The organism is Nitratireductor aquibiodomus (assembly GCF_900105565.1).
Lineage (GTDB): Bacteria > Pseudomonadota > Alphaproteobacteria > Rhizobiales > Rhizobiaceae > Nitratireductor > Nitratireductor aquibiodomus.
In genome coordinates this window covers 2,611,711-2,669,381 of record NZ_FNSL01000001.1, presented here as the reverse complement: position 1 = coordinate 2,669,381, position 57,671 = coordinate 2,611,711, and the positions used below count along the sequence as shown (strand labels likewise).

The window sequence follows — 57,671 nt, the reverse complement described above, 5'->3', positions numbered from 1 at the left end:
ATGGCGCTTGCCGTTCTGGAAATCCGCAACTGGGCGGCGGACATGGTCGACCGTGACGACCCGCTGCTTGTCGAGCAGATCCAGGCCCGGCTCCTGCCCCGGCGCGGCATCTTCGCCAATCCCGATGAGATCCTCGTCACGCTCGGCTCGCAGCATGCGCTCTACATGCTGGCCACGCTCCTCATGAGCCGCGGCAAGAAAGTCGCGGTGGAGAATCCCGGCTATCCCGATGCGCGTTCCATCTTCCAGCTTGCCGGCGCGGAGATTGCCCCCGTTCCCGTCGACCGGCAGGGCATCGACGTGGCCCAGATCCCGCAGGATGCAGATTTCGTCTTTGCCACGCCCAGCCATCACTGCCCGACCATGGTGCCGCTCAGCCAGGCGCGGCGCGAGGCGCTGCTGGAGGCAGCAGAGCGCCATGACTGGATCGTCATCGAAGACGACTATGACAGCCAGCTCGCCGACGAGCGCCCGCAGGCCGCTCTCAAGGGGCTCGACCGCAATGGCCGTGTCGTGCATCTGGGTTCGATGTCCAAGACGCTCGCGCCCGGCCTGCGCATGGGCTACATCGTGGCGCCTGCAGACCTGATCGCCGAACTTCGCGCGCTGCGCCGTTTCATGCTGCGGCATCCGCCGGCCAACAACCAGCGCGCCGTTGCGCTGTTCCTGTCGCTCGGCCACCACGACACCCTCGTTCGCCGCATCTCGTCGGCCTTCGAGGAGCGGCGCGAAAAGCTCTATCAGGCAGTCGGCGACATTCTGCCGGACTGGAACGCGGCCGACATTCGCGGCGGCACCTCGCTCTGGCTCGAAGGCCCGCCCGGTCTCGATTCGGCCGTGCTTGCCAAATCCGCCGCCCGCCGCAGTGTCCTAATCGAGCCGGGCGCGCGCTTCTTCCTCGGACGAACCCAGCCGACGCCGTTCATGCGGCTTGGCATCTCGTCCATCGCGGCGCAGCAGATCGAGCCGGGCATCCGCGAGTTGGCGGCGGCGGCATCCGAGTATCGGCGTGTAGCCGCATAAAAGCAGGCAGCGTCAAAGAGCAGCCATCCCCATTCCCGCCACGGCACAAAGCGCCACCACCACCCATGGTGGCGCTTTCCACATGGTGAGCATGATGAAGCCGACGGCCGCCACGGCAAAGTCAGCCGGCGCAAGAATGGCGGTCGTCCAAAGCGGATCATAAAGGGCTGCCCCCAGAATGCCGACCACGGCGGCATTTGTGCCCATCATCAGCGCCCGCGCGGTGTCGAATTGCCGGAACCGGTCCCAGAAGGGCGCGACGCCCAGCAACAGAAGAAACCCCGGCAGGAAAACCGCGAACAGTGCAATCGCAGCGCCGGCAAGCCCGTTCGGCGTAGGCCCCAGAACCGCACCCAGATAGGCCGCAAAGGTGAAGAGCGGGCCGGGAACGGCCTGTGCCGCGCCATAGCCTGCCAGAAACGCGTCGCGCGTCGCCCAGCCGGGCTCAACGACACCCGCTTCAAGGAGCGGCAGCACCACATGCCCGCCGCCAAATACCAGCGCGCCGGCACGGTAGAACGTGTCGAACACGGAAAGCCCCTGCGCCATGGGCGCAACAAGCGGCAGGCCGAGGAGCAGAATTGCAAAGAGCATTAGGCAGGTGGCACCGGCGCGTTTCGACAGGCCGAACGCGACGACTGCCCCATCGCCGCCTGCCTTTCCGCGACAGAGCAGCCAGCCAAGCAGCGCACCGATCGCGATGGCACCGATCTGCGCAAACGCGCTTGCTGAGACCGTAACGAGCACAAGCGCGGCAAGGGCAATGCCCGCTCGCTCGCGATCCGGGCATAGCGAGCGCGCCATGCCCCAGACCGCCTGCGCCACCACCGCCACGGCCACGATCTTCAGCCCGTGCAACAGTCCGTGACCGAGCGGATTGTCGAGTGCGGAAGCAAACAACGCAAAAGCGAAGAGCAGAAACGCGGATGGCAGTGTGAACGCAGTCCATGCCGCCGCCGCACCCAGCGGCCCCGCGCGCATATAGCCCAGCGCGAAACCCACCTGACTGCTTGCCGGCCCCGGCAGGAACTGGCAGAGCGCCACCAGATCGGCATAGGCCTGTTCATCGAGCCATTTCCGCCGCAGCACGAGCGCATCGCGGAAATAACCAAGATGCGCGATCGGGCCACCGAAGGAGGTCAGGCCGAGCCTGAGGAACGCGCCGAAAACCTCCGCAGCCGTCCCCACCCTTCCGCCTTCGTGCGTTTCGCTCCCCTTCATTGCACGCCTCACCCTTCAGCCGATTCGCTGTCGAATAAATGCGCCACATGTCAGGCACAAGACAACAGCGGCCGTCGCCACACGGATGGACAAGACGTATCCTGTGAGTTAGCCAGATCGGAAACACCGTCTCAGGAGGAACGCGCCATGGCCATGGTCATCGAAGGTGAGGAACGCATCGAAGCGCCGGTGGACACCGTCTGGCAGGCTCTGAACGATACCGAGGTTCTGAAGGACTGCATTCCCGGCTGTCAGGAACTGACCAAGACGTCGGACACCGAGTTTGAAGCCGTTGTCACGCTTAAGATCGGCCCCATCAAGGCGAAATTCAACGGCGCGGTGGAGCTCACCAATCTCAACCCGCCCCACTCCTACACGATCACGGGCGAAGGGAAGGGCGGCGTGGCCGGCTTTGCCAAGGGCGGGGCAGATGTTTCGCTGAAGGAAGACGGTCCCGACGCCACGATCTTAAGCTACAGCGCAAAGGCGGATGTGGGCGGCAAGATGGCCCAGCTCGGCAGCCGTCTCATTCAGTCGACCTCCAAGAAACTTGCCGGCCAGTTCTTCTCCGATTTCAACGCCCGCGTTACCGGTGGCGATGCCGAGGAAGCCGCAGCCTCCTGACCTACCCCTTGAAGACCGGCTTGCGCTTCTCGAGAAACGCCGAAACCCCCTCGCGGTAGTCGTCCGAGCGGCCGGCTTCGCGCTGCAATTCGCGTTCCAGCTCAAGCTGCGCATCGAGCGAGCTTCCCGGAGCGGCGTGGATCGCCTTCTTGATCAGGCCGTAGGCGTGGGTCGGTCCGCTGGCCAGTTTCTCCACCAGCGCCTCCGCCTCGCTCATCAGGGCGTCGTCCTCGACGGCGCGCCAGATCAGACCCCAGTTTGCAGCATCCTCCGCCGAAAGTGGCTCGCCCGTTAGCGCCAGCGCCTTGGCGCGCGGCTCCCCCAGAATGCGCGTCAGGAACCAGGTTCCACCGGAATCCGGCACGAGAGCGATCTTCGCAAAGGCCTGAATGAACTTCGCCGATTTTGCGGCCAAAACGATGTCGCAGGCGAGTGCAATGTTGGCACCCGCACCTGCGGCCACGCCATTCACCGCGCAGACAATGGGCTTGTTCATGCCCCGCAGCTTGCGCACCAGCGGATTATAGAAATTCTCGATCGTATAGCCGAGGTCCGGCTTGTCCTCGAGCTTGGCGGGATCGCGGTCACCCAGATCCTGCCCGGCGCAGAAGCCGCGCCCTGCCCCGGTCAGAAGCACGGCGCGACATGTATCGTCGGCTGAGCACGCTTCCAGCGCTTCGCGCAATGCCGTGTGCTGCTCCTCGTTGAAGGAGTTCAGCTTCTCCGGCCGATTGAGCGTGATGCGATGCCATCCATCATGGCGTTCGTGAAGCACAGTCTGCGAAGTCGCGGCGCTCATGGAAATCCCCTTTGATTGAATGCAGCGCTTTTTACACGCACCGAGCGATCAATCAATTGCAGCAATAGTTTTATTCAAAAACGATGGCTGGCGCTTCATCCGCAGCGCTCTGCATGGCTGCCGCAAGATGCGTGTGGACCCTTCCAGCGATCTCCCTGTAGACCCCGGCCTGAACGCCATCGGGGTTCGATGCCACGACCGGGGTTCCCGCGTCGGAGGTTTCGCGCACATCCATCGTCAGGGGCACCTCGCCCAAGAACGGCACCCCCAGCCTTTCCGCCTCCGCCTTCGCGCCGCCATGGCCGAAAATGTCATAGCGCTTGCCCGTGTCGGGGGCCACGAAATAGCTCATGTTCTCGACGATGCCGAGCAGCGGGACATCTACCCGCCTGAACATGTTAAGCCCCTTGCGCGCATCGATCAGCGCCAGATCCTGCGGCGTGGACACGATCACCGCACCAGCCAGCGGCACCTGCTGCGCCATGGTGAGCTGCGCGTCGCCCGTGCCGGGCGGCATGTCGACCACCAGCACGTCGAGTTCGCCCCAGGCGACGTCACGCAGCATCTGGCGAAGGGCCGAGACGACCATCGGCCCGCGCCAGATCATCGGCGTGTCTTCCTCCACGAGGAAGCCCATGGACATGACCTTCACGCCAAACGCCTCCATCGGCTTCAGCGTCTTGCCATCGGCGGTTTCCGGCTTTCCTTTGAGCCCGAGCAGACGCGGCATGGAGGGGCCGTAAATGTCCGCATCGAGAATGCCGACCTTCAGCCCAAGCGCCTTCAGTCCCAGTGCCAGATTGACCGCCGTTGTCGACTTGCCGACGCCGCCCTTGCCGCTCGCCACGGCGATAATCGCCTTGATGCCCGGCACATCCTGCTTGGCCGGTTGCTGGCCGGCCTGTGCGGCAGGTCCGCCCGGCGCGGAGCGTTGAGATGTCGGGCGTGGCGGAGCAGGATTCGGGCGCGGCGGCGGTGTCGCGCCCATGCCGCCGCCGGCCTTTTCCGCCGTCAGCGCGACCATCGCGCCCTTGACGCCCGGCAGCGATTTGACGGCGGTCTCCGCCGCCTGGCGCAGCGGCTCCAGTTCCTGCGCGCGTCTGGCCGGAACGGTAATCGAGAAGAAAACCTTGCCGTCTGCGATGAAAATCTCGGAAACCAGCCCCAGCGAAACGACGTCGCCTTCCAGGTCCGGGCCCTTCACGGACCGCAAGCGGTCGATGACGGTCTGTCTGTCGAGAGTCATATGCACGTGCCTTTGCGTTTTCTCTCAGATAATGCAGATGGGCGCGCGGGCCAAGAGAGGCAAATTGGCCAATTTCCGTCGGCACGTCTTGCGCATTGCCGGGCGCGCATCGCCGATGTAGCGTCTCGCCATGATCGACAAGCTGGAATTTTTCATCGCGCTTGCCAGGGAGCAGCATTTCGGGCGGGCCGCCGCCGAGCTCGGCATCACGCAGCCCACCCTGTCTGCCGCCATCAAGCAGCTTGAGGATCAGCTTGGCGTCATGCTCGTGCAGCGCGGATCGCGCTTTCAGGGTCTGACACCGGAAGGCCAGCGCGTTCTCGAATGGGCGCGTCGCATTGTCGGCGACACGCGCACCATGCGCGCCGAGATGAAGGCCGCGCGGCGTGGCCTCGCCGGCCATGTGCGCATCGCCGCCATCCCGACCGCACTTGCCATGCTGCCCGAGCTCACCACCCCGTTCCGCGACAAGCACCCCGAAGTCACTTTCTCCATCATCTCACGCACCTCGCTGGAGGTGCTGTCGCTTCTTGAGAACTTCGAGATCGACATCGGCATCACCTATCTCGACAACGAACCGCTCGGCCATGTCGCGTCCGTGCCGCTCTATTCCGAGCGCTACCAGCTCATCACCGCCGCCACGAACCGGCTTGCAGACCGCGATACGGTGACATGGAAGGAGGTGGCCGAACTCCCGCTCTGCCTTCTCACGCCCGACATGCAGAACCGGCGCATCATCAACAAACATCTGGAGGAGGTGGGGGCAACGGCGCACCCCACGCTTGAATCCAATTCGATGATCGTGCTCTTCTCCCATATCCGCACCGGCAAATGGGCCTCCATAATGCCGCTCAACCTTGCGGAAGTTCTGGGCTTTGCCGAGCCGATCCGGGCCATCCCCATTGTTGAACCGGACGCGAGCCATCTCGTCGGTCTGGTGGCCGTCAAGCGCGAGCCGCACACGCCGCTTGTCTCTGCACTGCTCTACGAGGCAAGGCTTCTTGCCGAACGATACGAGTCACAGCGATAGATATTTTCTATCAAGTGACGAATATGCTATATTGATCCTGCACAAAGGATTTGTTCCCCTTCAGAACGAGCATCGTTAGGGAGGGCGCTGCAAGATGCAGCAAGCACGTACCGAAATTGCGGCCGCCGTCGAGCCGATCATTGATCGGTGGAAAGGCGAAGAGGGCCCGTTACTCCCCATTCTCAATGGGATTCAGCGGGAACTCGGCCATGTGCCGCGTGAAAGCCTGCCCATCATCGCCGAGGCCCTCAACCTGACACGCGCCGAAGTCTATGGTGTTGTCTCGTTCTACCACGACTACCGCGAGAAACCGGCAGGCCGTCATGTCCTGAAGCTTTGCCGGGCCGAAGCCTGCCAGTCCATGGGCGGCGATGCGGTGGCCGAGAAGCTGCAGAAGCTGCTCGGCATCAGGTTTCATGAGACCTCCGCCGATGGCGCGGTAACGCTGGAGCCCGTCTATTGCCTCGGTCTGTGCGCCTGTGCGCCCTCCGCCATGCTCGACGGCGAGGTCATTGGCCGGCTGGATGAGGCGCGGGTCGAGGAAATCGCAGCAGAGGTGCGCGCATGACCATCAACATCTACATTCCGCGCGATGCCGGTGCGCTGGCACTGGGCGCCGAAAAGGTCGCTGCCGCCGCGCGTGAGGAAATCGAAAAACGCGGTCTCGACGCGAAGATCGTCCGCAATGGCTCGCGCGGCATGTTCTGGCTTGAGCCCATGGTCGAAGTGGAAACCGCCGAGGGCCGCGTGGCCTACGGTCCGGTGAAGCCCGGCGACGTCGCGGGGCTGTTCGATGCCGACCTGATCGAAGGCGGTGCGCACGACCTCGCCCTCGGCAGGCCCGAGGAAATCCCTTTCCTTGCAAAGCAGACCCGGCTGACCTTCGTCCGCTGCGGCATCATCGATCCCGTCTCGCTTGAGGACTATGAGGCGCATGGCGGCCTGCGTGGCCTGCGCAACGCGCTGGAAAAAACGCCGCTCGGCATCGTCGAGGAAGTCACCGAATCCGGTCTTCGCGGCCGTGGCGGCGCGGGTTTCCCGACCGGCATCAAGTGGAAGACGGTGCACGACACCGACGGCCCGCAGAAATACATCGTCTGCAACGCCGACGAAGGCGATTCAGGCACCTTCTCCGACCGCATGATCATGGAGGGCGATCCCTTCGTGCTCATCGAAGGCATGGTGATTGCCGGGATCGCGACGGGCGCGACGAAGGGCTATGTCTATCTCCGCTCCGAGTATCCCAATGTTCACCGCATCCTGAACGAGGCGATCGACGCCGCCCGCGCAGCCGGCATGCTCGGCAAAAACGTGCTCGGCTCGAATTACGCATTCGACATGGAAGTGCGCGTGGGCGCCGGTGCTTATGTCTGCGGTGAGGAAACGGCGCTGCTCGACAGTCTGGAAGGCAAGCGCGGCCAGGTGCGCGCCAAGCCGCCACTGCCGGCCCATGAAGGCCTGTTCGGCAAGCCGACCGTCATCAACAATGTGATCTCGCTCGCCTCCGTGCCGATAATTCTCGACAAGGGCGGAGCCTATTACCGCGATTTCGGCATGGGCCGTTCGCGCGGCACCATTCCGATCCAGATCACCGGCAATGTGAAGCATGGCGGATTGTTCGAGGCAGCCTTCGGCATGACGCTCGGCGAGCTGGTAGACGATATCGGCGGCGGCACCGCCACGGGCCGTCCTGTGCGCGCCGTGCAGGTGGGCGGTCCGCTCGGCGCTTACTGGCCGCGCGACCTGTTCGACACGCCCTTCGACTACGAGGCGTTCGCCGCGAAGGATGGTCTGATCGGCCACGCTGGCATCGTGGTCTTTGACGACACGGTTGACCTTCTGAAGCAGGCGCGCTTCGCCATGGAGTTCTGCGCCGTGGAAAGCTGCGGCAAGTGCACACCCTGCCGCATCGGCTCGACGCGCGGCGTCGAAGTGCTCGACCGGCTGAAGCAGGGCATCGCGCCTGAGGAGCAGATCGAGACCGTGACCGATCTCTGCAACACGATGAAATTCGGATCGCTGTGCGCACTGGGTGGCTTCACGCCCTACCCCGTCATGAGCGCGCTGACCCATTTCCCGGAAGATTTCCGCCCCGCGCCCGTGCGCGAAGCGGCGGAGTAGGAGGACACCATGTGTGGAACCGACAAGCGTTTCGTAGAAGAAATCGACTACGGCACCCCCGCTGTCCGCTCTGAGAAGACCGTGACCCTGACCATCGACGGCCAGTCAGTCACCGTTCCGGAAGGCACGTCGATCATGCGCGCCGCGCGCGAGGCCGGCATCGCCGTGCCGAAGCTCTGCGCCAACGACATGGTGAAAAGCTTCGGCTCCTGCCGCCTCTGCCTGGTTGAGATCGAAGGCAAGGGCGGCACGCCGGCTTCCTGCACCACGCCGGCCATGGACGGCATTTCCGTCAACACGCAGACCGACCGCCTCAACACCATCCGCCGCGGCGTGATGGAACTCTACATGTCCGACCATCCGGAAGACTGCGCGGCCTGCGCCGCTGGCGATTGCGAGATGGCAGATATGGCCGAGACCGTGGGCCTGAAGCAGAACCGCTATGGCGATGACGGGGCAAACCACCTCGAACCCTCGCCCATTGGCGAGCACGGAGTGAACTTCAAGGAACTGGATGTCTCCAATCCCTATTTTGCCTATGATCCGTCCAAGTGCATCGTCTGTTCCTTATGCGTTCGCGCCTGTGAGGAGCAGCAGGGCACCTTCGCCCTGACGGTGGAAGGGCGCGGTTTCGAAAGCCGCATCACCGCCGGCATGGACGAGCCCTTCCTGCAGTCGGAATGCGTGTCCTGCGGCGCCTGCGTGCAGGCCTGCCCCACCGGCGCGCTTCAGGAAAAATCCATCATCGAGATGGGCATGCCCGATCATTCCGCCGTCACCACCTGCGCCTATTGCGGCGTCGGCTGTTCGTTCAAGGCCGAGATGAAGGGCGAGGAAGTCGTCCGCATGGTGCCCTACAAGGATGGCAAGGCCAATCGCGGCCATTCCTGCGTGAAGGGCCGCTTCGCCTATGGCTATGCCAACCACAAGGACCGCATCCTCAATCCGATGATCCGCGAAAAGATCACCGACCCGTGGCGCGAAGTGTCCTGGGAAGAGGTTTACGCCCATATCGGCAGCGAGATCGGCCGCATCCAGCAGAAATATGGCCGGAGCTCGGTGGGCGGCATCACCTCGTCGCGCTGCACCAATGAAGAGACCTATCTCGTTCAGAAACTGGTGCGGCAGGCGTTTGGCAACAACAATGTCGACACCTGCGCCCGCGTCTGCCACTCCCCCACAGGCTATGGCCTGAAGACCACGTTCGGCACTTCCGCCGGCACGCAGGACTTCGATTCTGTCGAGCACACCGATGTCGTTCTGGTCATCGGTGCCAACCCGACGGACGCCCATCCCGTCTTCGGCTCGCGCCTCAAGAAGCGCCTGCGCGAAGGTGCGAAGCTGATCGTCCTCGACCCGCGCCGCATCGAGCTGGTGCGCACGCCCCATGTGGAGGCGAGCTATCACCTGCCGCTGAAACCCGGCACCAATGTAGCCGTGCTGACCGCCCTTGCCCATGTGATCGTTTCCGAAGGCCTGTTCGACGAAGCCTTCATCCGCGAGCGCTGCGACTGGGACGAGTTCCAGGACTGGGCGAGTTTCGTGCTCCAGCCGGAAAACAGCCCCGAGGCCATTGAGAAGATGTCCGGCGTTTCCGCCGATCTGATCCGCGGCGCGGCGCGTCTTTACGCCACCGGGGGAAACAGCGCGATCTATTACGGTCTCGGCGTCACCGAGCACAGCCAGGGCTCGACCACCGTCATGGCCATCGCCAATCTTGCCATGGCAACCGGCAATATCGGCCGGCCGGGCGTGGGTGTGAACCCGCTGCGCGGCCAGAACAATGTGCAGGGCTCCTGCGACATGGGCTCGTTCCCGCACGAGATGCCGGGCTACCGCCACATCTCCGACGATGCGACCCGTGCGATCTATGAGAGCCTGTGGGGCGTGAAGCTCGACAATGAGCCGGGCCTGCGCATTCCCAACATGCTCGACGCCGCCGTCGATGGCTCCTTCAAGGCGCTTTACGTGCAGGGCGAGGACATTCTCCAGTCCGATCCCAACACGCACCATGTGGCGGCCGGCCTGGAAGCGATGGAATGCGTCATCGTTCACGATCTCTTCCTGAACGAGACCGCCAACTACGCTCATGTGTTCCTGCCGGGCTCGACCTTCCTTGAGAAGGACGGCACCTTCACCAATGCCGAACGCCGCATCAACCGCGTACGCAAGGTGATGGAGCCCAAGAACGGCTATGCCGACTGGGAGGTCACGCAGGACATGGCCCGTGCGCTGGGCCAGGACTGGAACTACACGCATCCTTCCGAGATCATGGCCGAGATCGCGGCCACCACGCCCAGCTTTGCCGGCGTGACCTATGAGCTTCTGGAAATGGAAGGCTCGGTGCAATGGCCGTGCAACGAAAAGGCCCCCACCGGCACGCCCGTTATGCATATCGACGGCTTCGTGCGCGGCAAGGGCAAGTTCGTGCGCACCGCCTATGTGGCCACCGACGAAAAAGCCGGCCCGCGCTTCCCGCTGCTGCTCACCACGGGCCGCATCCTCTCGCAATACAATGTCGGCGCACAGACCCGCCGCACGGAGAATGTCGTCTGGCACGATGAGGATCTGCTTGAGATCCATCCCTTCGACGCAGAGACCCGCGGCATCCGCGAGGGCGACTGGGTGAAGCTCAAGAGCCGCTCCGGCGAAACGAGCCTGCGCGCCACCATCACCGAGCGCGTTGCACCGGGCGTCGTCTACACCACTTTCCACCACCCGGCCACGCAGGCCAATGTGGTGACGACCGAATATTCCGACTGGGCCACCAATTGCCCCGAATACAAGGTCACGGCGGTGCAGGTTTCGCCCTCCAACGGCCCGACCGAGTGGCAGGAAGACTACGAAGAGCACGCCCGCCAGAGCCGCCGCATCGTGCATGTGGAGGCGGCGGAGTAGTGTGATGTTTGCTGGCGGTGCCCTGATCTCCAACCCGTCATCCCGGAAAGCCGCAGGCTTATCCGGGACCCATTGGAAGAGAATGGCGAGCAAAGCCCGGTTCTCACCCGGGCATTCACCCTACTGCCTTTTGCGGACACCGGCCGCGCCTCTCAATGGGTCCCGGCTCTCGCTTTGCTCGGCCGGGATGACGACGGTGTAGAGCGATGACCCAACCTCCCGCCACAGCCCGCGTTTCAAGAACGGCCCGCCGCACCGGCGGGACGAAGGTCACCCCGCGCTCCGTGCCCGAGGAAACGCCTATCGCGCTTTCCTATGGCGGCACCACCCATGCGGTGATGATGGCAACGCCAGCCGATCTGGAAGATTTCGCTCTCGGCTTCAGTGTCACCGAGGGCATTGTTTCCAGTGCCGGGGAGATCGAAACGATCACCGTTCAGGAACTCGGCCCCGGTATCGACCTGCAGATACGCCTGCGCGATGCGGCCAACACGCGCTTCGAGGCGCGGCGCAGGCGGCTTGCCGGTCCAGTCGGTTGCGGGCTTTGCGGCATCGAAAGCATTGAAGAGGCGATGCGCTCCGTGCCGGAGACAGCGTCGGAGCAGCGTTTTACGGCTGCCGAGATTACCGGTGCCGTCGGCGAACTTTATGAATTTCAGGAACTCCACAGGGCCACGGGTGCTGTCCATGCGGCCGGTTTCTACATCTCCGGCAAGGGTGTGGTAGCAGCGCGCGAGGATGTGGGCCGTCACAACGCGCTCGACAAGCTGTCAGGCGCGCTGGTGAAGGCTGGCATTGATCGCGGCAAAGGCGCGGTGATCGTCACCTCGCGCGTTTCGGTCGAGATGGTGCAGAAAACTGCCGCCATCGGCGCGCCGCTCATTGCCGCCGTATCAGCCCCGACAGCGCTGGCCATCCGCACGGCGGAAACCGCCGGCATGACCCTCGTCGCCCTCGTGCGCGGCGAGGAGTTCGACATTTTCACCCACCCCGAACGCGTGACCATTGGAGCGGCCAGACATGTCGCATGACGAAAAGTTCAAATCCGGCGACGAGCATCTCGTCTACATGGCCAACCAGATCGCCACATTCTTCACCTCGCAGCCCGAAGCGGAGCGTGCCGCCGGTGTTGCCGATCACATCAACAAGTTCTGGGAGCCGCGCATGCGCGGCCGCCTTTTCGAAATCATCGAGATGGGTGGTGACGGGCTTTCCCCGCTCGTTCTGCAGGCATCCGAAACGATCAACCGCCCCAGGGCCGCCTGAAGCTTCCGCCTGGTGTCAGCCGGCCGGCTGTTTCTCTACCGCCCAATGCAACTGGAACATGGGATCAAACACGGTGATCGTACCGTCTGAGCTGTAGACGGATTTGGGGAACTCCACCGGCTCATCACGGCGCACCAGCGTAATCGTGTCTTCATTGGCAGGCAGACCGTAATAGGCAGGGCCGTTAAGGGAGGCGAAGGCCTCCAGTCTGTCCAGCGCGTCCTCTTCCTCGAACACATGCGCCAGGCACGACATCGTGTTGATGGACGTGAAAATGCCGGCACAGCCGCAGGCCGATTCCTTGGCCGGGTCGAGGTGCGGTGCCGAATCGGTGCCGAGGAAAAAGCGGCTGTCGCCCGATGTCGCCGCCTTGCGCAGCGCCAGCCTGTGCTCCTCGCGTTTGGCGACCGGCAGGCAGTAGTAGTGCGGGCGAATGCCGCCGGCCAGAATGGCGTTGCGGTTGATGATCAGATGATGCGTGGTGAGTGAGGCGGCGAGGTTCTTCTTCGCACTCTGAACATAGTCGACCCCGTTCTTCGTGGTCACATGCTCCATGATCACCTTCAGCTCAGGCAGGCGCTCACGCAGCGGATTGAGAACCTGCTCGATGAAGACGGCCTCGCGGTCAAAAATGTCGATGGAGGCGTCCGTCACCTCGCCATGCACGCACAGCGGCAGGCCAATCTCGGCCATGCGCTCCAGCACCGGCTGCACCTTCATGAGATCGCGCACGCCGCTCTGGGAATTGGTGGTCGCACCCGCCGGATAGAGCTTTACCGCCGTGATGTGCCCGTCGCGGTGGCCGGCGGCGACGTCATCCGCATCCGTCTGCTCGGTCAGGTAAAGCGTCATCAGTGGCGTGAAATCATGCCCCTCGGGCTTTGCCGCCATGATGCGGTCGCGGTAGGCGAGCGCGTCTTTCACCGTCACCACCGGCGGCACCAGATTGGGCATGATGATCGCGCGGGCGAAATCGGCGGAAGAATGCGGCAGAACCGCCTCCAGAACCGCGCCGTCGCGCAGATGCAGATGCCAGTCGTCGGGGCGGCGGATGGTCAGGGTTTTCACGGAACGTCTACTCCGGACAGGAAAATTCGGTGCGCACGGTCTGCGCTTCCCTTTCCTTCGCCCATGCCGCCATGGATTTCAAGGGTGTGTCAAAGAGACGGACACCGGGCCGCGCCGGGGAGGAGGCCGGCGCGGCACTGCCTCACGCCACCTGATAATCAGGTGCGGAGCGCAGATAGCGTGCATAAGCACCGGCATCCGGAGGCGAGAGATTTTCCGCCAGCGGGTTGCGGCGTTTCACCCGTGCGCCCATGTCGTCGATCAACTCGTCGAAATGCTTGAAGTGATAGGGCGCCACGCACAGGCCGCCATAGATTTTCGCGGCCGGTCGCTCGTTGCGTCGCCAGTGGAGCATCATGTCCATGTTGGCGCGCATTTCCTCCGGGGTAGGTTGTTTCGCCAGTTTTCCGTCCGCGTAGCGCACCAGCCATTCGGCGGCGAGGTCGGCACACAAAACGGTGCAGAACGACGAGTTGAAACCGACAAAGCCGAGATCGGGAATGTCCGGATTGGCAATCAGGCGATAGAGCCGGTACTGCCCGTCCGGCTCCACCAGTTTTTCGCGGTATTCCGCCGGCAGGTAGGGGACACCGAGTTTCCAGCCAACGGCGAGGATCGCCATGTCGGATTTGATCAGCTCGCCGCCGGTCAACCTGATCGCGCCGGGTTCATAGCTCGCGAAGGTACCCTGCACGGCCTTGATGCGCCCGTCTGCCACCATCTCGAAGAAGCCTGGCGTGGCGATGGGAACCGAGCAGTTCACGCCTCCCTCGATGGGATCTTTGGGCTTCAACCCGGTCTTGTTGAGTTTGAGCTGTACGGTCAGAAGCGCTTCCAGCGCGCGCCAGTGAGCCCAGATGAAGGGCCGGGCAACGGCATGATTGAAGCGGGCGAAGCCGCTCCGGCTCCAGCCCGGAAACATCTTTTCCTGCGCGCGGATATAGAGGATGCGCTTGAAGTTGATCAGCCCGCCAACAAAGTAGGGAATGCGCCAGACCGATTCCAGATAGACGATGGTGACGGAGCGAGCACCCGATTTCACCGCGCTCACGGCAATGTCGGTCGCCGATTTCGAGAAACCGAGGACCGTGACGTTCCTGCCCTTCACCATGGCCGGATCGGTGTATTCGGAAGAGTGGATTACCGTGCCGCCTTCTGCCTCGAACTCCTCCTGGCCCGGATGGGTGAGAATGTTCTTCTCACTGAACTGGCCGGTGCAGACGGCGACAAAATCGAAGGTTTCGCTGGTTTTCTCGCCATTCGCCGTTTCGAGATCGAGTTCCCAGCCGGGTTTGCCATCGTCGCGCCGGCGCATGGCCGAGACTGCGGTGTCAAATCGGATCAGCGGGCGCAGACCGTGGTCGTCTGCATAATCCGACAGGTAGGAGAAGACCTGCGGGCCCTTCGGCCATTCGGGAAAATCCTTCGGCATCGCCTTGTCGGTGTAGCGGTAGAGATCCTTGGGGCTCTGCGTCTGCACATCCGGATAGGAGCGTGACGGCTCCCAGACGCCGCCCAGTTCGTGACTGCGTTCAAGAACGGTCACCCGGTGGCCACGCTTCTTGAAGGAGCGGGCGGCGGCAAGACCGCTGACGCCGGCGCCGATCACGCAGACATGCTTTCGTATTGTCATCGTAAGGTTCCTCCCGTCCGGCAAATTCTGGACGCGCGCCTCCCCGCGCCGCGTGTTGCCACGTCGCCAAAGGTCCCTTGCCAGCCTTGATTGTTATCGGGTCTGTGGGCCGGCTCCCTTGAGGACCCGGCCAAAGCGCGATGCTTTAGTCGTTTGCTTCCGGTGGCAGGAAATCCACTTCGTGAAGGGCCGAAACCTTCACCACCTCTTCCGGGTCGGTCATGTTGTGCAGCGTCTCGAACAGCGCTTCGAGCTTGCGCGCCGGCGAAACCCAGAAGAGCGCGCGGGCCGGCTTGTCAGACTTGTTGAAATAGCCATGCGGAACGCCGCGCGGCATGCGTACCAGATCGCCCGCCTTCGCCTTCATCCACTTGCCATCGAGCTTCAGATCCAGCTCGCCTTCCTGCACCAGAATGAACTCTTCCTGCGTGGGATGAACATGAACCGGCACGAACTGGCCCGGGTCGCTGTTGGTTTCAAAGGCGAAGGTGGAATCGCAGGTGGCCTTGGGAAAATAGACCTGACCGAGAATGTTCCATTCCTTGCCGGCATAGCCCTCACCGTTTGCGGTGACGCCTTTTTCGAGTTCCTTTTCCATGATTTTCCTCCCTTGATCACGGAGTTTCATGGTGCCCGGAAGCGACCCGGAAAAATATCCGGAAACTGAACCAAATATCCGAAAAACGAAAAAAACCGGCCGGTTTTGGCGAGAAACCAGGACAAATCTTGGAGAAAGCAAAACACCTGCTAAACTCCGGGAATGGTGATCGCCCGGGAGGAGTGGGGCGACCGCCCGTTGTCCAGCCACGCCCTTTTTCAAACGGACGATCTGGACTGTGCACGGGAGAAGGTTGCCCGGAAGTTCTGCAACCACCGGCTGGAAGTGGTCGGTGGCGGGCGGTTTCGCGCGGTGCAAAACCACCAGCCGGGCCTCCTCGTTTCCCTCAACTATATCAGCTACGGTGCCGATGTTCTGATCGACCCCGGCGCGCTCGAAACCTTCTATCTCATACAGGTTCCCATTTCCGGCTGCGCGACGATCAAACACAACCGGAAGGAATTCCTGAGCGATGGCGACAGGGCGGCGCTGCTCAATGCCGACCGCGAAACCTCCATGCGCTGGTGGGCCGGATGCGAGCAGGTTCTGGTGCAGATCCCCAAAGCCTCGTTCATGGGTTTCGCCGAGCAACTCTGCGAGCGCCCGCTGCCGGGACCTGTGGTGTTCGATCCGGTGATCGATTTCACCCGGCCGGAGCTTGCTTCATGGCGCAATCTGGTCAATGCGATGTTCCGCGCCGCCAACAAGCCCGAAAAGCAGGGTCTGAACCTTTGCGCTGCGTTCCACGAGCAGCGCATTCTCGAGGCGCTTCTGAGACTCCAGCCGCACAATCTCTCCGCTTTCTTTGACACAAGGCAGGAGGCGGCGCCGCGGCAGGTGAAGCGCGCCGACGCGTTCATCAGGGAGAATGCGCACCGCCCGATCACCCTGACCGACATCGCGGCGGCATCGGGGGTCGGTGCGCGGGCGCTGCAGCTTGCCTACAAGCGCACGCACGGTCTTTCGCCGATGCACGCGCTGACGCTTGAGCGTCTGCGCCGCGTGCGGTTCGATCTGGAAAATGCTCAAGGCGAGATTTCGATAACGGAAACAGCGTTGCGCTGGGGGTTCAGCCATCTCGGGCGCTTTGCCGCCGACTACCGCAAGACCTTCGGTGAGCGCCCCAGCGAAACCGCCCGCAAAGCCACCTACTGATCTTCTATTTTGCCGTCGGCATCTTCAGCGCGGACACCGACGCTTCGCTGTTGTGGACATAGTCGTTCGCATCCGGCTGGCGCTGCAGGATGAGGATGAACAGGAAGTCCATCAAAGTGAGCTGCGCATCGCGCGACGTGATGGCGGAGGAGCGCACCCGTTCCTCGTCGGCCACCGTGTGCAGGCGAATGTCGGCAACGCGCATCAGCGGATTCTGCTGCAAGCCGGTAACGGAGATGACAGTCGCACCCCGCGTCTTTGCAAGCTCGGCAATGCGCACCGTCTCGATGCTGGTGCCGGAATAGGAGAGTGCAAAGAGCACATCCTCTTCGCCCAGAGAGGAGACATTGGCCATTTGCACATGGCTGTCGCTGTCATGCAGCGCGTTGCGACCGAGCTTTTGCAGCTTGTAGGAAAAGTCGCGCGCCACCAGTGACGATGCGCCGACCCCTGCAATGTGGATGCGGCGCGCGGCATCCAATGACTCAAGCGCTCGCGCTATCTCCGGCTCGTGATTGGCGGCGATGGTCTGCTGCATGGAGAGAAGTTTGCTCGAGATGAGCTTCTGCGAAATGGTGGCGTGGCTGTCGCCGATCTCGATGGTGGAGTGGATCATGCCCGGCGGCACCTGCCATTCCTGCGCCCTGGCCTTGCTAACGGCGAGCTTGAGATCTTGATAGCCCGAGAAGCCAAGCTTCTGGCTGAACTTCACCACGCTTGACTGACTACGGCCCGTCTCCTCGGCCAGGGCCGCTGAGGAAAGCCTGAGCACACGATCTGGATAGTCTACGATGAACTGGCCAATCTGCCTGTCCGCCGGTGCCATGGTCTCAAGCTGCGCGTCGATGATTTTCAGGACAGACATGACTTCCTTTCGCGGAACGGGATAGCGAAACTAAATGAGTTTCGCCGGCAGGGGAATCCCGAAGGAATTACCAAATGGAATAATATATTCCCATAAGGGCTTGATCAAAGGAATTCACCAATAGAGACTGGCGCTTCGCCCATAGGTGTTTCCGGAACCGCAATCATGGACAGACTGAGAATAACAGGCGGGAAACCGCTTCAGGGCGCCGTCACCATTGCCGGGGCAAAGAATGCCGCACTGCCCCAGATTGCCGCTGCGCTTTTGAGCCCGCATCCGCTTGAACTGTCGAACCTGCCGCTGGTCTCCGATGTGGAGAACATGCTCCAGGTCGCCGAGCTTTACGGCGCGTCGGTGACCCGCAACGCCCACACGGCGGTGATCGACGCCAGCGCGATGGTTTCATGCGAAGTCTCCTATGAAACGGTGCGGCGGATGCGGGCAACGGTCCTCTTTCTCGGACCATTGCTTGCGCGGTTCGGCGAGGCGCGGGTCTCATTGCCCGGCGGATGCGCGATTGGAGCACGGCCGGTAGACATGCACCTGAAAGCGCTCGAAATGCTGGGTGCAGACATCGGTATCGAAGGCGGTCTGATCGTCGCCCGCGCATCCGATGGACTCAAAGGCACACGGGTGATCCTGAGTTCGCCTTCGGTGGGCGCGACGGAGACGGCCATGATGGCGGCCACTGCCGCACGCGGCGAAACCGAAATCCTGAACGCGGCGCGCGAACCGGAAGTGGCGGACCTCGCCGCCTGTCTCAACGCCATGGGCGCGAAGATCGAGGGAGCGGGAACCCATCGCATCATCATCGAGGGTGGCACCGCCTGGAAGGCTGCTGCGCATCACGTCATCCCCGACCGCATCGAGGCCGGCACCTATGCGGTGGCTGCGGCCATCACCGGTGGCGCGCTGGAACTGGTGAACGCGCGCATGGAAAACCTCGCCGCCGTGATCCAGGCGCTGGAGGTGATGGGTGTGAATGTGTGGCCGAGCGACCGGGGCCTGGTGGTTTCGAGAAGCGGCACCCTGCGCACGACCGACCTCACCACAGAACCCTATCCGGGCTTTCCGACAGACCTTCAGGCGCAGTTCATGGCGCTCGCCTGCTGCGCCGACGGAACATCGCTCATCCGCGAGACGATTTTCGAGAACCGGTTCATGCATGTGCCGGAACTGGCGCGACTCGGCGCCGACATCACCCTACAGGGCACGACTGCCGTGGTCCGGGGTGGCAAGCCGCTCAAGGGCGCGCAGGTGATGGCAACGGATCTGCGCGCCTCGGTCTGCCTTGTGCTTGCAGCCCTTGCCGCGGAAGGCGAAACCATCATCAATCGCGTCTACCACATCGATCGCGGCTATGAGCAGCTCAACCGAAAACTGGCGCAATGCGGCGCGACAATCGAGCGGTTGCAGACATGAGCGACGGGGAGAGCCATTTTTATCTCGGCGTCGATGGTGGTGGCACGGGCTGCCGGGCCCGCATCGAGGATGCAGCAGGTGCCGTGCTCGGTCAGGGCCTTTCCGGCCCGGCCACCACGAGGCTCGGCGTTGAGGCCGCATGGGCCTCGGTCCGGCGCGCAGTGGAGGCTGCAATCGAGGAAGCGGGCTTCAGCGAGGCAGAGATCGCCCGCATTCATGCCGGGATCGGCCTTGCCGGCATGCGCCGAAAGGGGGCCATCGAAGCGTTTCAGGCGCTATCGCACCCCTTCGCCAGCATCGTTTTTGCCAGCGACAGCGACACGGCGTGCCTTGGCGCGCATTCGGGTCTCGATGGCGCCATCGCCATTGCCGGCACCGGCTCGGTTGGGCTTGGTCTGGTGGAAGGCAGGCATTTGCGCATCGGCGGTTACGGCTTTCCCATTTCCGATGAGGGAAGCGGCGCGGATATCGGCCTCAATGCCGTGCGTGCCGCACTGCAGGGCCATGACGGACGCATTCCGCAAAGCGCGCTTCTGACCGAAGTGATGCGCCGCTTCGACGATGACCCGGCAGAGGTGGTGGCCTGGATGGACCGGGCAAGTGCCACGGACTATGCCACCTTCGCGCCCATGGTGCTGCGCCATGCCGACCAGGGCGATGGCGCCGCGCGGCGCATCGTGCAGGGCGCGGCAGCTGAGATCGACATGCTGGTGCGCACGCTGTTCGATCAGGGCGCACCGCGCGTGACACTGCTTGGCGGGCTTTCAGGCCCTCTCGAGCCCTGGCTCTCACCCGATGTGCGCCGGCGCCTGAAGCCCGCCGACGGCGATGCCGTGGACGGCGCGATCATCCTTGCGCGACGGGCGGCGGAGGGGCGGACAGCGCTTTAAATGAACGGGACAACCGCGTTGCATCAACGCTGTGCGTGGTTCGACAAGCTCACCATGAGGAATGGAATGGCTGGCACGACGGGTTGTGCAATCAAAGCCCTCCCTCATGGTGAGCTTGTCGAACCACGCACAACGCCAGAGCCACGAAAATGAAGGCCCGCGCAACCTTAAGGGTCAATTCAAACCGGGCGCGGGCCTTTCCGTTTCAACGCAGTTCCTTGCGCAGGATCTTGCCGACATTGGATTTAGGCAGTTCGTCGCGGAACTCGACATATTTCGGGCGCTTGTAGCCGGTGAGGTTCTCCTTGCAGAACTTCTTGAGGTCCTCTTCCGTCAGGTTCGCGTCCTTGCGGACCACGAAGAGCTTCGGCACCTCGCCTGAATGCTCGTCCTCGACGCCGACAATCGCTGCTTCCAGAACACCCGGGTGATTGGCGATCACGTCTTCCACCTCGTTGGGGAAGACCTTGAAGCCCGACACAACGATCATGTCCTTCTTGCGGTCGACGATGGTGACCTGGCCATCCTCGGCCATGGTGCCCATGTCGCCGGAACGGAAGAACCCGTCCTCGGTCATGACCTTGGCGGTTTCGTCCGGCCGGTTCCAGTAGCCCGCCATCACCTGCGGGCCACGAATGCAGATCTCGCCGACCTTGCCAAAGGGCAGGTTCTTGCCCTTGTCGTCACGGATGACGACGTCGGTGGACGAAATCGGATAGCCGATCGTGCCGGTGAACTCCTTCGCCGCAAAGCTGTTCACCGTGGCCACGGGCGAGGTTTCCGAGAGACCATAGCCCTGCGAGATCACGCAGCCAGTGAGCTTCTGCCAGCGCTCGGCGACCGCGCGCTGCACCGCCATGCCGCCGCCGAAGGTGACAAGCAGGCTCTTGAAGGGAAGTTTGCAGAAATCCTCATTGTTCAGGAGCGCGTTGAACAGCGTGTTGAGCCCCGGGAAAATGTGGAAGTCGTATTTCTGCAGCTCCTTCACGAAGGCGGGAATGTCGCGCGGATTGGGTATCAGCACATTGTTGCCACCGAGCTTCATGCCCATCAGCGCGTTCACCGTGAGCGCGTAGATGTGATAGAGCGGCAAGGCGCAGATCAGCACCGGCGCACCGGGCTTCGGCTTGCCGATATAGGCGCTGCGGAACCAGAGTTCATTCTGGATAACATTGGCCAGCACATTGCTGTGGGTGAGCGTCGCCCCCTTGGAAACGCCGGTCGTGCCGCCCGTATATTGCAGGAAGGCATTGTCCGAAAGCGCGATCTCTACCGGCCTGAGCCCATGGGACGCGCCCTTTTTGACCGCCTCCCTGAAGGAAACATGGCCCGGCAGCGACCAGGCGGGCACCATTTTCTTGACCCGGCGCACCACGAAATTGACGATATGGCCCTTGAGCCCCAGAAGCTCGCCCATCGAGGCAACAACCACGTGCTTCACCGAAGTCTTCGAGGCGACGGCCTCGAGCGTGTGGGCGAAGTTTTCCAGAATGACGATGGCTTCCGCACCCGCATCGTTGAGCTGATGTTCCAGCTCTCGCGGCGTGTAGAGCGGATTGACGTTGACCACCACGTAGCCGGCCCGCAGAACCGCCATCATGGCGACGGGATATTGCAGGACATTGGGCATCATCAGCGCAACGCGCGCGCCGCGCTCAAGCCCGAGCGACTGCAGATAGCCCGCGAAGTGCTGCGACATCTCCTCAAGGTCGCGGTAGCTGAGCGATTTGCCCATGCAGGTGAAAGCGGGGCGGTCTCCATAGGTCTTGCAGGCATCCACGAGCAATTCGCCAAGCGAATTGTTGGGGAAGTCGCCCATCTCGGCGGGAATGCCCTCGGGATAATGCTCCACCCATGGCCGGGGGATCCCGGCCTTGCGGGACGCCGGGGCTTTTTTCGGCGCAGCCCTGCCGGCAGAAGTCGCCGACTTCTTCGCCGCACCGGCTGCGGATTTCCCCGCCGGCTTCTTCGCCGCGGTCGATGCCGCTTTCTTGGCCGCCGTCTTGCCGCCCGTTCCGCCCTTTGCGGTGCGCGCGGTTTTCTCTTCACCCTTGGCGGGCGTCTTTGCGCTTTTTGCCAACTGCTCCTCCCAGAAAGAAAAACCAGCTATAACGTTTACGTTCACGTAATACCAAACGCAACACAAACCGTCATACGACGATTAGGCAAGCGCGCGGCATCATGATGATCTCCCCTCAAAAGGCGAGTGTATGGCGACAGTACGGGGTTTCACAAGTGCGATTGCGCCTCCCCGCCAGCGTGGTGGATTTGAAGATTGCCCCGCTCTCGGGGCGAGGCCGTTTTGCAGGCTTCAAATCCAAAAACCACACAGGAAACATGAATTTGCCTGTGCCCGGGTCGAACCCGAGATGCGCGCGGTGCCTCGGGATGGAGGGAGCGGCTTTCGAATTGCGGATACTGGTGCGATGACACCATAAGGCGTGCTCTGCATCACTGGCCGTAGCCTGCGTGTCCTTCCAGGAAGGTCAGTTCCTCCGGGCTGCTCTCCCGGCCCAGAACACGGTTGCGGTGCGGAAAGCGCCCAAAGCGGGCCACGATATCCCGATGCTCTATCGCGTATTTCAGTGCCTCTTCCTGGCCGAGCGACTTGAACAGCATGACGGCGCACTCCTGATCGGCAAGCACTTCAGAATGCATGAACGGCATATAGAGAAACTGGCGCTCGCGCTCGCTCATTCCCTCATCGAGGCCTTTGTCGACGGCATGGCTGGCAACCCGCATGGCGAGCTCATCCGAGGCGAAAGCGCCCGGCCGGCGGCGATAAATGTTGCGCGGGAACTGATCGAGCACGATAACAGCGGCGAGAGCTGCCCCGGGATCGGTGAAAACGCTTTCCGGCAGATCGCGCATCAACCGCTCATGAAGGGGGGAAAACCGCTCGCGGATCAGAGTGTCCGTCTCCTCGCTCACCGCAAACCATTCCCTGGGCGTCAGCGTCTCGAACCAGAAATCCAGAACCTCCTGCTGCCAGTTATCGCTCATGCGTTCTTCTCCTCGAAACGTCGACACTGTTGCGGATATGGTTTCTCTCATAGCCATACTACAAGAGCGCGAATGGAGTTTTGTTGCATCCGTTAACTCGGATTCGACAAATAATTGCATTTAAGGCGGTAAAGTGTTCGAGGGAGTTCCCTCCCTATTCGAACTTTGCTTATATGCCAGCTTCCAGGGCCTCGGGAGTGGGCCCATGTGAGAATCAGGGAGACCTCAATGAAAAGCAAACTGACCTTCGCGGCTGCGCTGTTGGCCGCCACGGTGCTGAGCGGCGCGGCCGGCGCAAAGACGCTTGTCTATTGCTCGGAAGGAAGCCCGGAAGGCTTCGACCCGGCGCTCTATACCGCGGGCACCACATTCGACGCATCGTCGAAGCCGGTCTACAACCGCCTTGTCCAGTTCGAGCCGGGCACAACCAAGACCATTCCGGGCCTGGCAGAGAGCTGGGAGATTTCGGACGACGGTCTCGAGGTCACCTTCAAGCTGCGTGAGGGTGTGAAGTTCCACACCACGGACTTCTTCACGCCGAGCCGCGACTTCAACGCCGATGACGTGCTGTTCTCGTTCAACCGTCAGCTTCAGGAAGACCATCCTTACCACGCCTATGTGGAAGGTGCTTCGTGGGAGTATTTCAACGGCATGTCCATGCCGGACCTCGTGAAGTCCATCGAAAAGGTCGATGACTACACGGTGAAGTTCGTGCTGACCCGTCCGGAAGCGCCGTTCATCGCCAATCTGGCCATGGACTTTGCCTCCATCTTCTCGAAGGAGTACGCCGACAAGCTTGCCGAGGGCGGCAACCTCTCGGACCTGAACCAGAAGCCGGTCGGCACCGGCCCCTTCCAGTTCGTGGCTTACCAGCCTGACGCCGTGATCCGCTACAAGGCGCATCCGGACTACTGGAACGGCAAACAGCCGATCGACGATCTGGTGTTCGCCATCACCACCGAGGCCTCGGTGCGCCAGCAGAAGCTGATCGCCGGCGAGTGCCACATCACGCCTTATCCGAACCCGGCCGACATCGAGAGCCTGAAGGCGAACGAAGCGCTGAAGGTTGACGAGCAGGAAGGCCTGAATGTCGGCTACCTTGCCTACAACACCAAGGTTGCGCCCTTCGACAATGCGAAGGTCCGCAAGGCGCTGAACATGGCGATCAACAAGGAAGCCATTCTCGACGCCGTGTTCCAGGGCGCCGGTCAGGCCGCCAAGAACCCGATCCCGCCGACAATGTGGTCGTATAACGACGCGGTCGAGGACGATCCGTACGATCCGGAAGCATCCAAGAAGATGCTTGAGGAAGCAGGCGTGAGCGACCTTTCCATGAAGGTCTGGGCAATGCCGGTGCAGCGTCCTTACAACCCGAATGCGCGTCGCATGGCCGAGCTGATCCAGGAGGATTTCTCCAAGGTCGGCGTGACGGTCGAGATCGTTTCCTACGAATGGGGCGAGTATCTTGAGCGCTCCAAGGCGGAAGACCGCGACGGCGCCGTGCTGCTTGGCTGGACCGGCGACAATGGCGATCCGGACAACTTCCTCGCCGTGCTTCTTGGCTGTGACGGTGTTGGCGGCTCCAACCGCGCCGTATGGTGCAACGAGGAGTTCGAGGGTCTGATCCAGAAGGCCAAGACGCTCTCTTCGCAGGAAGAGCGCGCCAAGCTCTATGAAGAGGCCCAGGTGGTCTTCAAGCGCGAGGCTCCGTGGGCAACCATCGCTCACTCGGTCGTCCACATGCCGATGCGCAAGGAAGTGACCGGCTACAAGATGGACCCGCTTGGCGGTCACGCCTTTGAAGGCGTAGACATCGCCGAATAGGCCCCTCACCGAGAACAGGAACCGGCGGCAGCGCGAGCTGTCGCCGGTCGTGTATTAGATGCTCCGTTTCTTTCTCTCCAGGCTGGCGCTGTTGATCCCCACATTCATCGGGGTGTCCATCGTCGCCTTTTCGTTCATTCGCCTTCTGCCCGGCGATCCGATCATGCTTCTGGCCGGCGAGCGCGGCATGAGCGAGGAGCGCTATCAGCAGCTCCAGGCGCTCTATGGCTTCGACCAGCCGCTGTTCGTACAGTATTTCAACTACATGACGGACCTGCTGCAGGGCGATTTCGGCACATCCATCGTCACCAAGAGGCCGGTGCTTCAGGAATTCCTGACACTGTTCCCGGCGACGATCGAGCTCTCGCTCTGCGCGATCATCGTGGCGGTTGCCATTGGTGTGCCGCTCGGCGTGATCGCCGCCGTCAGGCGCGGTTCCTGGCTCGACCAGACCGTGATGGGCGCGGCCCTTGTCGGCTATTCCATGCCGATCTTCTGGTGGGGTCTACTCCTGATCATTCTGTTCTCCGGCATTCTTGGCTGGACGCCGGTGTCAGGCCGCATCTCGCTGCTTTATTTCTTCCCGCCGGTCACCGGCTTCATGCTGATCGACAGCCTTCTGTCGGGTCAGGCGGGTGCATTCAAATCCGCGCTTTCACATCTCATCCTGCCGACCATCGTTCTGGCCACGATCCCGCTTGCGGTGATCGCCCGCCAGACGCGCTCGGCCATGCTTGAGGTGCTGGGCGAAGATTATGTGCGCACAGCGCGCTCCAAGGGCCTGCCGCCGCGCCGGGTGATTGGCCTCCATGCGCTGCGCAACGCGCTCATCCCCGTGGTGACCACGATCGGTCTCCAGGTGGGCGTGCTGCTGGCCGGCGCGATCCTCACCGAGACGATCTTCTCCTGGCCGGGCATCGGCAAGTGGATGGTCGACAGCGTGTTCAAGCGCGATTATGCGGTGGTGCAGGGCGGTCTTCTGCTCATTGCCGCCATCATCATGATCGTGAACCTGATCGTGGACGTTCTCTACGGTCTGATCAATCCGAGAATCAGGCACTGACCATGAGCTCGACAAACACAAAAGATCCGAATGCCGCCGTCGGTCTCGAAGGCGGCACGGTCATCGCGGTCACGCGGCGCGCCCGCCTTGCGGAGTTCTGGTACTATTTCAGCCAGAACCGCGGCGCCGTGATCGGCCTTTATGTCTTCCTGGCAATCGTCGTCATTGCGCTTCTCGCGCCTGTGATCGCCCCGCACAGCCCAAGCCTGCAAAATCGCGGCTTCTTCCTTCTGCCTCCGGTCTGGCAGGAAGGCGGCAACTGGTCGTTCATCCTCGGCACCGATGCCGTCGGGCGCGACGTGCTCTCACGTCTCATCTACGGCGCGCGCTTCTCGCTCTTCATCGGCGTGGTGGTGGTATCAGTCGCCGTCTCCGTGGGCATTCTGGTCGGCCTCATCGCCGGTTACTTCCGCGGCGCGGTGGACACGATCATCATGCGTGTGATGGACATCATCCTCGCCTTTCCGTCGCTGCTTCTGGCGCTGGTTCTGGTTGCCATTCTGGGGCCGGGCCTCGTCAACGCGATGATCGCCATCGCACTCGTGCAGCAGCCACACTATGTGCGCCTGACGCGCGCGGCGGTGATGTCGGAGAAGGGACGCGATTATGTGACGGCGGCACGCGTTGCCGGCGCGGGCAACATTCGGCTGATGTTCAAGACCATCCTGCCGAACTGCACCGCACCGTTGATCGTGCAGGCGGCGCTCTCCTTCTCGACCGCGATCCTCGATGCCGCCGCGCTGGGCTTCCTCGGCATGGGTGCACAACCGCCCACACCCGAATGGGGCACGATGCTGGCCGAAGCGCGCGAGTTCATCCTGCGTGCGTGGTGGGTCGTCACCTTCCCCGGTCTTGCCATCCTGATCACCGTTCTCGCCATCAACCTGATGGGCGACGGTCTTCGCGATGCGCTCGATCCCAAGCTGAAGAGGTCGTGACATGAGTGATGCTCTTCTCGACATCCGCAATCTGAGCGTCGAATTCGAGACGGCGGGCGGCACCCTGCGCGCGGTGGACGGCGTTTCGCTGTCCGTCGAGGCGCGCGAGGTGCTCGCCATTGTCGGCGAATCGGGCTCCGGAAAATCCGTTTCCATGCTGGCGGTGATGGGGCTTCTGCCCTGGACCGCAAAGGTCACGGCGGACGCCATGACCTTCCAGGGCCGCGACATCCTCAACCTGTCGCCATCCGAACGGCGCAAGATCGTCGGCAAGGACATTGCCATGATCTTCCAGGAGCCGATCGCCAGCCTCAACCCGTGCTTCACGGTCGGCTTCCAGATCGACGAAACACTGAAGATGCACACCGATCTTTCGGCCCGCCAGCGGCGTGACCGGACGGTGGAACTCTTCGAGGCAGTGGGCCTGCCCAATGCGGCGGACCGGGTGAATGCCTACCCGCATCAGATGTCGGGTGGCCAATGCCAGCGTGTGATGATCGCCATGGCGATTGCCTGCAATCCCAAGCTCCTGATCGCCGATGAGCCGACCACCGCGCTCGACGTGACGATCCAGAAGCAGATTCTCGATCTTCTGGTGTCTATCCAGGCCGAGAAAAACATGGGCATGATCATGATCACCCATGACATGGGCGTGGTGGCGGAAACAGCTGATCGCGTGATCGTGCAGTACAAGGGCAGGAAGATGGAGGAGGCCGATGTGCTCTCCCTCTTTGAAAAGCCCCAGCACCCCTATACCAAGGCGCTGCTTTCGGCCCTGCCGGAGAATGCGACGGGCGACCGCCTGCCGACCGTCTCCGACTTCGCGTTCGATGAAGCGCCGCAGACGGGAGCACGCCCATGAGCGAGATCGTCCTGGAAACACGCGGCATCACGCGCGACTATCACATCGGCGGCGGATTTTTCGGCAAAGGCCGCACCATCAATGCGCTGAAAGGGATCGACCTCAAGGTCGAGAAAGGCAAAACGCTGGCCATCGTCGGCGAATCGGGTTGCGGGAAATCCACCCTCGCCCGCATCATGACGATGATCGACGCACCCACCTCCGGCGAGCTGCTGATCGACGGCAAGCCGGTGGAGATAAGCAACAAGGGTGTGGATTCGGAAATGCGCCGCAAGGTGCAGATCGTTTTCCAGAACCCCTATGGCTCGCTGAACCCGCGCCAGAAGATCGGCGATGTGCTGATGGAACCGCTCATCATCAACGAGAAGGTTCCCGTGAAGGAGCGGCGCGAACGCGCCATGGAAATGCTCCTGAAGGTCGGTTTGCAGGCCGAGCACTTCAACCGTTATCCGCATATGTTCTCCGGCGGCCAACGCCAGCGCATCGCCATCGCGCGCGCGCTGATGCTGAGACCGCGCCTGCTGGTGCTGGACGAGCCGGTCTCCGCGCTCGACCTTTCGGTGCAGGCGCAGGTTCTGAACCTTCTGGCGGATCTGCAGGAAGAGTTCGGCCTCACCTATGTCTTCATCAGCCACGACCTTTCGGTGGTGCGCTATATCGCCGACGAAGTGATGGTGATGTATTTCGGCGAAGCCGTGGAATACGGAACCCGCGATGCGGTGTTTACCGACCCGCAGCACGAATACACGCAATCGCTCTTTGCAGCGACGCCACGCGCCGATGTGGAAAGCATCAGGAAGCGGCTGGCGGAGAAGGCAGCGTAAGCCTGACACCTGGCAGTGTGAACGCGCCGCGCTGAAAGCCACGCGACAGCGTCATCCCGGAAGCCCGAAGGGCTATCCGGGACCCATTGGAAGACTGTCATGGAGCGCAGCCCGGATGCGCTTCGGGCGCGTGTTGGGCCATTGGCTCCTTCTGTGGAGATCGGCCGTGCCTCTCAATGGGTCCCGGCTCGCGCTACGCCTGGCCGGGATGACGAAGGCGGATAGATGCACCAACCCGTCATTCCGGAAGCCGCAGGCTGTCCGGGACCCATTGGAAGATTGTCATGAAGCGCGGCCCGGTTCTGCTTCAGGCGCATGTTGGGCCACCTGCTCCTGTTGTGGAGAGGGGCCGCGCCCCTCAATGGGTCCCGGCTCTCGCTGCGCTCGGCCGGGATGACGAGTGTGTAGCCTCCCAACCCCGCGTTCATTCACCCCTCTTTCGGCAGCGCGTAGCCTGTCTCTTCCGCCCAGCGCACATGCTCGGCGGCCTTTTCCAGAAGCCATGCGCGCATGGCCACTGCCGAAGGGCTGACCGGGCCCCGCGACACCGAGGACAGATAATAGCTGTTGCGACCGGCAACGGAGGGACCGCAGGGACGCACCAGCCGGCCGTCACGCAACATCGCCGCCGCCGTGACATCGTCGCCAAGCGCCACGCCAAGCCCCCGTGCCGCCGCTTCCAGACAAAGCTGCGTGCGGTGAAAGATGAGATGGCCCGATGCGGCACTGAGGTTGGTGCCCTGCCGCCGCAGAAGCTCGTCCCATGTATTCACACCGCGGTCGTAGATCAGCTTGTTGGCGATCAGCCCGTGGGTGCGCACATGCTCCGCCCGTTCAGGCGCGCAGACGGGAAAGATCGTGAAATCCAGAAACGGCTCGCGCGTGAACCCCGGCACATCAAGCCGGCCCCAGGTGAGGGCAAGGTCCGTGTCGGGTGCGATGGTGCGCGGCGGCTCGGGGTAGGAGCGCAGCTCAAGCTCGATGCCAAGGTCCTCCAGCACCGCGTCGGTCAGTAGCGGCATGAGCCAGAGTGCGGCCAGGTCGGAATCTGACTCCAGAACCACGCGCCCCTTTGCGTTGCGTGTTGCGCGCGTGCCCGTGTCGAGCGAGATCAGCATCAGCGCATCGGCGACAATCTCTGCGTAACGCGCGCCACCCGGTGTGAGTGCCACCTGCCGGTGTCGGCGCTCGAACAATGGCATGCCGAGCTCGGCCTCGAGATTCTTGATGTAGCGGCTGACCGAGGCATGAGTGACGCCGAGCTCTGCAGCGGCGCGCGAAAAGCTCTGATGCCGGGCTGCCGCGTCGAATGCCCTGACGGCGTTGAGATTGGGCAGGCGATGTCTCATCGCTTTAGCGTAACATAAACGCACACAACGGGAAGAATAATTTCTATTGTGTAAAGCGGCCGTAGACCCCAAATAGGAACTGTAGCGATGGGTTGACCGGTCAAACCCGGCGGCACATCGCAGCAGACTCTCTACATTGCCAACCCTCTCAAGGAGGTTCTGATGTCGCACTACACGGTGGGCGTTGGTTCCAGCCCTGAATTGCAGCGCTATGCGCGGCAGGCGAACAAGGCCCGTTCCACGGTTCTGAAGCACGCCCTGACCGCAATTGGTACGCGGATCGGGCACATCTGGCGCAAGCCGACAGGCACGCCGCCAATTGGTGGAGCGGACCCGGTTTGAGACCGCCTGGACTGAGCGCCTATACGCTTTTGGAACACGACAGATAAGGGCCGGACCCGACAGCGGATCCGGCCCTTATTGCATCTGTACTTTCGCTTCGATCACACCACCATGACAGGACAATTGGCAAGGCTGGTGACCTTGTGGGACACACTGCCCAGGAGATAGCCTTCCAGATCGCCAAGACCGCGACTGCCGAGTACGATCAGGTCCACCTCCCGCTCTTTGCCAAACTTCACGATGGTGCGCGCCGGCTGGCCGCTTTTCACGAAGGCGCGCGGGCTTTCGGCGCCCATTTCCACTGCCGCCTTCTTGGCGGCATCGGCGATCTCCTTGGCGTGCTCGCGCATGGCGTCGTCGAGGTTCTGCGGGTCATCGGGCCGCACCATGGACATCGACGCCTCCAGAAGGCTGTGATGTCGGAACACGGTCAGTGTCATCAGCTCGGCGCCGGTGGTCTTCTGCATCTCGACCCCCATCTTCAGTGCCTTGAGCGAATTCTCCGAGCCGTCGACCGGGACGAGTATCCTTTTGAACATCGGCTCTCTCCTAATCGAATGCCAGGCTGGGCAGGAACAGCGCAATCTGCGGGAAGAAGATCAGTGCTGCCGACACCCCGAGCAGGATGAGGGTGAAGGGCGGAATGCCCCGTATCACATCCATGTAGGGCCGTTTGAAGATGGCTATGGCCGTGAAGATGTCACACCCGAATGGTGGCGTGGCGGAACCGATGGCCACCTGCAGCGTGATGATCGTGCCGACCAGAACCTTGTCGAGGCCAACCGAATCGACAACCGGCGCAAAGATCGGCACCAGAACGAGGATCACCACGATCGGATCGACGAACATGCAGCCGACAAAAAAGGCGATCGAGATGACGGCGAGCACCATTTTCGGGCCCATCTCGTCAATGCCGATGGCGCCGAGAATTTCCTGCGGGATCTGCGCGAAGGAAATAACCCATGAAAAGGCCGTGCCGGCGGCAACAAGGATGAACACCACGGCAGTAATGAGCCCGGTGGACTTGGAGATCTTGTAGATGTCGGGAATGGAGAGCGAGCGGAAGATCACCAGCTCAAGGAATAGCGCATAGGCCACGCAGATGGCCGCCGCCTCCGTAGGGCTGACGATGCCGCCATAGATGCCGCCGACGATGATGACCGGGAAGAAAAGCGGCCAGATGGCTGCGCGCACGGCGGCGACGCGCTCGCGCCATGGCGCTTTCGGCTCGGTCGGCACGCCTTTTACGGTCGCATAGATGATGCAATAGGCGGAGAACAGGACCAGAAGCAGAAGTCCCGGCCCGATGCCGGCGATGAAGAGCTCGGCGATCGACGTCTTGGAGACGACGCCATAGATAATCATACCGATTGAAGGCGGTATGAGAAACGCGATGTCACTCGCGTTGATGATAAGCGCCAGAACGAAGGAATCGTTGTAGCCGGCCTTGAGCATGCGCGGGCGCAGCGGCGAGCCGACCGCGACCACCGTGGCCTGTGTCGAGCCGGAGACCGCGCCGAAAAGGGTGCAGGCCGTAGCGGCGGAAACCGCGAGACCGCCCTTGATGTGGCCGATGAACTTCATGACCATGTCGATCAGCCGGTCGGCGGACTGACCACGCGTCATGATGTCGGCGGCGAGGATGAACATGGGAACGGCGATCAGCGAAGCCGGGCGAATGCCCGCCAGCATCTGCTGAACCATGAAGTCCATGCGGTCGAAACCGCCGAAAAGACCGTAAAAGCCGTAGGCCGCGCCCAGAATGAGCGGAATCATCATCGGGAAGCCGAACAGCAGCAGCACGATCATGATGGTGGAAATTTTGAGTGTCATGGTCGTGGCCCCGCTCAGATCTCGATTTCATCTTCCTCATATCCCTCCAGCACATGGGTGGAGAGATAGATGTCTTTCTGGACGACGTTCTTCAGCGCGGTGAGCGCATACTGCACACCGGTGATGAAGAACCCGACGGGGACCCAGAGGTAGATCCAGTAGACGGGGATCTGCATGGCCGAAAGAACACGGCCGGACTTGGCCACCTTGGCGATGTAGCCGATAGCGAAATAGCAGAGCGCGAACATGGTGAGCGCGGTGATCACCGTGATGACAATCATCAGCACCTTGCGCGTCTTTGCCGGCAAGGCGTCGTAGAGCGCCGACATGCGGATGTGACGACCGTGCCGGGCGGCATAGCCAATGCCGGCAAAGGTGATCAGGATGATGAGGATGCGGTTGAGCTCCTCGGAAAAGAAGATCGTGCTGCCGATGGCGCGGCTAACGACATTGGCGATGGTGTTGACCGCCATGAGCATGACGCCGAGCGCAAGCATGACCGATTCTATGCGGCTGATGGCATTGTCGAACATGCCGATCACGCCGGGCAGTGTGGATTCGTAGTGTTCGCTGTGCGGTTCAGATTTCTGGTCTTCACTGCCCATCTTCATTCCCCTCAATGAGATGACGGAACCCCGCGACCGGAAAGGCCGCAGGGTCCAGCTTGTTATTGCTCAAGGCAGCGAATTATTGCGTCGCCGCCTTCAGGTCTTCCTTCATCTGGTCAAGGATCTTCTTGCCGCTGTCGCCCGTCATCTCGATGAACTTGGCTTCCACCTGGGCGGCCGCTTCCTTGAAGGGAGCGCGCTGCTCTTCGGTGAGATCGCTGATCGTCATCTCGGGCTTGGCTTCCTTGATCTTGGCGAGCGACTCTTCGCTCAGGCCCTTCTGGTATTCGAGAATATGCTCGAATGCCGCATCGGCAGCGTCCTGAACGACCTTCTTGTCCTCGTCGCTGAGGCCATCATAGAAGTCTTTGTTGGCCATCACTGCGGTGGTGAAGTTGTTGTGGCCGGTGAGCGTGATCGCGCCGGTCACCTCATACATCTTCGTGGACTCGACCCAGAAAAGCGGGTTTTCCTGTCCCTGAATGATGTTGGTCTGGAGACCGCCATAGACCTCGCCCCAGGGAAGCGGCGTTGGCGTTGCGCCGAATGCCTTGTAGCTTTCCACCAGAAGCGGGTTGGTCATGACGCGGAACTTCACCTCGTTGAGGTCTTCAGGCTTCTCCACGGGGTCTTTGGTGTTCATCACCACCTCGCCCTCGGGGAACATCTTGAGAAGTTCGAGGCCCTGCTCTGCGTAGAGCTCCGGGAACATCTCGTTGATGGCCTTGGAGTTGCGGAAGAACTCACCCAGATCTTCCGACTTGGCCGGAAGCAGGTAGGGAACGAAGAAGACCTGTGCCTCCGGGATAAGCGCGCCGGTGAAACCGGGCGACTGGTCGACGAACTGCAGGATGCCGGCCTGCGCCTGCTCCATGATGTCGGCGGATTCACCCAGCGTGCCGAAGGGGAAGAGCTGAATCTCGTGGTCCGAGTTGGCCTCGACCTCTTCCTTGAATTTCTGGGCGTAAATGCCTTGAACGTCCGTCATCGCTTCTTCGAAGGCGTATTTCCAGGTCTCCGCCTGAGCTGCGACGGCACCGGCCAGCACGATCGCGGTGCTGGCGAGACCTGCCATTAAGCGGGATTTGATGGAACGCATTCTGTTCTCCTCTGGTCTTTTAACAAACTGGTCAGGCAAAAAAATACTCACGCCCGCACCGACGCTGAGGCACGGGCAGACGTTTTTGAATGAGCGTCGTCAGCTGGCCGGGAACCAGCCAGGCACGGTCGCGATGCCGCGTAGACGTGCTTTTGCCGGGAACTTGCGACGCCGCTTCTTGCTGCGCCCGAGAAGCAGGGGGAACGAAGTGGCACTCGCCAGATCCGGAGCGATGACCGCCCGGTGTCGGCACAACGCACGCAAGCGACCACACCGCGCCGGTGTGGCCCCAACGTTCAAGCCGATCATTTGGAGTGCGTTCAAACGCCCCTCCTTGCTCCCTGTCGTCGTTCGACCCGGCCAGCGTGAAACAGACGCGCGGCAGAGTCAATCGATTGTTAAATCGATTGTTTCCATGGTCAAAACGAGCCGCGATCAACAAAGTTCCACCCAGGGCGAAACTTATTGTTTTCAGCTGCAAGGAAACGTGGGGAAAGAACCGCCGGATTGCCCGCAACGGCCTGGGCAACCCGGCTTGAATACTAGAGCGGCTCACCGTTTCACCGAAACGCCGCTCCGCTCTATCTGTCTGTTTTTCCGCGTGTATGAGGACGTCAGGTGATTCTATCTGACTGCAAAAAATGCTCTAGACGCGGGCAGCCGCCTGCCGGTTCAGGACTTCCCGAAGATTGAAGGCTGCTTCCATCAGATCCTTCGTGTATTCGCTCTGTGGATTGTCGAAGACCTCGCTGGTCGGCCCTTCTTCCACGACCTTCCCGGACCGCATCACGATCGCATAGTCGGAGAGCGCCTTCACCACGGCCAGATCGTGGCTGATGAAGATGAAGGACAGGTTGTGGCTCTCCTGGATGCGCCTGAGCAGGGTGATGATCTGCTTCTGCACCGACCGGTCGAGCGCCGATGTCGGCTCATCCAGAACGATCACGGTGGGTTTCAGAATCACCGCGCGGGCGATGGCGATGCGCTGACGCTGACCACCCGAGAATTCATGCGGGAAGCGGTTGCGCATGGATGGATCGAGTCCAACCTCCTCCAGCGCCTGAATGGCGCGCCTGTCGCGCTCTCGTCCGGACAAGCTCGGCTCATGCACCAGAAGCCCCTCGGTGATGATCTCACCCACGGTCATGCGGGGGCTAAGCGAGCCATAGGGGTCCTGAAACACCATCTGCAGATTGCGCCGAAACGGCCGCATGGCCGCGCGGTCAAACCCCTGAATGGACGTGCCCTGATAAACCACTCGCCCCTCGGACGGCAGAAGCTGCAGGAGCGCGCGACCGAGCGTGGACTTGCCCGACCCCGATTCACCGACGATGCCGATGGTCTGGCCGGCGCGCAGCGTCAGCCCGACATTCTGCACCGCCTTCACCTCGTAGCCCGGACCGGACAGGAAGCCGCCCTTGATGGTGAAGGTCACACACATATCCCTGGCATCGAGCAGGATTGGCTGGTCATCGCCCACCGGCGGCTTGTGGCCCTCCGGTTCGGCGGCCAGCAGCATTTTCGTGTAATCCTTCTGCGGCCGCTGGAAAATGTCTTCTGTCCCGCCGGTCTCCACCACGAGCCCTTTCTGCATCACATAGACGCGGTCGGCAAAGGCCTCGACGATGCCGAGATCATGGGTGATGAAGAGGATGGCCATTCCGAGCTTCTTCTGCAGCTCGGCCAGCAGGCCGAGAATCTCGGCCTGGATGGTCACATCCAGCGCCGTTGTCGGCTCGTCGGCGATCAGAAGGTCCGGATCATTGGCGAGCGCCATGGCGATCATCACGCGCTGGCGCTGACCGCCCGAAAGCTCGTGCGGATAGGATTTCATTCGCCGCTCGGGATCGGGAATGTGGACGAGTTTAAGCAGCTCCAGCGCGCGCTGGCGCGCCGCCCCGGCCGAAAGCCCGCCATGCACCCGGATCGGCTCGCAGATTTGCCGCTCGATCGTGTAGAGCGGATCGAGCGAGGTCATCGGCTCCTGGAAGATCATGGTGATCTTGGCGCCGCGGATCCTGTTGAGCTTCGCGCGCGGCAGGCCGATGAGTTCCTGCCCGCGATAGGTGACGGAACCGGAGACGGAGCCGTTGGCGGCCAGAAGCCCCATCGACGCCATCATGATCTGGCTCTTGCCCGATCCAGATTCGCCCACGACGGCGACCGTTTCGCCGGCGTTCACATGCATATCCACGCCCCGCACCGCCTCGACTGCGCCATCGGGCGTGTCGAAGGTGACGCGGATGTCGCGGATATCGAAGATGCGTTCCTCGTTCTGCTTCATCATGTCACCGGTCCTTCGGATCGAGCGCATCGCGCAAGCCATCGCCCAGGAAGTTGAGCGCGAACAGGAGCGCTGTGAGCGCCAGCGACGGATAAAGCAGCATGTAGGCCGCACCGCGCATGTTGCGCGCGCCCTCGGAGATCAGCACGCCCAGGCTGGTGAGCGGCTCCTGCACGCCAAGGCCGAGGAAGGAGAGGAAGCTCTCCAGAAGAATGACCTTGGGCACCAGCAGCGTCATGTAGATGATCACCGGTCCGAGCGTGTTGGGGATGATGTGGCGCTTCAGGATGCCACGAGAGCCTACGCCCAGCGCCTCGGCCGCCTGCACGAACTCACGCCGTCTCAGCGCGATGGTCTGCCCACGCACAATGCGCGCCATGTCCAGCCACTCGACCGCGCCGACGGCAATGAACATCAGGACAACGTTTCGTCCGAAGAACACCACGAGAAGAATGGCGAAGAAGGTGAAGGGCAGCGAGTACAATATGTCGACGATGCGCATCATGATGTTGTCGACGCGCCCGCCCAGGAAGCCGGCTGTGGCTCCGTAGATCACGCCGATCAACAGCGCCACGCCGGTGGCGAGTGCGCCGATCATCAACGAGATGCGGATCGAGATCAGCACGCGTGCGAACAGGTCGCGCCCGTTCGCATCCGTTCCGAATATGAAGCGCAGACGCTGAACGTCCGCCTCCATGACGATTGACCTGTTGTCGCCCGCCTGCTCGACCACGCGGGCGTTCGAAAACAGATCCGAGCGGTCGAGATAGCGCGTCACGCGCGGATCGATCTCGCGGCTGGATGTTGCTTCGATGCGCAGCGTGTTGCCATCAAGCTCGATGGAGCTGGTTTCAAGCCGCGCCCGTGACAGGGCGGATTCGGCCAGTGGCACGATCTCAGCCTGACGCGGATAGGGCTCGAGGCTGGCCGGCACCTTCACGAAGTCCGAATAGACGCGCGCATAGGGATGCGGCGCCAGCATCGGACCGAAAATGCCCGCAAACACGAACAGGATGAGGATGAAAAGGCTGGCCATGGCGGCGCGGTTTCTGCGCAGCCGCATGAAAGCCGTTTCCCAGAGCGAGCGGCTCCTGGTGGTCGGCAGCTCGCCCTCGGGCGGCAGTTGGCCGGTGGCGATGTCAGTCATAACGCACTCTCGGATCCAGCGCCGCATAGAGGAGGTCGACGATCAGATTGAAGACCACCACGAAGACGGCGATGATGATGACGGTGCCCATGACCAGCGTGTAATCGCGGTTCAGGGCGCCCTGAACGAAGTAACGGCCGATGCCCGGCAGGCCGAAGATGGTTTCCACCACCACGGAACCCGTCAGAAGCGCGGCTGCGGCAGGCCCCAGATAGGAAATCACCGGCAGACAGGCCGCCCGCAGCGCATGAACGACCACGATCATGCGCGTCGGCAGGCCATAGGCACGCGCGGTGCGCACATGGTCGGAGCGAAGCGCCTCGATCATAGAGCCGCGTATCAGGCGGGCGATGATTGCCACCTGCGGCAGGGCGAGCGTGATGACGGGCAGCACCATGGATTCAGGACTGTTCCAGCCGCCGGCCGGCAACAGGCTGAACCACACGCCAAAAAAGAGCGACAGAAGCGGGGCGACCACGAAGTTCGGCACGGTGATGCCGAATGTGGCAACCGCGATGACCGAATAGTCGATCCATGAATTCTGGCGCAGCGCGGCGATACTGCCGAGCACGCAGCCGATCAGCAGCGCGACGAGCAGGGCCATGCCACCGAGCTGGATGGACACGGGCAGGCCATTGCCGAGCAGTTGCTGAACGGAGAAATCGCGATAGATGAAACTCGGCCCCAGATCGCCACGGGCGAGATTGCCGAGATAATAGAAATACTGTTCCCAGACAGGCTTATCGAGGTGGAAAACACGGTTCAGGTTTTCCAGGACCTTCGCTTCCAGCGTGCGCTCGCGGTCGAAGGGGCCGCCCGGCGCCACCCGCATCAGGAAGAAGGCGAAAGTGACGATCAGGAACAGGGTCGGAATCGCGCCGAGAAGACGGCGCACGGCATAACCGAGCATCGCTACCAACTCTCATGCTGGTTCGATGCCGCCCGGCCCTCTGAAGGACCGGGCGGGGATATCGAACGCTGTTGTTATTCGCTGATGCTCATGAAGCGCGTCCCATGGACGTTCTGGATGTTGTCTTCCCAGCCATTGAGCTTGGGCGACACCAGAGACAGGGACGAGTAGAAGAGAAGCGGGATGTAAGGCATGTCAGCCATGAACATCGCTTCGGCTTCACGCAGGATGTCGGCCCGCTTGACCAGATCGGTCTCGGCAGCGGCCTTGTCCATCAGTGCGTCATAGTCCGGGTTCTCATACTGGGCGTAGTTGAAACCGGTGTTGTCGCTCTCGACCAGGAACAGGAAGTTCTGCGGGTCGGAGTAGTCGCCGATCCAGCCGGCGCGCGCCACGTCGAAATCCTTCTGGTCGCGCAGGTTCGCATAGTGAGCGGACAGGTCGCGGACATTGAATTCGACATTGACGCCAAGCGGCTTCCACATGTCGGCAATCGCGGTCGCCGTGTTCTTGTGGTTCTCGGAGTTGTTGTAGGCAAGCTCGACCGTGACCGGATTGTCCGGCCCATAGCCTGCTTCCTCCATGAGTTCGATGGCCTTGTCTTCGCGGTCGAGCAGGGACATCTCGGCCCAGTCTGCCTGCGAACCGCCGCCCTCATAGTTGCCGATGCCGGGCGGAACCAGCGAGTAAGCGGGCAGCATCGCGCCGGCCCAGATCTCGTCGCCCAGGAACTCGCGGTCGATGACCATGGCAAGCGCCTGACGCACCTTCGGATCCGACATCACTTCGCGCTTCATGTTGAGCGAGTAATAGTAGGTGCCGAGATAGGGCGAAATGCGGACCTGATCGCCCAGACGCTCCTTCATGGACTTGATCTGCTCGGTCGGCAGATCGGAGCAGCTCATAACCTCTCCCGCTTCGAAGCGGCGCACGCAGGTGGCGCGATCCTCGAACGGAATGTATTCAATGCGGTCGATCTGAACGCTGTCGGCATCATGGAAGTTCTCGTTCTTCTCCATGACGATCTTGTCGCCCGGCGTGAAGGAAACGAGCTTATAGGCGCCGTTGGTGACGATGTTCTCGGGCTGCACGAAATCCGTGCCATGTGCCTCGACAGCCTTCGGGTTCACCGGCAGGCCGGTCTGGTGCGTGAGAAGCTCGAGGAAGAACGGGGTCGGCTGCTCGAGCGTGATTTCGAGCGTGCGGTCGTCGACCGCCTTCACACCCATCTGATCGGGTTCCATCTCACCCTTGTTGATCGCCTCTGCGTTCTTGATCGGGTAGAGAATGTTTGCGTATTTCGCGCCCGTGTCCGGCGTCATGATGCGGCGCAGTGAGAAGACGAAATCCTCGGCCACGACCGGGTCGCCATTCGACCATTTAGCGTCTTCGCGCAGGTTGAAGGTGTAGACCGTACCGTCGTCGGAAACGCTCCATTCCTCGGCCACGCCTGGAATGATCTTGGCGCCGGCATCATAGACAACCAGGCCTTCGTAGAGATCGCGCATCAGGTGGGCTTCAGCCACCAGCGACGTCTTGTGCTGGTCCAGCGTTTCCGGATCGCCATCATTGCCGCGCACATATGTAACGGCAGAGGCTGCCATCACCGACGACACCAGAATTGTGCCCGCGAGCAGCGGCCGTACCAGGGATTTCAACATTTCCCGCACTCCCATTTTCTTGCTTGCTTGTCATCCAACCAAAGGATGAGAGAGGCGGCATTTGGCAACGAAATGCCGTATACGTCAAACGCTTTTGGGTGCATTTCCCAAAGGTTGCAAGAAATGCGCAACAATCCCCGCTGGTATGCACTATCCTTAGAAACAAAATTACCTAAAAGCCGAGGCAATCCACCCGAAGCATCAGGGCACCCCGACGGTCGGCCACACAACGGTGTGTATGCATAGAGTGCATCGCACGCCGCGTCCCTGCGGCAGGCTTGCGGGTGCAGAGGGACGCCAGCCGGGCCTCGTGGCGCATGCGTGCTGCGTTGACGGATGCGGTGGCGCAAATCATTATCAAGCATAACAATCGCAAGCCTGCGTGGGACCTCTTGGAAAACTCGGACACACCGCAAATCGTACGGGAGAGCACGCCGCCCAGGGAGGCGGCCAATCTGTGTCCGGCGCACTTTGAGACGCTGTTCAGCCACTGCCGTCCCGAGCGCTACAGGGCAGGCGACTATCTCTTCATGCATGAAGACCCGGCAGACCGGATCTACGGTGTCGTGTCGGGCACGGTGGAGATTTCCACCTATTCCATCAGCGGCCGCAAGCTCGTCGCCAATATCGAGCTTTCGCGCAGCCTCATCGGCGAGATCGGCGCGCTCGACGGCGGCGCACGGACGGCAAGCGCCATCTGCCTGACCGATTGCGAACTGGTGTCGCTGAGCCGAACGCAGCTGATGCGAAAGCTCGCAGAAGATGCCTCGTTGGCATTGACGATGATCGAACTCCTGTGCGCACGCCTGCGCTGGGTCAGCAATGAACGCAATGACCAGGCGCTGCTGAAGGTGGAGGCGCGGCTTGCCAAACGCCTTCTCCTGCTCGGCGACAGGCTCGCCGACGATGGCGGCTGGATCAGGATTTCCCAGTCCGAGCTCGCCGCCTTTCTCGGCGCGACGCGCGAATCCGTGAACAAGATGCTCAATGCCTGGCGCAACGAGGACCTGATTGCCATCAGGCGCGGCGCCATCAGGCTGGTCTCGCGGGCGGGCCTTCAGGAGATCGTCCATCTGGACGACGAGTGATCACAATCTGGACAGGAGATAACGCAGGCTCGACCGGCTCGGCATGAAGAAATAGCCGCCGCCGCGCGTGGTCACGAAGCCTGGCAGATCACGCAGAACCAGCCGCCCCTCATCCATCGGGATGGAAAAACGCCCCTTGCCTTCATTGGCGCCAATGGTCGGATCCTTCTCGTCCGTCAGCCCCTGAAAGAAGGATGACGACACCCAGCTCTGCTGCATGAACTCGTATTGCCGCTCGATATCGGCATTGAGACACATGAAGAGCAGCCCCGCTTCCTGACCGTTTTTATAGGTGCGGCCGCAACGCAGGATGCGGTGGCGGTTGTTGATCCTGAGCTGGGTTTCGGAATCGTCCCCGAGCGAGTCTCTGGGGTTAGAGCGGCGCACATGCGAGCCAAGCGGGCAATGGAGCCCCTGCGGATCTTCGGCGGCGAAGGTGAAGTCGTTGTCGGGTTCACGGTCCGGGCGGCCATTGGGATTGCGTACCAGCGAGGTGCCGTCCTGCCAGCGCCCGACCATCTTGGCCGCGATCCACTTCGAATCGACCGCGGCGTTGCCCGTCTCGGTGCGCAGCGCCTCCGCCGCGTGCCGGCAATAGGTGTTGAAGGTCGAAACATGCTGCTCGAGCTGGCGGATCACCATAAAACTGCCATTGCGCCCGAAATCGCGCATGGTCGCCTTCCTGCCGAAGAGCGGCGCTGCATCTCCGGTCTCCAGCGCCGGGAGTATGCCCTCGCTGTCTTCGGCCTCGGCGACGGTTGGAGAGGGTGGATAGAACCCATTCTCATCCGGATAGCCAAGCACGAACTCGCCGGGTTCAATGAGGTGCATGGACGATGTGCTCCCGTTTGCACGCGGCGTGCCGCGCACGATGGGCTGGGATATGCCATCGGCGAACCCGAAATGCTCGACAGCGTGCCTGCCCTCTCTCCTGATCTCGAGCGGTAGCTGCGCAACGCGCTGCACGCCGGCTTTGTCCGTTGCATGCAGCAGGGACTGGATGTCCGTATCGAGCGTTTCATAACTGCCCGCATAGCAGACGACAGCCACATCGACCGGCTTCTCCTGCGAGCCCCAGGCCCAGCGCTCCGGCGCGCTCTTGCCGATATCGTCGAGAACGCGGCTGCGCGCCTCAGTCGCCATGCCCTGCCGAAAGGCGGCCGGAAATCCGTCCAGGCGGTCATCGCCCCGGCGTTCCCCAAGGCCCAGCCGTCTCAGCCCTTCCGGCCCAAGAAGGGTGATCATGGCCCGCTCGGGCGGAAGCTGATTGCCGAAACTGGTGCGTTCCAGCAAAAATGCCAACCACTCCCGCCGCGCAGCGCGCGGCAGGTCCGCCGGGATATGGAAGGCGAGCATTTCCGCTTTCGCGAGCGGGCCAAGGGGTCCGAAGAAGATCGACTGGATCTCTTCGGTTTCAAGTGTATCGCGCGGGCGCGGTTGCGAACCGAAGAGCCGCAGCCAGTCGCGCGCTTCGCTTTCGGTTTCCGCTTTCGCTATCCCACTGCGAATCAGCGAATTGATGCGGATGCGGCTGGTGGTGAGGCCGGGATAGGCCGCATACCAGAAGAGCGTCGGCACCTGCTGTGCCCGCGCCCAGCGCTTGAAACGGTCGCCATCAGTCGCCCCCTCACGGAACAGCATGCGCGTTTTCGGAAAGCCTGCCGTATTGCTCCAGACCCCGGTCAGGCCGGCATGGGCCTTGGTGATGAAATCCTCCAGATAACTCTCCCAGCTGCCGCCGTAATTGCTCAGGAAGACAAGCTGTTTCGTTGCCGGCAGCAGCACCCAGCGGGCGAAGTGGATCGTGTTGATGTCGGCGAGGTATCCGGGCCGGAACACCTGCCGCGCCATGATCGAGATCAGGTAGAAGGAGAGCCGGAGCGAAAGACGCCTCAACCAGCCTCCCTTCAGTGTGGATACGGCCGTAAGGTGATTTTGCGCCAGGTGGTTCTCGCGCTTTGCGATCTCTTCCAGAAGCGCCAGGTCCGCGTTCCGGTCGATCGGAACATCGCGTTTTTCCAGGTGCCGCAGATAGAGGATCAGAAGCCCGCCGATGAAGGCAAGCAGCATGGTGACACCGATCAGGGTGAGTACGATGGAGGTGCCGACGATCAGCAGATTGCGAAAGAAGCCGGGTGCATAGCCGAACACCAGCGAATAGGTGATGGCGAGGCAAATGAGGAGCGTGACGGTGACCGTCACCAGAACCTTCGGCGCGCGCAATGTGCGCTTCACCGCGCTGGCAACACTGCCTGCCGGTTTCTCCAGAAGCGTTTCGGCGGGCTCGAATGCCCAGTCGAAGCGGCCTTCGCCCATGAGCTTCTGCCTTACCCGATCAAGAATTGCACCGGCCTCGGCACCGTCAGGCACCGCTGCGATTTCCGCACGCGCGGCCTCCTCCAGTTCCGCCTCTGCCCGGATGCGCTGCACCGAATGACCGGGCGTGCCCGAGAACACGAGCCCGGCATCGCTGCCGAAGGTCGGAGAGATATCCAGCGCGCTCTCACGGATGAGCACACCGGCAGGCCGGTGCCCGGTCGTTCCGCATGCCATGGCAAGGAGATCGCGCAACACGGGTTCGGTGGCGTTCACAAAGGCATCCACGACATCGCCCTTCGTGCCGTCGCCCGACAGTTCAATGACCAGATGGCCGGCGCTCTTCGCCGCCTCATCGCCCTGCCCGTCGATCACGGCGATGCTGGCGAAGTGAATCACGCCGCTTTCGTCCAGCGCACTCTTCATTGCCTCGCCCGCCGGATTGCCGAGCGCGTCGACCTTCTCGCGCAAGGCAGCCATCGGGGTATCCCTGGCGCAGGGGATCACCGCCGTCACCATGGCGTGTTCGACCGTCCTTGAAAGCGGGGCCGGATCAAAACAGACCATGAGGCTTTCGGGGTAGGCTCCGAGCCGCTTCAGGCGCCCCTCTTTCCCGCCGGCACGCTGCAGCCCGGGCTTTGAGAAGAGCGCGCGAAAGCACTCGGCAATCTGAATCCGGGCTATCGCCGCACCGATGCACTGGTGAATGCCGTAACCGAAGACCATGTAGTCCCGCGCGGGCCTGTCCATGTCAAAGCGCTCCGGTTCGCGCACCGCCGCAGGATCGAACATGGCCGAGAGTGTCGCCGGCATGACTGTTGTGCCCGCCTTTATTTTCCGTTCCCGCCGCGTCCCTTTGGCAATCACCGCATCGCGCGCCGTGTAGCGGAACGGGCCGACCCAGATGGGCTTGAAGCGCATCGCCTCAAGGATGGCGCGTTCGAGACGCGCATTGTCGCCTGCTGCGATCGCCTCTTCCACCGCCCGCCGCGCCTCGGGCCTGGAAAGCACGACATCAAGGCAATTGCCGCTCGCCAGAAGATTGGTGGGCGTGAAGCCGGCAATCATGCCCAACATGATGGCATGGATATCGCCGAGGCTGACCTGCGGGTCTTCCGCGTCGAGCATCCCGACGAGGCGGCCAAGCGGTGTGGAGCCGCCCACCGCCCCCTCGCGCACCGCCGCGATGGACCGGTCGATTGCACGCCGTACACGGTCTGCTGCAACCACCGCCAGCTCCCGCGTCGCCGGGTCCGCGCCGGGATCGGCGAAGAACAGCCCGCTCAGGGCATTGGCCCAGTCGGAGAACGCGTCCTCATCATCGATCAGAATACCGAAATAATCGCGGCAGATGCGCACCGGCACAACGCGCAAAAGCGCATCCACCGCATCGAAACGGGGCGCGGCACGGCGCGTGATAAGCTCGGCGTGCCGTGCCGCGAGCGGGCGCACCACGCTTTCTACCTCGTCCACGGGGAAAGCGGACAACACCGTCGACTTCATACGCCGGTAGTCCGGCCCGTCCTGCATGCCGAGAATGAAGTTCGTTCCACCGGCGATTTCCGCCATTTCCAGGCCGTAGGGCGTCTGGAACACGTCCTGGCGCTCCAGTACCTCGCGCACGTCCTCGCTGCGCGTGACGAGAACGAAACCGCCGAGTTTGAGTACGGGATGAAACCGCCGCAACAGACCGAGCGCCCAGCGCGGGTTCTCCAGGAGGTAGCTGGTGAGTTTCGCGCGCCACCCCTTCGCGCGAACCCGCTCGATATCGAACGGCGGCATGTCAGCCACCGGCTCCTGGGTGCGCTGCGCCTCGCGCACACCGTCGAAATACTTTGTCGTCGCCATTGCGTTCCCCTCGAACGGCAAAGGCCTACGCGTGAATGCGCGGAACGTGTGTGAAGCAGTTCACGCAGGGCCGAATTCGATCGCACCTCCGTCCTGATCGGCGAGGTTGAAACTATCAATGAGAAACGCTGTCGCGGATTTCTCCGCGAATGGGATCCATGCAACGCGTTCAAGCGAGAAATCGGGATGATAGGCGTGGAAGAGCGCCTTCTCCCGACGCGCCTCTTCCATGCGATCACTGCGCGCCAGTGCCCCGATCTTGAGAAAACGCGCGTAGAAATAGCGCGGTGACAGGTCGAGCGACGCCTCCGCCGCTGCGATGGCGTCGTCCCAGCGCCGGTCGAAGCAGCAGGCGGCGGCGAGTTCCCCGAGATTGTGGAATCCGTAAATGTCAAACGGGCTCAGCCGCCGTGCCGTCCTGAACATCGGAATGGCGGTTACCGCATCTCCGAGCAAGAGATGCGCGCTGCCCATCGCCGAATGGGCGAAGGCGAAGCTGGGGTTGATCTGTAGCGCCTCGTGCAGGTGCTCGATAGCCGCCTTCGGCTGCCCCCGCATGATCGCCACGGCACCAAGGTGCGCGTGGGGCCGGGCATCCTGGCTATCCATCAGCAGCGATTTGCGCGAGAAGTCCGTCACCCTGTCGAGATCGTCACCGGCGCCCGCCTGCAGCCAGCCGCGCCAGAAATACCACCACGCCAGTTCATTGAGCACCGCACTGGCGTTGGGCGCTTTCCGGCGCGCTTCCTCGAGGCAGTCAAGCGCCAGCATGGTGTCCTCGCGCGTGCGACGCTGCATGTGCCAGCGGGCACGCCGCACGAGCTGCCATGTCTCGAGGCTTTCCCACGGCACCTGAAAGGTGCGCGCCTGCTCGACACGCTCCACCTCTTTTTCCAGCATGGAAACGATCTGACCGCCGATCTCATCATTGACCAGTGATACTTCGTCGAGCGGGCGGCGAAAGCCACGCGACCATACCAGCCGTTCATTGGCAGCGTCGGTCAGCGTGATGACGAGATCGAAATAACCGCTTCCGCGTGCAAGCCTGCCATCGACAAGATAGCGCGCGCCAAGCGCGCTGCCGGTCATGCGCGGGCCGAGCGCCTTGTCACGGAACTGGAAGCTCGATTCCCGCGCGATCACCGGCAGCCAGCGCGTGCTGCACAGACCCTGGATTATGTCTTCGGCGACACCATCGGCGACATAGTCGAATTCCTGCGCGCCCGCCTCGTTCTGGAACGGGAGTACGGCAACTGCCGGAGGGGCTGCGGGATCGGCAGCGCGTCGCGGGACTGCTTCCGCGCGCTCACCATCACCCCGGTTTGCCACAAAAACGCGGACCGGAAGCGCGATGTTCTTGAGTTGCCGCTCTCCGAGGTCGGTGAAGCTGGCCGCAACCTTGTCCCTGACATGGTTCCAGGTCGTTTCCGAGATCGCCAGCCCGTCCGTGGGAGCAAGCTCCTGGATACGTGCGGCGATGTTGACGTCATCCCCATAAAGGCTCGCACCGCGCACGATCACGTTGCCGGTGTTGATGCCGACCCGGAACGGCATGCGGCGGTCACCGGGCACACGACCATTCAGATCGACGATGCGCTGCTGAAAGTCGAAGGCAGCGCGCAACGCATCGATGGGCGTGCCGAACTCCGCCATGATGCTGTCCCCGGCAGCACCGAATGTGCGCCCGCCTGCAGCGTCGCAGCTTTCGGCGATGATCGACCGCCGCTCTTCGAACGCGGCCACCGCGAATTCGTCATCGATCCCCATCAGCCGGGAAAATCCGACTGCATCGATTGAAGCGATGGTCGTGACCTGTCGGGTGTATTGCCCCTCGGACATTGTTTTTCAGTTGGTGCCCCTCAATGCCCCCAGCGTATCCCCGCACACCGGATCGGGCAACCATGAAGAGCATGAAGCGGTTTGCCGGCATATTTGCGGTTACTTATGCGGCTGCAGATCGCCCGGAACATGGAGTGTAGCCAATTTCACAGAAGTCACATGCTGTCATGATTAGTCTGGTGCCCGTTAGCAGAGCAATCTCGACGAAAAACAGCGGGTATCGACATGACGGCCTTATCAGCTTGTACCGCATCCTCCCACGGACCGGGTGTGCCGCCAGAAGGGGCCCGCCGCAGCTCGATCGGCAGAACCTCCAGCCGCCTCCAGGCGCAGAAGGGCTCGGTGGTTCTCGTCGACAACCGCATCCTGGCACGTGAGTGCCTGCGCAGCAGCCTGGCAGCGCACCCTGCCCCCTGGGATGTGGTCGCCTGCAGCACGATCGAAGAATGGCAGAATGAAGCGGACCGGCATCCTCCACTGGCCGCTGTGCTCCTCCATGTGGGATCCGCCAACATCACGGATTCCCACATGGAGGAGCTGATCAGACAGATCATCAGGATTTCCGCATCGGCACCGCTGATCATCCTAGCAGACCGGGATGACGTGGTGCAGATCGTCAATGCACTCGATTATGGCGTGCGGGGCTATATACCTTCGTCGGTGAGTGTCGAGGTTTGTGTCGAAGCCATAAACCTCGCGCTTGCCGGCGGGGTATTCGTCCCCGCCAGTACCGTCTTTGCGATGCGCGAGGTCATCAATAGCGATCCGACGCACGACCAGCGCCTTACCGAAATGTTCACCCCGCGCCAGATTCAGGTGGCTGAGGCCATCTGGCAGGGCAAGCCCAACAAGATCATCGCCTACGAGCTGAACATGTGCGAGAGCACGGTCAAGGTGCACATCCGGAACATCATGCAGAAGCTCAAGGCGACCAATCGGACGGAGGCCGCCTATAAGGTGTCGGCCCTGTTTACAAACAGCAGTGTCGACCTTCTGTAACCCTCGTACCCCGGCGTTCGGCGGGCGCTGTGCACATGGCCGCCCCGGAGACGGCCATGCACGATCCGGCGCTGAACCGGCTATTTCACGCCAGTCTCAAGGAAGACCGCCGGCGCTTCGTCCGAGATCCCGTCAAAGGAATAGACCGTGTAGCGCGCATTCGGGTCGTATCCCATGCCGAGCGAGCCTGACGGCATGCCGGGAACGGCGATACCCTTGATGTCGGGCTGCTCCTCAAGGAGCTTTTCGACAGCCTCGATCGGCACATGCCCTTCCAGGACATATTTGCGCTCACCGTCAACCACCGCAGTGTGGCAGGCTTCGAGATCACCCGGCACGCTGGCCTGTTTCTTGATGTTCGACAGATCTTCAAGGTCGATCGTTTTGACCGGGTATCCGGCCTCGTTCATGGCCTCGACCCACAGCTCGCAGCAGCCGCACCATGGCGTCTTGAAAACCGTGATCGCCGTATCGGCCGGAGCAGCATGGGCAAGGCCCGGGGCCAGGAAAAATGCCAGCGCTGCGCCGGCTGCTACTCTGTTTGCGTGATTTTTCATCGTCTTTCACTTTCGATTCTGCGCTCGCCGCCTTTGCGCGTGACACGCTGCAAGGCAGGCAAGAATGTTGTTCGAAACGGATCCGGAACAGATCAGGAGACGATGGGTGGGCGAAACAATCCGAAGGCCAGGGGCGGGTGGGGCGCGTAACCCGCCGGCTCGGTCAGGGGAGCAGGTGTCGGATGAACGAGCACTGCGTGGATCGGCGGAAGATAATGACAGTCCATCACACAGCCAGAAGACGCGTAGGCACTGCCATCATCCGAACCTGAACAACAGCGCATCTGTCTCATGTCCGCTGACTGCGCCATCGCTGTGGGCGAACCATCGCCCACAGCCGCCTGCATCGCGGGAACCGATCCCGCGAGGATGAAGACAGCCAGCAGCAAAAGGGTCAAAGCCGTGCGCATGGCCCTACTTTTAGCCTGCGGCGAGGAGAAAATCCATGAAAAGCGCAGACTGCCAGTGCGGCTATCTGCGCCTCCACCCAAGCCGCGCCTCGATCCTGCGTGCGCTCTTCTGGACAAGATCTTTCAGGTCGGGTTCGTCCTGATCGACCTTGTGATCGGGAACCACGATCGAGATCGTCGCCCGGCAGGCCCCTTCTCCATCGATGATGGGTGCTGCGATGCATGCGACGGAGAAATCCGATTCTCCGGCCTGGATCGAAAGCCCCTCTTCATAGGCCCGGCGTGCGGCCTGCGAGAGGGCGGCCACATCGGTTTCGGCATTTCCGGTGGGTGACGGGCGGATCGCCGCCGAGAGCACCGCCTGACGCTCATCCTCCGGCAGATGACCGATCAGAAGACGGCCCGATGCGGACCAGTTGAGCGGTGTGCGGGAGCCGACGCGCGATGAAACCTGAAAATGGTCGGGACCATCGACCATGGCAAGAACCACCATCTGATCGCCGTCACGACCGCAGATCTGCACTGTCTCTCTGGACGCAAGCGCCAGATCCAACATCTCCTGATTGGCTGCGGAGAGCAGGTCCAGCCGGCGGGCGTAGGTCAGGCCGTAGTGATAGAAGCGCGGTCCGAACCACAGGGCGCCATTGTCCTGCCGGTCGAGGATCTCCTTGCCGACCATGTCTTCGACCAGGCCGTAAATGGTCGATGCCGGCGCGCCGACGGCGCGCGCGATCTCATAGGCAGTGGCCGGCCGGTCGGACTGCTGGAGAAAATCCAGAATCTGCAGGATGCGGTCGAGTGCGCTCGTTCGCGTGCGCTTTTCGCGCGGTCCGTCCGTGGTGGGCTGCATGTTCACCGTATCGCCTGTCCCGTTGGTCAACCGGCCGTCTATAGCACCTGCTTTCAGTCCGGCCAATTCAGCAGCCCGGCCTCCAGCCGCATGGCACGCTCGGCAAAAGAACTCACCAGCGGCGCCGGCGCGGCTGCGGCATGGTCGAGCTCTTCGGCGACGCGGCGGGCAACAACGGCCTCCTCGTCCGGATGCAGGTTGCAGGGATCGAGGAAGAGATAGTTGTGCTCGGCCTCATGATCGCGGACGATGATCGGCGGATCGCCAGCCGCCAGCCGGTCTGCCAGATCCCACGCCGTAATGCGTGCGATGTTCGGGTCGATGTCGATCCGCAGGCGATCGAGCGGGTTGCCGGTCGGGTCCGGCGTGATGCGCGCAGCGATGCCGGGCCGTCCCTGAAGCGTCTTTGCCCAAACATCAAGCGCCTTCCGCTCGCGCGCCCGAATGCCGGCATGGTCGCGGTTCTCCCAGGCTTCGAGCGCGGCGATCACGCCTGCTATCCCCTCCTTGCCGACCTTCATGCCACGGCCGATGCCGAGGTTCTGCAGATAGGCGGCGCGGACAAGCGCCCTGCTGCCTGCAATGATGCCGGACGTCGGGCCGCCAAGGAACTTGTGCCCCGAATAGAGCACCACATCGGCGCCAGCGGCCAGAAAGCCCGTCAGATCATATTCCGAAGCGGCATCGACGATCACCGGAACGCCTTTTGCGTGTGCCGTGGCGATGAAGTTGGCCAGTGGGATCTGTCCGTATTCGACAACGTGATGCGACGCCACATAGACGGCAGCCGCCGTGTTCTCGGTGATGGCACCGGCAAGCTGATAGGCATAGGCGCTCGTCGCCTGCCCTACCGGCACGACCTTAGCGCCGGAAAGCCGGATCGCCTGATCGATGGGTGCTCCATAGCTCACCAGATGCCCGGCCTGCACCACCACCTCGTTGCGGAGGCCGCTGGTGTCCGGCAAGCGCTCGATGGCCGCAAGATCTCTTCCGGTCATGGCGGCGGCAACCGCGAGCGTGATGCCCGCCGAACAGGACGCAGTGACACATCCGGCTTCAGAACCGGTCAGCCGGGCGATGGTCCTGCTCGCCGTGCGCTGCAGGTCGGACATTTCCGTCCACTGACCAAGCACGGAGGCGACCGTTTCGATGGCCTGCGGCACGACGATGGAAGCGCCGAGCGAGGTCATCGTGCCGGACACGTTGATGACCGGGCGCAGGCCGAGCCTGGCGCGAATGTCGTCATTGGGCAGCATTTTCATTGTCCTCTATCGCAATAACGGCTTCGATCTCGACGGTGATCCTGCCCGGCAGAGACCCGAATCCGACAGCGGAACGCGCATGAACGCCGCGCTCGCCGAAAACATCGATGAGCAGGTCCGAACACCCGTTTATCACGGCCGGGTGCTCTGCGAACTCGGGATCGGCATTGACCATGCCAAGGAGCTTCACCACGCGCCTGACGCGCGAAAGGTCTCCGAGCGCCGCCTGCATCACGGCGATCAGGTTGATGCCCGTCAGGCGCGCGTGTCGATAGGCCTCTTCCGCCGAGACGTCCGCGCCGACCTTGCCGGTGTGCTGGCTGCCATCTGGCTCTGTTGGCCCCTGGCCGGAGAGAAACAGCAGGCTCCCCTCCTGCACATGTGTCACGAAATTGGCCACCGGCGGCGGAGGCGGCGGCAGAACGATCCCCAGTGCCTCGAGACGATCGTTGGGCGTCGTTTCCGGGCGTTTGGCAAGCTCGGAAAAACTCATGCGGGAACTCCAAGGGTTCGAGTGTCTTGTTGCCGGGTCAGAGTGACTGGCGGGCGCGACGAGAAATGCAGAACAGGGTATGGTTGCCTTCAGCCACCGCGTTTTCCCGGACACTCCGATGCAGGCGGCTGCATCTCATGCAGGACAAGGCTTCAGGCCTGACATTCGTTCTCTCCTGAATATTTCATTATTATGAAATATAATTCTCTATAAAAGAAGGATAAGCGATGCGCGCGCAGTGTCAAGCAGGCGCGTGTTTCCACGCGCCTGCCAACAGGACAATTGTTTTCGGAACGGGCCGAACAGCCCGGAACGGATGTCAGAAGCCGACGATTCGTTCAGGCAACCAGGTTGCCAGGGCAGGGAACGCCACCACCAGCAGGAGCGTCAGGACCTGCAGCAGAATGAATGGCAGAACACCGCGGCACATCTCCCCGTAGGTCATGTTCGGGGGAGCAATCGACTTCAGATAGAAGATCGACGAGGCCATGGGCGGCGTAAGATAGCCTGTCTGGATGACAATGAGCACCAGCGTTGCGAACCACACCGGATCGATGCCGGCAGCGCGGATGAACGGTGTGAACAGCGGCACGCAGATGAGCACATTGGCCGTCCAGTCGAGCACGAAGCCGAGGACGAAGACCACCGCCAGGAAGAACACGATCATGCCCGTGGGGCCGAGCCCGGCGCCGTCGATCACCTCGCGGATAAGCCGCGCCCCGCCATTGGCGGCGAAGGCGCCCATGAACATGGTGCCGGCGGCGACGATCAAGAGGATCATCGCGGAAATCCGCACGGTGATCGCCAGCGATTCCCGCAGCATTGCTATTGAAAAGCGCTGGTTGACGATGCAGAGGGCGAGCGCACCGGCGGCACCCACGGCGGCTGCTTCCGTCGGCGAGGCGATGCCGGCCAGGATCGAGCCGAGGACAGCGACGATCAGGAGCACGACCGGCAGAAGGACCGTGGCCGTCAGCCGCAGTTTTTCGGCAAGTTCCACGGGCTCCTCGACCGGATCGTCCTCATCGGGTTTCGCCGGATAGAGCAGACCGTGGATGAAAATATAGGCCAGAAACAGCACAACCATCAGCAGGCCGGGCAGCATCATTCCGGCGAGCAACTTGCCCACCGACATCTGCGCAAGCGAGGCATACATGACGGCAATGACGGACGGCGGGATCATCGTGCCCAGTGACCCGCCGGCGCAGATCGTGCCGGCAATCAGCGTGTTGCCATAGCGCGCCTTCTGCATCGCAGGAATGGCCATCATGCCGATCATCACCTCGACGGCGCCGACCACACCGGCGGCGGCTGCGAAGATCGCGCCCATCGCGATGGTTGCCAGCGCGAGCCCACCGGGCAGGCGCGAGAGCCAGAGATTCATCACCCGGAACAGGCGCTCGGCAATGCCCGAGCGCTCGAGCAGCGCCCCCATCAGGATGAACATCGGGATTGCCGAGAGAATGAAATTGGTCGAGGCCGAGTAGAACGAGCCATAGAGCTGGTTGAACGCGACGGAGCCAAAGGCCGCCAGCCCTGCGCCAACCGCGACGATGGTGAGCGAAAACGCGATCGGCAATCCCAGAAGGATCAGCGCGAACAGCGCCGGAAACATCAATCCTGCGATGAGCATGTCAGGTCTCGATCTTGAAGCTGTCGTCGTCGCGCGGGTCGGTGAGAGCCCGCAGCCCTTCGGCGAAAAGCTGGAGAGCCAGCGCGGAAAGCCCGATCGCCAGCGCGCTGTAGAAGGGCCACATCAATGGCGCCCACGGGCTGACATGCTCTACCTCGCCCGTCATCCAGGCGCGCCACGCGCGCTGGCCGGCGATGGATGCAAGCCACACGAAAACCGGGAAAAGGACGACAAGAAAGGCCAGGCCATCGATCGCGCCACGCACCCGTTTGGGCATCCGCGACGAGAGGAAGTCAATGCGCACATGAGCGTCTTCACGCAGGGCCTGCGCCGCGCCCAGAACGAAGAGCACACCGGTGCTCATATAGGCGATGTCGAAGGCCCAGAGTGTGGGCGCGCCGAAGACATAGCGCGCCACCACTTCGTAGAGCATGGAGGCGATCAGGATCAGCACCATCGCCTGCGCGACGATGTTCAGACTTGCCGAAATTCGATCCGCGACCGCGAGGAGAGCACGTTTCAAGATCGCCTCCCGCCGGCTTACTTTTCGTTGCGGATCAGGTAGCCGCTCTGTTCGGCCCAGCGATCCTCATAGGCGAGGTAGCCTTCAAGGATTTCGGCCATGCGGGGCTTGCCCTCGGCCTTCTGGGCTTCGGCGGTTTTCTTGATCCAGTCGCGGCCCGCATCGGACAGCTCTTTCTGGAACGCCGCATCGAGCTCGATCACCTCGGCCTTGCTGGCGCGAAGCGTCTCCATCGCCTTCATGTCCTGATCGTAGAAGTGGACTAGAGACTGAAGCGTGGTCAGCTCGGCGGCTGCTTCGATCTTCGCCCTGAGCGCCTCGTCAAGCGCATCCCAGGTTTCCTGCTTGACCACAACTTCCCAGAGGAAGGTGGGCTGATGGACGCCCGGCACGACGATATAGGGGGCAGCCTCGTGGAAACCCTCCGGCAGATTGCCCGATGGCGGGCCCCATTCGATAGCGTCCACGCCCTTGCGCTCCAACAGGGTGTAGATTTCACCCGGGGGCACAACGGTCGGCACCGCGTCGAAATAGTCGCGCATCACCTCGGCCCAGGGGCCGGACGTGCGGTATTTCAGGCCCTTGAGATCGGCCGCGCTTTTGATCGGCTTGTTGGCATGCGCCATGATCTCGGAGGAGCCGATGCCCACGACGAGCGACTTCAGGCCTTCTTCCGCACGGATTTCGGCGAGCTTTTCCTTGCCGCCTTCTTCAAAAATCCACGTCGAATAGGCTTCGGGACCCATGCCGCCGGGGAAACCGGCAAAAATCGCGTTCACCGGATCCTGATTGACCAGATAGCTCGGAGTCGAGTGACCTGCTTCGACAATGCCGTCCTTGACGCCGTCATAGACCTGCAGCGCTGGCACCAGAATGCCTGCACCAAAGGGCTGGATTTCGACAGCTCCGTCGGTCAGGAGACCCACATTGTCGGCAAAACGCTCGAGAAAATTCACGTAGAAAGGCGACCCCTCGGGGACCGACGTCGGTACGCGCCAGGTCACTTCCTGCGCCTGCGCGCCAAACGTCGCAAACGCCACGGCCCCGGCCAGGGCCAATCGCTTAAGGCTGAGAAACATCTCAACTCCTCCATTGTTATTTTTTAAGACCCGGTGAACCCGTCCGGGATGCACTCAAAATTTATACATCTCCAATTCTCCATGTCGACAAAAAAAATAATTAAATTTTTTAAGCGGCTTTGCGCCATTCCCAACGATCGGGCCGCCCTGCCAGAAACAAGAAAGGCGCGGCACACATCGCCGTGTGCCGCGCCTCACCATTGTTGCAATTACAGTCCCGTAGGGTCAGCCCAGCGCATCCTCCGGCAGAAGAGCCGCAGGCATGTTCTGGTAGCAAACCGGGCGCAGGAAGCGCCTGATGGACAGCGTCCCGACGCTGGTGGCGCCGAAATTGGTGCTGGCCGGATAGGGGCCGCCATGGACCATGGAGTCCACCACCTCGACCCCGGTCGGGAATCCGTTGACGAGCAGCCGTCCCGCCTTGCGCTCAAGAACGGGGCGAAGCGCCTGGGCCGCAGCGACGTCGCCTTCGCCGAGGTGCAGCGTCACGGTCAGCTGCCCTTCCAGAGCGCGGGCGATGGCCTCGATCTCTTCGGCAGAACCGGCACGCACCAGCAGGCCGAGCGGACCAAAGACCTCATGATGCAATTGTGGATTTTCAAGGAACTCCGCTGCCGTGGTCTCAAAGAGTGCCGGCGAAGCCTTGCGCCCCTCCGCTCCGGCCACCATCACCGGGCGCGCCGCAGCGCTTTGCGCAACCTGATCACGTCCCGCATTGAACGCCTTTGCGATGCCGTCGGTCAGCATCACCTGTGCATCCACCTGCTTCAGCCCGTCTGCCGCAGCGTCCACGAAACGGTCGGCTGCCTTGCCATCCATCACAATCGCAATGCCGGGGTTGGTGCAGAACTGTCCCGCGCCCATGGTCAGGGATGCAGCCCAGCCGCGCCCGATCTCCTCGCCCCGCGCTTCAAGAGCGTGCGGAAGAACAAACATCGGATTGACCGATCCCAGCTCTCCGAAAAAGGGGATGGGCTCCGGTCGTGCCGCACACAGGTCGAACAACGCACGGCCGCCCGCCAGGCTGCCCGTGAAGCCAACGGCCTTGATCAGCGGGTGCTGCACCAGCGCCTGGCCGACGCTGCGGTCGCCACCCTGGATGAGCGAGAACACGCCAGCCGGCATGTCGCATTTCTCGATGGCCGCCCTGATCGCCTCCGCGGCGATCTCACCGGTTCCCGGATGCGCCTCATGCCCTTTCACCACGACCGGGCAGCCAGCCGCCAGCGCGGCGGCGGTATCGCCACCCGCCGTCGAAAATGCGAGCGGGAAATTGGATGCGCCGAAAACGGCAACCGGGCCAATGGGACGCTGCACCATCACCAGTTCAGGCCTCGGCGCGGGCTGGCGATCCGGCAGAGCCTCGTCGTGGCGGCGGTCGAGATAATCCCCCTTGCGAATGTGGGCTGCGAAGAGGCGAAGCTGGCCGGACGTGCGGCCACGCTCTCCTTCGAGACGCGCGGCGGGGAGCCCGGTTTCCTGCGTGCCGATCTCGGTGATATCGGCGCCACGGGCTTCAATCTCATCGGCAATGGCCTCAAGAAACGCGGCCCGCTCCTGACGCGGGCGACGCGAATAGGCCTCGAAAGCAGCTTCAGCCGCCTGAACCGCACGATTCACGAGGTCAGGGGTGCCAAATGCAAAGCGATGCGCCGGACCATGCGCCGGGGACGATTCGAATGTGTCGTCGCCAGCGGTCCACTCGCCGGCTATCAGGTGCTTTCCGTGTGGGGTGAAGGGCATCGGTCCCCTCCTTCAATTTTGAGTTTCGGATCATCTGGCGCAGGCAGGAAGCGCTGGGTTATGACTCCAGCATCTTGCATAGGCTGCCATCTGCATACAAAATGTATGCAAGATTGCAACCCGGCAACCGGAGGAAAGGATATTTTATGACCGAGACCACGCTGGCCATCGGCGACCTCGAGCACATTGTCGAGGCGATCATGCGCAAGGGAGGCTTGTCGCCGCTCCATGCAGGCGCGCTCACACGGGCAATCGTGGCGGGAGAGCGCGACGCCTGCAAATCCCACGGTGTCTACCGTGTCGAGGGCTGCCTGCGCACCATCAAGGCCGGCAAGGTCGTGCCGGATGCCGAGCCTGAACTGACCAGCGATGACAGCGCCATCGTGCGCGTTGCGGCGAAGGGCGGCTTTGCCAATGCCGCGTTCGAACTGGGTGCCCCCGTGCTGGCCGAAAAGGCCCGGCAGTTCGGGCTCGCGGCCCTGGTGATCAACGACTGTACGCATTTTTCGGCTCTCTGGCCCGAGATCGAGGCGCTGACCGCGCATGGGCTTGCCGCCATGGCCATGTGCCCGAGCTATGCCAGCGTTGCCCCTTCCGGCGGCAGCGGCCCGCTTCTGGGCACCAACCCGTTCGCCTTTGGGTGGCCACGGCCCGGGAGGACCCCCTATGTGTTCGACTTCGCCACCAGCGTTGCGGCGCGCGGCGAGATCGAGCTTTATCGCCGTGCCGGCAAGCCCCTGCCGGAAGGCTGGGCGATCGACACGGACGGAAAACCCACGACGGACCCGGAAGCCGCGCTCAATGGTGCTATGCTGCCCTTTGGCGGGCACAAGGGATCGGCCATCTCGACCATGATCGAGCTGCTTGCCGGGGTGATGATCGGCGATCTGACGAGCCCGGAAGCGCTGGAAGCGCTCGGCACCACCGCTCTGGCACCGGCCCATGGCGAACTGATCCTGGCCTTTGACCCGGCCCGTTTTGCACAGGGACGGGCGGGCGACCCGATGGCGCGCGCCGAGACCCTGTTTGAAGCGATGGTCGGCCAGGGAGCACGCCTCCCCTCGCAGCGCCGGTTTGCCGCTCGGGAGAAGGCGCTTGCCGAAGGCATCCGCCTCACTGCCGAAGAAATGGCGCTGCTCGAGCGTCTGCGCGAGAAGGGCCTCGACGCCGTTTAAACACAGGAGCCCTCCCGGACCGGGAGGGCTCTTCCACAGGGTCAGGCTGCGTATTTGGAGACCGCGCCCGGCAGCTTGCTCCAATTCGCGTACCAGTCGCGGAACAATTTGTACTGCGCCTCGGCATAGCCACGCTGGCTCTCCGAGAGTTCATCCGTCTCATTGAAGTGCAGGCGGTATTCCTCGTCTCCGTTCAGCACCATCAGGTATTTGTAGTAGAGAACGAGATCCGCACCCTCATCGAAGGAGG

49 protein-coding genes (2 of these 49 only partly in view) are annotated in these 57,671 nt (G+C 62.3%); 20 read left to right on the top strand and 29 right to left on the bottom strand.

What is annotated here, in order from left to right; all coding sequences use genetic code 11:
- On the top strand, positions 1-1,023 hold the 3' portion of the coding sequence (pdxR, locus tag BLW55_RS12780; protein WP_090329056.1) for a MocR-like pyridoxine biosynthesis transcription factor PdxR. Its footprint begins 471 nt before the window's first position; the window shows 1,023 of its 1,494 coding nt (coding positions 472-1,494); the start codon falls outside the window, past its left edge; its stop codon occupies positions 1,021-1,023.
- A gap of 12 nt (positions 1,024-1,035) precedes the next feature.
- On the opposite strand, the gene chrA is transcribed toward pdxR, so the two are convergent.
- Positions 1,036-2,244, bottom strand: a complete 1,209-nt coding sequence (gene chrA, locus BLW55_RS12775; protein WP_090329055.1) for a chromate efflux transporter — start codon at positions 2,242-2,244, stop codon at positions 1,036-1,038.
- Between the two features lie 147 nt (positions 2,245-2,391).
- Between chrA and BLW55_RS12770 the strand changes: the two genes are divergently transcribed.
- Entirely contained in the window at positions 2,392-2,868 is a 477-nt protein-coding gene (locus tag BLW55_RS12770; RefSeq protein WP_090329054.1) for an SRPBCC family protein, read from the top strand.
- 1 nt (position 2,869) lies between these two features.
- Here the strand turns inward: BLW55_RS12770 and paaG are convergent, their stop codons facing one another.
- Complete coding sequence (gene paaG / locus BLW55_RS12765) at positions 2,870-3,667, bottom strand: 2-(1,2-epoxy-1,2-dihydrophenyl)acetyl-CoA isomerase PaaG (RefSeq protein ID WP_090329053.1); 798 nt, start codon at positions 3,665-3,667, stop codon at positions 2,870-2,872.
- A gap of 70 nt (positions 3,668-3,737) precedes the next feature.
- On the bottom strand, positions 3,738-4,913 hold the full coding sequence (locus BLW55_RS12760; protein WP_090329052.1) for an Mrp/NBP35 family ATP-binding protein: 1,176 nt from the start codon (positions 4,911-4,913) through the stop codon (positions 3,738-3,740).
- A gap of 130 nt (positions 4,914-5,043) precedes the next feature.
- Here BLW55_RS12760 and BLW55_RS12755 point away from each other — a divergent pair, with 130 nt between their 5' ends.
- The 6 genes from BLW55_RS12755 (at position 5,044) to BLW55_RS12730 (ending at position 12,228) form a co-directional block, all read left to right on the top strand.
- Complete coding sequence (locus tag BLW55_RS12755; RefSeq protein ID WP_090329051.1) at positions 5,044-5,943, top strand: LysR family transcriptional regulator; 900 nt, start codon at positions 5,044-5,046, stop codon at positions 5,941-5,943.
- 94 nt (positions 5,944-6,037) lie between these two features.
- Positions 6,038-6,511, top strand: coding sequence for a formate dehydrogenase subunit gamma (locus BLW55_RS12750; RefSeq protein ID WP_025031461.1), 474 nt, complete (start codon positions 6,038-6,040; stop codon positions 6,509-6,511).
- Positions 6,508-8,064: a formate dehydrogenase beta subunit gene (locus BLW55_RS12745; RefSeq protein WP_090329050.1), complete on the top strand. Its 1,557-nt coding sequence runs from the start codon at positions 6,508-6,510 to the stop codon at positions 8,062-8,064. The genes BLW55_RS12750 and BLW55_RS12745 overlap by 4 nt, the downstream gene beginning before the upstream one ends.
- 9 nt (positions 8,065-8,073) lie before the next feature.
- Positions 8,074-10,962, top strand: coding sequence for a formate dehydrogenase subunit alpha (gene fdhF / locus BLW55_RS12740; RefSeq protein ID WP_090329049.1), 2,889 nt, complete (start codon positions 8,074-8,076; stop codon positions 10,960-10,962).
- Between the two features lie 206 nt (positions 10,963-11,168).
- On the top strand, positions 11,169-11,993 hold the full coding sequence (gene fdhD / locus BLW55_RS12735) for a formate dehydrogenase accessory sulfurtransferase FdhD (protein WP_007008787.1): 825 nt from the start codon (positions 11,169-11,171) through the stop codon (positions 11,991-11,993).
- A complete protein-coding gene (locus tag BLW55_RS12730) occupies positions 11,983-12,228 on the top strand; it encodes a formate dehydrogenase subunit delta (protein ID WP_025031463.1) in 246 nt (81 codons plus the stop codon). The genes fdhD and BLW55_RS12730 overlap by 11 nt, the downstream gene beginning before the upstream one ends.
- Before the next feature lie 15 nt (positions 12,229-12,243).
- Here the strand turns inward: BLW55_RS12730 and pyrC are convergent, their stop codons facing one another.
- The 3 genes from pyrC to BLW55_RS12715 all read right to left on the bottom strand — a co-directional run bounded on the left by pyrC (position 12,244) and on the right by BLW55_RS12715 (position 15,527).
- Positions 12,244-13,296 carry a dihydroorotase gene (pyrC, locus tag BLW55_RS12725; protein ID WP_090329048.1) on the bottom strand — a complete coding sequence of 351 codons (1,053 nt, stop codon included), beginning with the start codon at positions 13,294-13,296 and terminating at the stop codon, positions 12,244-12,246.
- A 142-nt stretch (positions 13,297-13,438) separates the two neighbouring features.
- The gene (locus BLW55_RS12720) at positions 13,439-14,929 is read right to left on the bottom strand and encodes a flavin-containing monooxygenase (RefSeq protein ID WP_090329047.1); all 1,491 of its coding nucleotides are present in this window, start codon (positions 14,927-14,929) and stop codon (positions 13,439-13,441) included.
- Positions 14,930-15,074: 145 nt separating this feature from the next.
- Positions 15,075-15,527, bottom strand: a complete 453-nt coding sequence (locus tag BLW55_RS12715) for a cupin domain-containing protein (protein ID WP_007008783.1) — start codon at positions 15,525-15,527, stop codon at positions 15,075-15,077.
- A 198-nt stretch (positions 15,528-15,725) separates the two neighbouring features.
- Between BLW55_RS12715 and BLW55_RS12710 the strand changes: the two genes are divergently transcribed.
- Entirely contained in the window at positions 15,726-16,682 is a 957-nt protein-coding gene (locus BLW55_RS12710; RefSeq protein WP_244509066.1) for an AraC family transcriptional regulator, read from the top strand.
- 4 nt (positions 16,683-16,686) lie between these two features.
- Here the strand turns inward: BLW55_RS12710 and BLW55_RS12705 are convergent, their stop codons facing one another.
- The gene (locus BLW55_RS12705) at positions 16,687-17,547 is read right to left on the bottom strand and encodes a MurR/RpiR family transcriptional regulator (RefSeq protein WP_090329045.1); all 861 of its coding nucleotides are present in this window, start codon (positions 17,545-17,547) and stop codon (positions 16,687-16,689) included.
- Positions 17,548-17,712: 165 nt separating this feature from the next.
- Between BLW55_RS12705 and murA the strand changes: the two genes are divergently transcribed.
- Positions 17,713-18,969: a UDP-N-acetylglucosamine 1-carboxyvinyltransferase gene (gene murA / locus BLW55_RS12700; protein ID WP_090329044.1), complete on the top strand. Its 1,257-nt coding sequence runs from the start codon at positions 17,713-17,715 to the stop codon at positions 18,967-18,969.
- Complete coding sequence (locus BLW55_RS12695; protein ID WP_177175072.1) at positions 18,966-19,859, top strand: glucosamine kinase nucleotide-binding domain-containing protein; 894 nt, start codon at positions 18,966-18,968, stop codon at positions 19,857-19,859. The genes murA and BLW55_RS12695 overlap by 4 nt, the downstream gene beginning before the upstream one ends.
- 205 nt (positions 19,860-20,064) lie before the next feature.
- On the opposite strand, the gene BLW55_RS12690 is transcribed toward BLW55_RS12695, so the two are convergent.
- Positions 20,065-21,939 carry a long-chain-fatty-acid--CoA ligase gene (locus BLW55_RS12690; RefSeq protein ID WP_090329042.1) on the bottom strand — a complete coding sequence of 625 codons (1,875 nt, stop codon included), beginning with the start codon at positions 21,937-21,939 and terminating at the stop codon, positions 20,065-20,067.
- A gap of 371 nt (positions 21,940-22,310) precedes the next feature.
- On the bottom strand, positions 22,311-22,862 hold the full coding sequence (locus BLW55_RS12685; RefSeq protein WP_090329041.1) for a DUF924 family protein: 552 nt from the start codon (positions 22,860-22,862) through the stop codon (positions 22,311-22,313).
- Positions 22,863-23,090: 228 nt separating this feature from the next.
- On the opposite strand from BLW55_RS12685, the gene BLW55_RS12680 reads away from it, so the two are divergent.
- Genes BLW55_RS12680 through BLW55_RS12660 form a run of 5 tightly spaced genes read left to right on the top strand, consistent with a single transcriptional unit; the run spans position 23,091 to position 28,373 of the window.
- Positions 23,091-24,686, top strand: coding sequence for an ABC transporter substrate-binding protein (locus BLW55_RS12680; RefSeq protein WP_007008774.1), 1,596 nt, complete (start codon positions 23,091-23,093; stop codon positions 24,684-24,686).
- A 58-nt stretch (positions 24,687-24,744) separates the two neighbouring features.
- Positions 24,745-25,749: an ABC transporter permease subunit gene (locus BLW55_RS12675; RefSeq protein WP_007008773.1), complete on the top strand. Its 1,005-nt coding sequence runs from the start codon at positions 24,745-24,747 to the stop codon at positions 25,747-25,749.
- 2 nt (positions 25,750-25,751) lie between these two features.
- On the top strand, positions 25,752-26,687 hold the full coding sequence (locus tag BLW55_RS12670; protein ID WP_007008772.1) for an ABC transporter permease subunit: 936 nt from the start codon (positions 25,752-25,754) through the stop codon (positions 26,685-26,687).
- A 1-nt stretch (position 26,688) separates the two neighbouring features.
- Complete coding sequence (locus BLW55_RS12665) at positions 26,689-27,549, top strand: ABC transporter ATP-binding protein (protein ID WP_090329040.1); 861 nt, start codon at positions 26,689-26,691, stop codon at positions 27,547-27,549.
- On the top strand, positions 27,546-28,373 hold the full coding sequence (locus BLW55_RS12660; protein WP_090329039.1) for an ABC transporter ATP-binding protein: 828 nt from the start codon (positions 27,546-27,548) through the stop codon (positions 28,371-28,373). Before BLW55_RS12665 ends, BLW55_RS12660 begins: the two co-directional genes overlap by 4 nt.
- Positions 28,374-28,801: 428 nt before the next feature.
- On the opposite strand, the gene BLW55_RS12655 is transcribed toward BLW55_RS12660, so the two are convergent.
- On the bottom strand, positions 28,802-29,722 hold the full coding sequence (locus BLW55_RS12655; RefSeq protein WP_090329038.1) for a LysR family transcriptional regulator: 921 nt from the start codon (positions 29,720-29,722) through the stop codon (positions 28,802-28,804).
- 162 nt (positions 29,723-29,884) lie between these two features.
- Here BLW55_RS12655 and BLW55_RS12650 point away from each other — a divergent pair, with 162 nt between their 5' ends.
- Complete coding sequence (locus BLW55_RS12650; protein ID WP_040665184.1) at positions 29,885-30,064, top strand: hypothetical protein; 180 nt, start codon at positions 29,885-29,887, stop codon at positions 30,062-30,064.
- A 101-nt stretch (positions 30,065-30,165) separates the two neighbouring features.
- On the opposite strand, the gene BLW55_RS12645 is transcribed toward BLW55_RS12650, so the two are convergent.
- The 8 genes from BLW55_RS12645 to BLW55_RS12610 all read right to left on the bottom strand — a co-directional run bounded on the left by BLW55_RS12645 (position 30,166) and on the right by BLW55_RS12610 (position 39,606).
- Positions 30,166-30,603, bottom strand: coding sequence for a universal stress protein (locus BLW55_RS12645; protein WP_007008767.1), 438 nt, complete (start codon positions 30,601-30,603; stop codon positions 30,166-30,168).
- A gap of 10 nt (positions 30,604-30,613) precedes the next feature.
- Complete coding sequence (locus BLW55_RS12640) at positions 30,614-31,897, bottom strand: TRAP transporter large permease (protein WP_090329037.1); 1,284 nt, start codon at positions 31,895-31,897, stop codon at positions 30,614-30,616.
- Between the two features lie 14 nt (positions 31,898-31,911).
- On the bottom strand, positions 31,912-32,502 hold the full coding sequence (locus BLW55_RS12635; RefSeq protein ID WP_100213191.1) for a TRAP transporter small permease: 591 nt from the start codon (positions 32,500-32,502) through the stop codon (positions 31,912-31,914).
- Positions 32,503-32,584: 82 nt separating this feature from the next.
- Positions 32,585-33,604, bottom strand: a complete 1,020-nt coding sequence (locus BLW55_RS12630; protein WP_090329036.1) for a TRAP transporter substrate-binding protein — start codon at positions 33,602-33,604, stop codon at positions 32,585-32,587.
- A gap of 646 nt (positions 33,605-34,250) precedes the next feature.
- Positions 34,251-35,891 carry an ABC transporter ATP-binding protein gene (locus tag BLW55_RS12625; protein ID WP_036540604.1) on the bottom strand — a complete coding sequence of 547 codons (1,641 nt, stop codon included), beginning with the start codon at positions 35,889-35,891 and terminating at the stop codon, positions 34,251-34,253.
- Between the two features lies 1 nt (position 35,892).
- Complete coding sequence (locus BLW55_RS12620; protein WP_007008763.1) at positions 35,893-37,035, bottom strand: ABC transporter permease; 1,143 nt, start codon at positions 37,033-37,035, stop codon at positions 35,893-35,895.
- Positions 37,028-37,945, bottom strand: a complete 918-nt coding sequence (oppB, locus tag BLW55_RS12615; protein WP_090329035.1) for an oligopeptide ABC transporter permease OppB — start codon at positions 37,943-37,945, stop codon at positions 37,028-37,030. Before oppB ends, BLW55_RS12620 begins: the two co-directional genes overlap by 8 nt.
- 74 nt (positions 37,946-38,019) lie before the next feature.
- Entirely contained in the window at positions 38,020-39,606 is a 1,587-nt protein-coding gene (locus BLW55_RS12610) for a peptide ABC transporter substrate-binding protein (protein WP_090329034.1), read from the bottom strand.
- 317 nt (positions 39,607-39,923) lie between these two features.
- On the opposite strand from BLW55_RS12610, the gene BLW55_RS12605 reads away from it, so the two are divergent.
- Positions 39,924-40,694: a Crp/Fnr family transcriptional regulator gene (locus tag BLW55_RS12605; protein ID WP_244509065.1), complete on the top strand. Its 771-nt coding sequence runs from the start codon at positions 39,924-39,926 to the stop codon at positions 40,692-40,694.
- Here the strand turns inward: BLW55_RS12605 and BLW55_RS12600 are convergent, their stop codons facing one another.
- Entirely contained in the window at positions 40,695-44,858 is a 4,164-nt protein-coding gene (locus BLW55_RS12600) for a cytochrome P450 (protein ID WP_090329032.1), read from the bottom strand.
- Between the two features lie 60 nt (positions 44,859-44,918).
- Positions 44,919-46,697, bottom strand: coding sequence for an adenylate/guanylate cyclase domain-containing protein (locus BLW55_RS12595; RefSeq protein WP_007008535.1), 1,779 nt, complete (start codon positions 46,695-46,697; stop codon positions 44,919-44,921).
- Positions 46,698-46,922: 225 nt separating this feature from the next.
- On the opposite strand from BLW55_RS12595, the gene BLW55_RS12590 reads away from it, so the two are divergent.
- Positions 46,923-47,696, top strand: coding sequence for a LuxR C-terminal-related transcriptional regulator (locus BLW55_RS12590; RefSeq protein ID WP_143038433.1), 774 nt, complete (start codon positions 46,923-46,925; stop codon positions 47,694-47,696).
- A gap of 80 nt (positions 47,697-47,776) precedes the next feature.
- On the opposite strand, the gene BLW55_RS12585 is transcribed toward BLW55_RS12590, so the two are convergent.
- The 8 genes from BLW55_RS12585 to BLW55_RS12550 form a co-directional block, all read right to left on the bottom strand.
- A complete protein-coding gene (locus tag BLW55_RS12585; protein ID WP_007008533.1) occupies positions 47,777-48,253 on the bottom strand; it encodes a DUF411 domain-containing protein in 477 nt (158 codons plus the stop codon).
- A gap of 471 nt (positions 48,254-48,724) precedes the next feature.
- Positions 48,725-49,543, bottom strand: a complete 819-nt coding sequence (locus BLW55_RS12580; RefSeq protein WP_007008532.1) for an IclR family transcriptional regulator — start codon at positions 49,541-49,543, stop codon at positions 48,725-48,727.
- A gap of 23 nt (positions 49,544-49,566) precedes the next feature.
- Entirely contained in the window at positions 49,567-50,769 is a 1,203-nt protein-coding gene (locus BLW55_RS12575; protein ID WP_090329031.1) for an aminotransferase class V-fold PLP-dependent enzyme, read from the bottom strand.
- Positions 50,756-51,268, bottom strand: coding sequence for a RidA family protein (locus tag BLW55_RS12570; RefSeq protein WP_025030853.1), 513 nt, complete (start codon positions 51,266-51,268; stop codon positions 50,756-50,758). The genes BLW55_RS12575 and BLW55_RS12570 overlap by 14 nt, the downstream gene beginning before the upstream one ends.
- 319 nt (positions 51,269-51,587) lie before the next feature.
- On the bottom strand, positions 51,588-52,901 hold the full coding sequence (locus BLW55_RS12565) for a TRAP transporter large permease (protein WP_025030854.1): 1,314 nt from the start codon (positions 52,899-52,901) through the stop codon (positions 51,588-51,590).
- A gap of 1 nt (position 52,902) precedes the next feature.
- Positions 52,903-53,424, bottom strand: a complete 522-nt coding sequence (locus BLW55_RS12560; RefSeq protein ID WP_007008528.1) for a TRAP transporter small permease subunit — start codon at positions 53,422-53,424, stop codon at positions 52,903-52,905.
- 17 nt (positions 53,425-53,441) lie between these two features.
- Positions 53,442-54,503 (bottom strand): TRAP transporter substrate-binding protein DctP, encoded by a 1,062-nt coding sequence (gene dctP, locus BLW55_RS12555; protein ID WP_090329030.1) that lies wholly within the window; start codon positions 54,501-54,503, stop codon positions 53,442-53,444.
- Positions 54,504-54,728: 225 nt separating this feature from the next.
- The gene (locus BLW55_RS12550; protein WP_090329029.1) at positions 54,729-56,246 is read right to left on the bottom strand and encodes an aldehyde dehydrogenase (NADP(+)); all 1,518 of its coding nucleotides are present in this window, start codon (positions 56,244-56,246) and stop codon (positions 54,729-54,731) included.
- A gap of 146 nt (positions 56,247-56,392) precedes the next feature.
- Here BLW55_RS12550 and BLW55_RS12545 point away from each other — a divergent pair, with 146 nt between their 5' ends.
- Positions 56,393-57,421: an Ldh family oxidoreductase gene (locus BLW55_RS12545; protein WP_090329028.1), complete on the top strand. Its 1,029-nt coding sequence runs from the start codon at positions 56,393-56,395 to the stop codon at positions 57,419-57,421.
- A gap of 41 nt (positions 57,422-57,462) precedes the next feature.
- Here BLW55_RS12545 and BLW55_RS12540 read toward each other — a convergent pair whose 3' ends face one another.
- Positions 57,463-57,671: the final stretch of a dihydrodipicolinate synthase family protein gene (locus BLW55_RS12540; RefSeq protein ID WP_090329990.1), read on the bottom strand. It continues 754 nt past the right edge of the window; 209 of the gene's 963 nt are visible here — the last part of the coding sequence; its start codon lies beyond the right edge, outside the window — the gene reads right to left on this strand; the stop codon is at positions 57,463-57,465.

Excerpts from the sequence above, each read along its gene's own strand:
- murA (WP_090329044.1), top strand. The coding sequence starts at position 17,713 with ATGGACAGACTGAGAATAACAGGCGGGAAACCGCTTCAGGGCGCCGTC.
- BLW55_RS12695 (WP_177175072.1), top strand. The coding sequence starts at position 18,966 with ATGAGCGACGGGGAGAGCCATTTTTATCTCGGCGTCGATGGTGGTGGC.
- BLW55_RS12620 (WP_007008763.1), bottom strand. The coding sequence starts at position 37,035 with ATGACTGACATCGCCACCGGCCAACTGCCGCCCGAGGGCGAGCTGCCG.
- BLW55_RS12625 (WP_036540604.1), bottom strand. The coding sequence starts at position 35,891 with ATGATGAAGCAGAACGAGGAACGCATCTTCGATATCCGCGACATCCGC.
- BLW55_RS12685 (WP_090329041.1), bottom strand. The coding sequence starts at position 22,862 with ATGAGCGATAACTGGCAGCAGGAGGTTCTGGATTTCTGGTTCGAGACG.
- fdhD (WP_007008787.1), top strand. The coding sequence starts at position 11,169 with ATGACCCAACCTCCCGCCACAGCCCGCGTTTCAAGAACGGCCCGCCGC.
- BLW55_RS12715 (WP_007008783.1), bottom strand. The coding sequence starts at position 15,527 with ATGGAAAAGGAACTCGAAAAAGGCGTCACCGCAAACGGTGAGGGCTAT.
- dctP (WP_090329030.1), bottom strand. The coding sequence starts at position 54,503 with ATGTTTCTCAGCCTTAAGCGATTGGCCCTGGCCGGGGCCGTGGCGTTT.
- oppB (WP_090329035.1), bottom strand. The coding sequence starts at position 37,945 with ATGCTCGGTTATGCCGTGCGCCGTCTTCTCGGCGCGATTCCGACCCTG.
- BLW55_RS12675 (WP_007008773.1), top strand. The coding sequence starts at position 24,745 with ATGCTCCGTTTCTTTCTCTCCAGGCTGGCGCTGTTGATCCCCACATTC.
- BLW55_RS12590 (WP_143038433.1), top strand. The coding sequence starts at position 46,923 with ATGACGGCCTTATCAGCTTGTACCGCATCCTCCCACGGACCGGGTGTG.
- BLW55_RS12570 (WP_025030853.1), bottom strand. The coding sequence starts at position 51,268 with ATGAGTTTTTCCGAGCTTGCCAAACGCCCGGAAACGACGCCCAACGAT.
- BLW55_RS12645 (WP_007008767.1), bottom strand. The coding sequence starts at position 30,603 with ATGTTCAAAAGGATACTCGTCCCGGTCGACGGCTCGGAGAATTCGCTC.
- BLW55_RS12640 (WP_090329037.1), bottom strand. The coding sequence starts at position 31,897 with ATGACACTCAAAATTTCCACCATCATGATCGTGCTGCTGCTGTTCGGC.
- BLW55_RS12660 (WP_090329039.1), top strand. The coding sequence starts at position 27,546 with ATGAGCGAGATCGTCCTGGAAACACGCGGCATCACGCGCGACTATCAC.
- BLW55_RS12670 (WP_007008772.1), top strand. The coding sequence starts at position 25,752 with ATGAGCTCGACAAACACAAAAGATCCGAATGCCGCCGTCGGTCTCGAA.
- BLW55_RS12745 (WP_090329050.1), top strand. The coding sequence starts at position 6,508 with ATGACCATCAACATCTACATTCCGCGCGATGCCGGTGCGCTGGCACTG.
- BLW55_RS12595 (WP_007008535.1), bottom strand. The coding sequence starts at position 46,697 with ATGTCCGAGGGGCAATACACCCGACAGGTCACGACCATCGCTTCAATC.
- BLW55_RS12605 (WP_244509065.1), top strand. The coding sequence starts at position 39,924 with ATGCGTGCTGCGTTGACGGATGCGGTGGCGCAAATCATTATCAAGCAT.
- BLW55_RS12655 (WP_090329038.1), bottom strand. The coding sequence starts at position 29,722 with ATGAGACATCGCCTGCCCAATCTCAACGCCGTCAGGGCATTCGACGCG.
- BLW55_RS12565 (WP_025030854.1), bottom strand. The coding sequence starts at position 52,901 with ATGCTCATCGCAGGATTGATGTTTCCGGCGCTGTTCGCGCTGATCCTT.
- BLW55_RS12730 (WP_025031463.1), top strand. The coding sequence starts at position 11,983 with ATGTCGCATGACGAAAAGTTCAAATCCGGCGACGAGCATCTCGTCTAC.
- BLW55_RS12585 (WP_007008533.1), bottom strand. The coding sequence starts at position 48,253 with ATGAAAAATCACGCAAACAGAGTAGCAGCCGGCGCAGCGCTGGCATTT.
- BLW55_RS12635 (WP_100213191.1), bottom strand. The coding sequence starts at position 32,502 with ATGGGCAGTGAAGACCAGAAATCTGAACCGCACAGCGAACACTACGAA.
- BLW55_RS12755 (WP_090329051.1), top strand. The coding sequence starts at position 5,044 with ATGATCGACAAGCTGGAATTTTTCATCGCGCTTGCCAGGGAGCAGCAT.
- fdhF (WP_090329049.1), top strand. The coding sequence starts at position 8,074 with ATGTGTGGAACCGACAAGCGTTTCGTAGAAGAAATCGACTACGGCACC.
- BLW55_RS12760 (WP_090329052.1), bottom strand. The coding sequence starts at position 4,913 with ATGACTCTCGACAGACAGACCGTCATCGACCGCTTGCGGTCCGTGAAG.
- BLW55_RS12550 (WP_090329029.1), bottom strand. The coding sequence starts at position 56,246 with ATGCCCTTCACCCCACACGGAAAGCACCTGATAGCCGGCGAGTGGACC.
- chrA (WP_090329055.1), bottom strand. The coding sequence starts at position 2,244 with ATGAAGGGGAGCGAAACGCACGAAGGCGGAAGGGTGGGGACGGCTGCG.
- BLW55_RS12545 (WP_090329028.1), top strand. The coding sequence starts at position 56,393 with ATGACCGAGACCACGCTGGCCATCGGCGACCTCGAGCACATTGTCGAG.
- BLW55_RS12600 (WP_090329032.1), bottom strand. The coding sequence starts at position 44,858 with ATGGCGACGACAAAGTATTTCGACGGTGTGCGCGAGGCGCAGCGCACC.
- BLW55_RS12650 (WP_040665184.1), top strand. The coding sequence starts at position 29,885 with ATGTCGCACTACACGGTGGGCGTTGGTTCCAGCCCTGAATTGCAGCGC.
- BLW55_RS12575 (WP_090329031.1), bottom strand. The coding sequence starts at position 50,769 with ATGCTGCCCAATGACGACATTCGCGCCAGGCTCGGCCTGCGCCCGGTC.
- BLW55_RS12705 (WP_090329045.1), bottom strand. The coding sequence starts at position 17,547 with ATGTCTGTCCTGAAAATCATCGACGCGCAGCTTGAGACCATGGCACCG.
- paaG (WP_090329053.1), bottom strand. The coding sequence starts at position 3,667 with ATGAGCGCCGCGACTTCGCAGACTGTGCTTCACGAACGCCATGATGGA.
- BLW55_RS12610 (WP_090329034.1), bottom strand. The coding sequence starts at position 39,606 with ATGTTGAAATCCCTGGTACGGCCGCTGCTCGCGGGCACAATTCTGGTG.
- BLW55_RS12630 (WP_090329036.1), bottom strand. The coding sequence starts at position 33,604 with ATGCGTTCCATCAAATCCCGCTTAATGGCAGGTCTCGCCAGCACCGCG.
- BLW55_RS12750 (WP_025031461.1), top strand. The coding sequence starts at position 6,038 with ATGCAGCAAGCACGTACCGAAATTGCGGCCGCCGTCGAGCCGATCATT.
- BLW55_RS12665 (WP_090329040.1), top strand. The coding sequence starts at position 26,689 with ATGAGTGATGCTCTTCTCGACATCCGCAATCTGAGCGTCGAATTCGAG.
- BLW55_RS12770 (WP_090329054.1), top strand. The coding sequence starts at position 2,392 with ATGGCCATGGTCATCGAAGGTGAGGAACGCATCGAAGCGCCGGTGGAC.
- BLW55_RS12720 (WP_090329047.1), bottom strand. The coding sequence starts at position 14,929 with ATGACAATACGAAAGCATGTCTGCGTGATCGGCGCCGGCGTCAGCGGT.
- BLW55_RS12680 (WP_007008774.1), top strand. The coding sequence starts at position 23,091 with ATGAAAAGCAAACTGACCTTCGCGGCTGCGCTGTTGGCCGCCACGGTG.